The sequence below is a fragment of the Mesorhizobium sp. WSM4846 genome, from assembly GCF_055811415.1.
Genome location: NZ_JBVVPZ010000029.1, coordinates 1 through 57129 on the forward strand (window position 1 = coordinate 1; position 57129 = coordinate 57129).

General features: G+C 64.2%; 51 protein-coding genes and 3 pseudogenes (1 of these 54 only partly in view). 18 read left to right on the forward strand and 36 right to left on the reverse strand.

Annotated features, from left to right (window positions below; genetic code table 11):
- The first annotated feature begins 264 nt into the window (after nt 1-264).
- Nucleotides 265-1245 (forward strand): ABC transporter permease, encoded by a 981-nt coding sequence (locus tag AC0L15_RS22085; RefSeq protein WP_287248380.1) that lies wholly within the window; start codon nt 265-267, stop codon nt 1243-1245.
- Between the two features lie 270 nt (nt 1246-1515).
- On the opposite strand, the pseudogene AC0L15_RS22090 reads toward AC0L15_RS22085, so the two are convergent.
- From AC0L15_RS22090 to AC0L15_RS22105, 4 genes and pseudogenes are all read right to left on the reverse strand, one after another.
- A pseudogene (locus tag AC0L15_RS22090) lies at nt 1516-1733 on the reverse strand (amino acid ABC transporter ATP-binding protein); the annotation flags it as partial.
- Nucleotides 1734-1762: 29 nt separating this feature from the next.
- Entirely contained in the window at nt 1763-3988 is a 2226-nt protein-coding gene (locus AC0L15_RS22095) for an SAM-dependent methyltransferase (protein WP_473497052.1), read from the reverse strand.
- Between the two features lie 227 nt (nt 3989-4215).
- Nucleotides 4216-4953: a protein-L-isoaspartate(D-aspartate) O-methyltransferase gene (locus AC0L15_RS22100; protein WP_128168629.1), complete on the reverse strand. Its 738-nt coding sequence runs from the start codon at nt 4951-4953 to the stop codon at nt 4216-4218.
- Between the two features lie 502 nt (nt 4954-5455).
- Nucleotides 5456-6322 (reverse strand): annotated as a pseudogene (locus AC0L15_RS22105) (ATP-binding protein); the annotation flags it as partial.
- Nucleotides 6323-6488: 166 nt separating this feature from the next.
- Here AC0L15_RS22105 and AC0L15_RS22110 point away from each other — a divergent pair.
- Nucleotides 6489-6938 (forward strand): hypothetical protein, encoded by a 450-nt coding sequence (locus AC0L15_RS22110; RefSeq protein WP_473497054.1) that lies wholly within the window; start codon nt 6489-6491, stop codon nt 6936-6938.
- 307 nt (nt 6939-7245) lie between these two features.
- Here the strand turns inward: AC0L15_RS22110 and AC0L15_RS22115 are convergent, their stop codons facing one another.
- The 19 genes and pseudogenes from AC0L15_RS22115 to AC0L15_RS22205 form a co-directional block, all read right to left on the reverse strand.
- Complete coding sequence (locus AC0L15_RS22115; RefSeq protein ID WP_473497056.1) at nt 7246-8052, reverse strand: cytochrome c oxidase subunit 3; 807 nt, start codon at nt 8050-8052, stop codon at nt 7246-7248.
- The gene (locus tag AC0L15_RS22120; RefSeq protein WP_287248373.1) at nt 8049-9623 is read right to left on the reverse strand and encodes a cytochrome c oxidase subunit I; all 1575 of its coding nucleotides are present in this window, start codon (nt 9621-9623) and stop codon (nt 8049-8051) included. The genes AC0L15_RS22115 and AC0L15_RS22120 overlap by 4 nt, the downstream gene beginning before the upstream one ends.
- Nucleotides 9620-10444, reverse strand: coding sequence for a cytochrome c oxidase subunit II (gene coxB / locus AC0L15_RS22125; protein ID WP_287248370.1), 825 nt, complete (start codon nt 10442-10444; stop codon nt 9620-9622). Before coxB ends, AC0L15_RS22120 begins: the two co-directional genes overlap by 4 nt.
- Before the next feature lie 5 nt (nt 10445-10449).
- Nucleotides 10450-12063 (reverse strand): GMC family oxidoreductase, encoded by a 1614-nt coding sequence (locus AC0L15_RS22130; protein ID WP_128173634.1) that lies wholly within the window; start codon nt 12061-12063, stop codon nt 10450-10452.
- A complete protein-coding gene (locus tag AC0L15_RS22135; RefSeq protein WP_128173635.1) occupies nt 12060-12608 on the reverse strand; it encodes a sugar dehydrogenase complex small subunit in 549 nt (182 codons plus the stop codon). Before AC0L15_RS22135 ends, AC0L15_RS22130 begins: the two co-directional genes overlap by 4 nt.
- A 324-nt stretch (nt 12609-12932) precedes the next feature.
- Nucleotides 12933-14063 (reverse strand): D-alanyl-D-alanine-carboxypeptidase/endopeptidase AmpH, encoded by a 1131-nt coding sequence (ampH, locus tag AC0L15_RS22140; RefSeq protein ID WP_287248369.1) that lies wholly within the window; start codon nt 14061-14063, stop codon nt 12933-12935.
- A 489-nt stretch (nt 14064-14552) separates the two neighbouring features.
- Nucleotides 14553-16052 (reverse strand): helicase HerA domain-containing protein, encoded by a 1500-nt coding sequence (locus tag AC0L15_RS22145; RefSeq protein WP_128245877.1) that lies wholly within the window; start codon nt 16050-16052, stop codon nt 14553-14555.
- A 105-nt stretch (nt 16053-16157) separates the two neighbouring features.
- Entirely contained in the window at nt 16158-17390 is a 1233-nt protein-coding gene (arsK, locus tag AC0L15_RS22150) for an arsenite efflux MFS transporter ArsK (protein ID WP_287241281.1), read from the reverse strand.
- Entirely contained in the window at nt 17387-18820 is a 1434-nt protein-coding gene (locus tag AC0L15_RS22155; RefSeq protein WP_287248367.1) for an NAD(P)-binding domain-containing protein, read from the reverse strand. Before AC0L15_RS22155 ends, arsK begins: the two co-directional genes overlap by 4 nt.
- Before the next feature lie 52 nt (nt 18821-18872).
- A complete protein-coding gene (locus AC0L15_RS22160; protein WP_023800502.1) occupies nt 18873-19193 on the reverse strand; it encodes an ArsR/SmtB family transcription factor in 321 nt (106 codons plus the stop codon).
- A 131-nt stretch (nt 19194-19324) separates the two neighbouring features.
- Entirely contained in the window at nt 19325-20053 is a 729-nt protein-coding gene (gene arsH / locus AC0L15_RS22165; RefSeq protein WP_473497059.1) for an arsenical resistance protein ArsH, read from the reverse strand.
- Complete coding sequence (gene arsC / locus AC0L15_RS22170; RefSeq protein WP_023800504.1) at nt 20046-20468, reverse strand: arsenate reductase (glutaredoxin); 423 nt, start codon at nt 20466-20468, stop codon at nt 20046-20048. The genes arsH and arsC overlap by 8 nt, the downstream gene beginning before the upstream one ends.
- Nucleotides 20465-21154, reverse strand: coding sequence for an aquaporin (locus AC0L15_RS22175; protein ID WP_023800505.1), 690 nt, complete (start codon nt 21152-21154; stop codon nt 20465-20467). Before AC0L15_RS22175 ends, arsC begins: the two co-directional genes overlap by 4 nt.
- Before the next feature lie 4 nt (nt 21155-21158).
- A pseudogene (locus AC0L15_RS22180) lies at nt 21159-21622 on the reverse strand (arsenate reductase ArsC).
- A gap of 16 nt (nt 21623-21638) precedes the next feature.
- Complete coding sequence (locus AC0L15_RS22185) at nt 21639-21971, reverse strand: ArsR/SmtB family transcription factor (RefSeq protein WP_077380823.1); 333 nt, start codon at nt 21969-21971, stop codon at nt 21639-21641.
- A gap of 277 nt (nt 21972-22248) precedes the next feature.
- Complete coding sequence (locus AC0L15_RS22190) at nt 22249-23232, reverse strand: TonB family protein (protein ID WP_023800508.1); 984 nt, start codon at nt 23230-23232, stop codon at nt 22249-22251.
- Nucleotides 23232-23690, reverse strand: coding sequence for a TonB system transport protein ExbD (gene exbD, locus AC0L15_RS22195; protein WP_287248362.1), 459 nt, complete (start codon nt 23688-23690; stop codon nt 23232-23234). Before exbD ends, AC0L15_RS22190 begins: the two co-directional genes overlap by 1 nt.
- Nucleotides 23691-23705: 15 nt before the next feature.
- Nucleotides 23706-24665 carry a tonB-system energizer ExbB gene (exbB, locus tag AC0L15_RS22200; RefSeq protein ID WP_287248361.1) on the reverse strand — a complete coding sequence of 320 codons (960 nt, stop codon included), beginning with the start codon at nt 24663-24665 and terminating at the stop codon, nt 23706-23708.
- Nucleotides 24666-24693: 28 nt separating this feature from the next.
- Complete coding sequence (locus AC0L15_RS22205; protein WP_287248359.1) at nt 24694-25485, reverse strand: ATP-binding cassette domain-containing protein; 792 nt, start codon at nt 25483-25485, stop codon at nt 24694-24696.
- Between the two features lie 230 nt (nt 25486-25715).
- Between AC0L15_RS22205 and AC0L15_RS22210 the strand changes: the two genes are divergently transcribed.
- From AC0L15_RS22210 to fhuB, 3 genes are read left to right on the forward strand one after another with little or no spacing between them, the layout of a single operon-like run.
- The gene (locus AC0L15_RS22210; protein ID WP_287248357.1) at nt 25716-27890 is read left to right on the forward strand and encodes a TonB-dependent siderophore receptor; all 2175 of its coding nucleotides are present in this window, start codon (nt 25716-25718) and stop codon (nt 27888-27890) included.
- A 7-nt stretch (nt 27891-27897) separates the two neighbouring features.
- Nucleotides 27898-28779: an ABC transporter substrate-binding protein gene (locus AC0L15_RS22215; protein ID WP_287248355.1), complete on the forward strand. Its 882-nt coding sequence runs from the start codon at nt 27898-27900 to the stop codon at nt 28777-28779.
- A gap of 5 nt (nt 28780-28784) precedes the next feature.
- Entirely contained in the window at nt 28785-30782 is a 1998-nt protein-coding gene (gene fhuB / locus AC0L15_RS22220) for a Fe(3+)-hydroxamate ABC transporter permease FhuB (RefSeq protein WP_287248353.1), read from the forward strand.
- Nucleotides 30783-30834: 52 nt separating this feature from the next.
- On the opposite strand, the gene AC0L15_RS22225 is transcribed toward fhuB, so the two are convergent.
- The 3 genes from AC0L15_RS22225 to AC0L15_RS22235 all read right to left on the reverse strand — a co-directional run bounded on the left by AC0L15_RS22225 (nt 30835) and on the right by AC0L15_RS22235 (nt 32612).
- Entirely contained in the window at nt 30835-31779 is a 945-nt protein-coding gene (locus AC0L15_RS22225) for an LLM class flavin-dependent oxidoreductase (RefSeq protein ID WP_473497101.1), read from the reverse strand.
- A gap of 131 nt (nt 31780-31910) precedes the next feature.
- Nucleotides 31911-32066, reverse strand: coding sequence for a hypothetical protein (locus AC0L15_RS22230; RefSeq protein WP_091592315.1), 156 nt, complete (start codon nt 32064-32066; stop codon nt 31911-31913).
- Nucleotides 32067-32267: 201 nt separating this feature from the next.
- On the reverse strand, nt 32268-32612 hold the full coding sequence (locus tag AC0L15_RS22235; RefSeq protein WP_287248351.1) for a hypothetical protein: 345 nt from the start codon (nt 32610-32612) through the stop codon (nt 32268-32270).
- Nucleotides 32613-32931: 319 nt separating this feature from the next.
- Here AC0L15_RS22235 and AC0L15_RS22240 point away from each other — a divergent pair, with 319 nt between their 5' ends.
- Nucleotides 32932-35082, forward strand: coding sequence for a DUF294 nucleotidyltransferase-like domain-containing protein (locus AC0L15_RS22240; RefSeq protein ID WP_287248348.1), 2151 nt, complete (start codon nt 32932-32934; stop codon nt 35080-35082).
- A gap of 6 nt (nt 35083-35088) precedes the next feature.
- Here AC0L15_RS22240 and AC0L15_RS22245 read toward each other — a convergent pair whose 3' ends face one another.
- Nucleotides 35089-35721, reverse strand: coding sequence for a hypothetical protein (locus AC0L15_RS22245; protein WP_128245866.1), 633 nt, complete (start codon nt 35719-35721; stop codon nt 35089-35091).
- Between the two features lie 297 nt (nt 35722-36018).
- Between AC0L15_RS22245 and AC0L15_RS22250 the strand changes: the two genes are divergently transcribed.
- From AC0L15_RS22250 to AC0L15_RS22265, 4 genes are all read left to right on the forward strand, one after another.
- Nucleotides 36019-36273: a DUF4212 domain-containing protein gene (locus AC0L15_RS22250; RefSeq protein ID WP_287213370.1), complete on the forward strand. Its 255-nt coding sequence runs from the start codon at nt 36019-36021 to the stop codon at nt 36271-36273.
- A gap of 14 nt (nt 36274-36287) precedes the next feature.
- Nucleotides 36288-38153 (forward strand): sodium:solute symporter family protein, encoded by a 1866-nt coding sequence (locus AC0L15_RS22255; protein ID WP_128173651.1) that lies wholly within the window; start codon nt 36288-36290, stop codon nt 38151-38153.
- Between the two features lie 108 nt (nt 38154-38261).
- On the forward strand, nt 38262-38570 hold the full coding sequence (locus AC0L15_RS22260; protein ID WP_128173652.1) for a YggT family protein: 309 nt from the start codon (nt 38262-38264) through the stop codon (nt 38568-38570).
- A gap of 4 nt (nt 38571-38574) precedes the next feature.
- A complete protein-coding gene (locus tag AC0L15_RS22265; RefSeq protein ID WP_091592307.1) occupies nt 38575-38895 on the forward strand; it encodes a hypothetical protein in 321 nt (106 codons plus the stop codon).
- A 20-nt stretch (nt 38896-38915) separates the two neighbouring features.
- On the opposite strand, the gene AC0L15_RS22270 is transcribed toward AC0L15_RS22265, so the two are convergent.
- From AC0L15_RS22270 to AC0L15_RS22305, 8 genes are all read right to left on the reverse strand, one after another.
- A complete protein-coding gene (locus tag AC0L15_RS22270) occupies nt 38916-39860 on the reverse strand; it encodes an ABC transporter permease (RefSeq protein WP_023800524.1) in 945 nt (314 codons plus the stop codon).
- Entirely contained in the window at nt 39860-40912 is a 1053-nt protein-coding gene (locus tag AC0L15_RS22275; protein WP_287171823.1) for an ABC transporter permease, read from the reverse strand. Before AC0L15_RS22275 ends, AC0L15_RS22270 begins: the two co-directional genes overlap by 1 nt.
- A complete protein-coding gene (locus tag AC0L15_RS22280) occupies nt 40912-42423 on the reverse strand; it encodes an ABC transporter ATP-binding protein (protein ID WP_473497065.1) in 1512 nt (503 codons plus the stop codon). Before AC0L15_RS22280 ends, AC0L15_RS22275 begins: the two co-directional genes overlap by 1 nt.
- Before the next feature lie 190 nt (nt 42424-42613).
- Nucleotides 42614-43645 carry a BMP family protein gene (locus tag AC0L15_RS22285; RefSeq protein ID WP_473497066.1) on the reverse strand — a complete coding sequence of 344 codons (1032 nt, stop codon included), beginning with the start codon at nt 43643-43645 and terminating at the stop codon, nt 42614-42616.
- Nucleotides 43646-43808: 163 nt separating this feature from the next.
- Entirely contained in the window at nt 43809-45101 is a 1293-nt protein-coding gene (locus tag AC0L15_RS22290; protein ID WP_473497068.1) for an NAD(P)/FAD-dependent oxidoreductase, read from the reverse strand.
- On the reverse strand, nt 45101-46453 hold the full coding sequence (locus AC0L15_RS22295) for a glutamine synthetase family protein (RefSeq protein ID WP_473497069.1): 1353 nt from the start codon (nt 46451-46453) through the stop codon (nt 45101-45103). Before AC0L15_RS22295 ends, AC0L15_RS22290 begins: the two co-directional genes overlap by 1 nt.
- Nucleotides 46454-46490: 37 nt before the next feature.
- A complete protein-coding gene (locus AC0L15_RS22300; RefSeq protein WP_473497071.1) occupies nt 46491-47774 on the reverse strand; it encodes a glycosyltransferase in 1284 nt (427 codons plus the stop codon).
- A 17-nt stretch (nt 47775-47791) separates the two neighbouring features.
- A complete protein-coding gene (locus AC0L15_RS22305) occupies nt 47792-48730 on the reverse strand; it encodes a GntR family transcriptional regulator (protein WP_287248331.1) in 939 nt (312 codons plus the stop codon).
- Between the two features lie 239 nt (nt 48731-48969).
- Here AC0L15_RS22305 and AC0L15_RS22310 point away from each other — a divergent pair, with 239 nt between their 5' ends.
- From AC0L15_RS22310 to AC0L15_RS22345, 8 genes are all read left to right on the forward strand, one after another.
- The gene (locus tag AC0L15_RS22310; protein WP_128168655.1) at nt 48970-50034 is read left to right on the forward strand and encodes a polyamine ABC transporter substrate-binding protein; all 1065 of its coding nucleotides are present in this window, start codon (nt 48970-48972) and stop codon (nt 50032-50034) included.
- Between the two features lie 364 nt (nt 50035-50398).
- Nucleotides 50399-51241 (forward strand): ABC transporter permease, encoded by an 843-nt coding sequence (locus AC0L15_RS22315; RefSeq protein ID WP_036269997.1) that lies wholly within the window; start codon nt 50399-50401, stop codon nt 51239-51241.
- Nucleotides 51234-52028: an ABC transporter permease gene (locus AC0L15_RS22320; RefSeq protein WP_473497073.1), complete on the forward strand. Its 795-nt coding sequence runs from the start codon at nt 51234-51236 to the stop codon at nt 52026-52028. Before AC0L15_RS22315 ends, AC0L15_RS22320 begins: the two co-directional genes overlap by 8 nt.
- On the forward strand, nt 52025-53098 hold the full coding sequence (locus tag AC0L15_RS22325) for an ABC transporter ATP-binding protein (protein WP_473497075.1): 1074 nt from the start codon (nt 52025-52027) through the stop codon (nt 53096-53098). The genes AC0L15_RS22320 and AC0L15_RS22325 overlap by 4 nt, the downstream gene beginning before the upstream one ends.
- Before the next feature lie 17 nt (nt 53099-53115).
- Entirely contained in the window at nt 53116-54390 is a 1275-nt protein-coding gene (locus AC0L15_RS22330; RefSeq protein ID WP_473497077.1) for a glycosyltransferase, read from the forward strand.
- Between the two features lie 82 nt (nt 54391-54472).
- The gene (locus AC0L15_RS22335) at nt 54473-54823 is read left to right on the forward strand and encodes a cupin domain-containing protein (protein ID WP_023800537.1); all 351 of its coding nucleotides are present in this window, start codon (nt 54473-54475) and stop codon (nt 54821-54823) included.
- Between the two features lie 24 nt (nt 54824-54847).
- Nucleotides 54848-55192, forward strand: a complete 345-nt coding sequence (locus AC0L15_RS22340; protein ID WP_473497079.1) for a cupin domain-containing protein — start codon at nt 54848-54850, stop codon at nt 55190-55192.
- 19 nt (nt 55193-55211) lie between these two features.
- Nucleotides 55212-56720 (forward strand): aldehyde dehydrogenase family protein, encoded by a 1509-nt coding sequence (locus AC0L15_RS22345; RefSeq protein ID WP_473497081.1) that lies wholly within the window; start codon nt 55212-55214, stop codon nt 56718-56720.
- Nucleotides 56721-56757: 37 nt separating this feature from the next.
- Here AC0L15_RS22345 and AC0L15_RS22350 read toward each other — a convergent pair whose 3' ends face one another.
- Nucleotides 56758-57129: the end of an ABC transporter permease gene (locus AC0L15_RS22350; protein WP_287248315.1), read on the reverse strand. Its footprint extends 576 nt past the window's final position; only the last 372 of its 948 coding nucleotides appear in the window; its start codon lies beyond the right edge, outside the window; its stop codon occupies nt 56758-56760.

The following is a 57129-nucleotide window of genomic DNA, read 5'->3' on the forward strand; positions in this document are numbered from 1 at the left end:
GAGAGGTGCCGTGAGGCTGGTTTACGAAGTCGGCGATCCACGGCGCCCCCCTCTGTCCTGCCGGACATCTCCCCCACTTAGGGGGAGATTGGACGGCGCGACGGCTTTCGCCAATTGTCGACGTTGCAAGAATGAGCGAGGCGCCGAAGCTGCCAATCTCCCCACCTGTGGGGGAGATGTCCGGCAGGACAGAGGGGGGCGCCGTAGAGCGCCATCTCCCGGCAAGCGCACCAACATCGCGCCACCCCAATCGCGAGCAACCTCATGAGCACAACCGCGATCCAACCGGTCCCCTTCGGCCGCCGCCTCAAGCGCTTCATGGCCGACCGGCCGCTGATCCCGCTGATCATCCTGCTGGTCATCCTGGTGGTGGTCCTGCAGATCCTGCGCCCCGGCATCGTCAACGAGCGGTGGCTTGCCAACACGGTCAAGTTCGCCATTCCGCTGGCAATTCTGGCCGGATGCCAGACCATGACCATGTTGACCGGCGGCATCGATCTGTCGGTCGGAACCGTGGCGACGATGAGCGCCTTCATCATGGCGACGCAGGTCGTCAACCATGACCCGGCGGTGGCGATCCTGATCGCCTTGGTGCCGGCGGTGCTGATCGGCCTGGTCAACGGCATCGGCGTCGGCGTCTTTCGCGTGCACCCACTGATCATGACGCTTGGCACCAGCCTGATCGGCACCGGCTGCCTGCAGGTCTATCAGCGCACCGTCATCGCTTCGGGCGCCAAGATTCCGCCCTTCCTGGCCTGGTTGGGCACTGGCCTCACCTATGGCGTGCCCAACGCGCTGCTGCTGTTCGTGCCGATCGCCGTCCTCATCGTCTTCACCTTGAACCGCACCGGCTTTGGCCGCCTACTTTACGCAGTCGGCGACAATGAAAGCGCAGCGCGCCTGTCCGGCGTCCGCTACTGGCAGGTCATCACAGCGCTCTACGTCATCTCCAGCGTGCTCGCCGGCATCACCGGCCTGCTCTACATCGGCCTGATCAAGGCGCCGTCGCTGTCGCTGGCCGAGCCGCTGGTGCTGCCTTCGGTGGCCGCGGCAGTGATCGGCGGCACCTCGATCTTCGGCGGCCGCGGCGGCTACACCGGCACCATCATCGGCGCGCTGATCCTCACCGTGCTGACGACGCTGCTGACCATCCTGCAAATGCCGGAAGGCGCGCGGCGGATACTGTTCGGGCTGATCGTGCTGTTCGTCACGGCGGCTTATTTGCGGATTATTGAGGATCGGTAGGGGTGCTGAGGCGAGCAGTTGCTTTGACCCGAAGCAGACTCTCGCAAACGGAGCCGCGCATGACAGCTTTGGTCAGCATCTCGGCCGTTAAGGTCAGCTTTGCCACCGCCTGGAAGCGGACATAGTCGGCGACTACTCTGGAAGTCGCGGTTGCGCTATTTCCGGACAAGGACCGCGAAGCCGTCAAATGGCGTGCCGCCGAACCCGAGCCCGCCAGGCTCACCATTGCAACGTCGAGCGGGCCAAATAGACGACACGCATCTAGTCCGGTCACCGGATTAATTGACGCCGAGGAAATGGGCGGCGCTCGGGCGTGTTAGAGCTGGCGAAGACCTTGCCGGGCGGGCCGATCTCGTGGATGCGGCCTTCATGTATGAAGACGGCGCGGCTGGCGAGACGCATTGCATTGGGTGACCATCAAGAGCGTTATGCCGTCGGCGGAGCACCTCGGCAACCAATTCGGGGTCAAGTGCGGAGGTGATCTGGTCGATGGCGCCCCGGCTAGCAGTGAAGAACTTCACAACCAGAAAGGGATCATGGTTCGGATCGTGAGCCGATTTGCAAGCAAGGCTGGCGCGACAAGATAAAGGACCACAGCGATCATCACGACGCCAGAGAACCCTACATGCATTGCAAGCAGCGTGGCGAGAATCGCGCTCAGCACGGACGCACAGCCGTTGATTCCCCACGCCCAGGGAATGAATGTCTCCGAACGCGCGCCGACATGCCCGAGGCCGAGGGGAAACGGCATGCCCATAAAAAGAGCGAGCGGCGCTATGAGAAGGAGCGCGATCACGATCTTAGCTGCGTCCGGGAACGCCAGCAGCCTTTCGAATACTGAGGGCAGCGCGAGAAGGTAGGTGGCAGCCAGGACCGCGATAACCCCGACAGCGAAGGCGATGCCGCGCACCGCCGACCCGCGCCCAACCGCCGCGGCCCAGCGTGCGGCAACAGCGCTACCGAGACCGGCGAATGCGAGGAAGCCCGCAAGCACGACAGCGACAGCGTAGAACGGATGACCGAGGAACAGCACAAAGCGCTGGATGAAGGCGATTTCGATGAAGAGGAAGGCTAGCCCCAAGGCAAGGAAGTAGAGCCCGAAGCGCAGCCGGTGCAAAGCTTTCCCGAGCGCGTCTCTGCGAATCCATAGCGGCAGGAGGATCAGGACGGCGCTGAGGATGGCAGCCTGGACCAGAGTCGTCACGAGGATCAGGTAGCTCCAGTCGAGCATCGCTGCCCCGCCCTGGGTGCGCAGTGCTAGGAGTTCGGGCAGGGCGCGCCAGCGGAAGAAGTCGAAGAAATAGGGCCGATTGTCGGTGGCCGGTGCGATGGCGAACTTGTAGCGCTCGATGAAGTCGGCGCGCTCAGGGCCGAGGAGCGCGAGGGCTCCCTCGTAGAGATATTCCTGATCGAGCTGGTTGAAGTGGTTCACGTCGCTCGCGGAGATGCCTGGCACCCACGAGATGTCGAAGAAGTTCTCGGCCGCGAAGCTGCGAATGGCCGCAATGTCTTCGCCTCTGAACGGCGACTTGGCGACGAGCAAAGTTGCGGTATTCCAGCTCCGGATCAGCGCCAGGTGCCGGTCCGGCTCGGCCACGCCTTCCGCCTCGAGCGCTGCTGTGGCGGTGGCGAACAGCTTAAGGCTATCACGCGGCGGCACTCGCAGCCATCGGGTGATAGCGACGACACCATCTGGTCCGAGAATCGCGAGGTAATCCCGCATTGCCTCCACAGTATAGGTGTAATTTTCATGCAAGCTCTGCACGCCGGCCGCGGCGGCGCTGAAGGAATCGAGGAGCGGCATCTGGATCAGCTCGTAGCGCTCGCCAGCAGTCGCAGCGAAGGCGCGCGCCTCGGCCAAATGCAAGCGCAGGTTCGGTCGGCTGAAGATACCGCCAGCGAAGTCGGCGAAGCGATTCCGAGCCAAGTCGATCATTTGCGGGTTGACCTCTACCGCATCCACGGTATCGGCCCCGGCGCGCAGCGCCAGCAGCACCTGCTCGCCGCCCCCGGCGCCGAGGATTAGCACCCGCGGCCGCTCGAGGATGCGGTACGGCAGCGCCGCCGTTGTACGGTCGAGATAGGCGACCTTCGCCGGATCGCCTCCATAGGCGGTGATCGCCGCAATACTGTCGCCATCGGTGAAGACGGCGAGTTGCGCAGGCGGCTCCTGGGTATTGGCAAGGCTGAGGCCAGGCGCATAACGGAAGGGGATGGTCGGGCTCTCGACAACCGTCAGCAACCCGAGCGGGCTCGACCGCTCCTCGATCACCCGCGCGTTCGGAACCTCCAGGGCTATGCGGAGGCCCTTATACTGCGACATATGCGGCTCGGGGGCCACCCAGGACGGCGGTAGCGATACTGCAACGAACGCCGCTGCCAACCCAAGGCCGCCCGCTGCGAGCCACCGATGGCGGACCATGCCGAACGCGGCAAAGGCAGCCGCCGCGAATGCCAGCGCTGCAACGAAACGCAGCGCCGTAGATGGAAAGACCAGGAACAGGAGCCCGACGATACCCAGCGCACCGATCCCTGCGCCGGCCAAGTCGAAGGCGTAGACGCGTCCGATCTGTCCGGGATGGCGGCAGAAAGCAAGGCCGACGCAGGTCGCGCCAAAGAAGAACGGCAGGATCAGAAGCGCATAGTTGGCCGCGAGCCAACCGAGCTGTCGCGGATCCCAGATGATCTCGAGCGCGTTGAACGGCAGACGTTCGGCGATGGCGAAGCTGGCGACCGCGGTCATGCCGAACAGCGCTGCCGACGCCGCGAAAGCAGCCGGGTAGCGCTCCACTAGCCAGCGCTGGGCAAGCGCAATGAACGTACCGCTAGCGCCGAAGCCCAAGAGCGCGATGCTGATGATCATGTAGGCAAAATGGTGCCATTGAACGATCGAAAACAATCGCATCAGCAGCAATTCATAACCGAGAACCGCTGCCGAAATGAGACCGACTGGTAGCATGCGGCCCGCCCTCACCGGGAGGGACCTCCCCGCAGCGGAACGAAGCTCACCGGCAGCAGCTGCCGGGTCGTAATGCCTCCGTCTCGTCGCTTCTCGACGAGCATGAGAAACTGGGTTGCAAAGGGGCCTCCCACGGGGATGACCATCCGACCTCCTTCAGCGAGCTGCTCGACAAGCGGCGGCGGAATATGGCTGGCAGCCGCGGTCACGACGATGCCGTCGAAGGGCGCGTGCTCAGGCCAGCCGTAGTAGCCGTCGTCCACCTTCACCTCGACGTTGTCGAAGCGGGGCACCGCAAGTCGTGCCGCTGCCCTCTTGCCTAGTTCCGGGATAATCTCGATCGAGTAAACCTTGGCGGCGAGGGGCGACAGGACGGCTGCCTGATAGCCCGAGCCGGTGCCGATCTCGAGGACGGTGTCGCCAGACCGAACATTGATCAGGTCGGTCATAAGCGCGACGATAAAGGGCTGCGAGATCGTCTGACCGTGCCCGATCGGCAAGGGCCGGTCATGATAGGCCGCGCCGCGCTGCGCCTCGGGTACGAAACGCTCGCGCGGCACTGTGCTCATCGTCTTGAGCACCGCCGGATCGATACTGTGTCCCCCGGAGCGGGCGTGTGCCTTTATCGTCTCGATCATGGCCGCACGCTCGGCTGCGCGGTCCTGGGCGGGCGCCGATGTCGAAACGAAGGCGGCAGCACTCGCGAGAAACGCGGCCAGCAACGCTCGGCACTGGGCTAGAGCACTCATGAACCTCTCCTGGCCCACGACGTCGAGAACAAAGGCGGCGGCCTTTTGAAGCAACGCTGCTCCGATCTCACACCAAACATGTCGCGGCACCAGGTCCGGATCAACCCGTTGGAGGTTGGTGGTGCGTCAGAATCGTCTTCCGCCTCAGGCGGCGACCGCAGATGGGACGGCAAGCAGCCTGACCGCACTACACATCCTTCACGGGTACCAAGGACCTCGCGGTTACCTGCCTGCAAGTCCGCTATCCATTTCCTGCAAGTCCGCTATCCATTTATTGCATTATTGCAGCCCCTCCGACGAATCGACACGAAGGTCCGGAGCGGGTCAGATTACGTCGATGCCCACAGAGGCCAAGGTCCGCTTCCAAAAAAAATCCAAGCCTCAGTGCCAGTCCGCTATCGACCGAAACGCGACGTCTGAGTAGCGTTCGGGCGATGACCGCTCTTGGCGGCGCTTTGCTGACGTTGAGCGACGTCAGCTTTCGCCCAGACCGCATCAGCTCTCACACCGCCAAACGCCCCTGCTCAACCTCCTCCGCATTAGGATCCCCCGGTGCCGTTGCCCAGGCGAGTTCCACCAGCGTCACGATCCGCCGACCAAGCCCATCAAGCTGGCACACGATCAGCCCCTGCTCTTCGATATAGGTCAGCAGTCGCCGGGCGCGGCGCAGCGAGTGCGAGCCGTAGGCGCGGGCGATCGCCGCATCGCTCGGGCAGGGCCAGCCTTCCTTGGCGGCGCGGGCGATCATCATGAACACGCCCTGCATATCCTCGGGCAGCAGCGAGGCGCGCGCCGAGACGTCCTGCCAGGCGTCATCGCCGGCCATGTCGGAGCCGAGGCCGGCGCGGGCGCGCGTCAGCATGCGGCGGAAGGCGGGCAGGTCGGGCACGGCCGAGGCGAGGCCCTCGATGCCGCAGCGGACCACGAACTCCTGATAGAGCACACCGATGACCCGGAACCCCGCATCGGGCTGCGCCAGCACGGCGCGCAGGACGCGGTCGACGCGCTCACGCCGCTCCGCCAGATCCTCGGCGCTGATTGGCGGCTCTACCGGTTCGGGGCGGATTTCCAGCGCCGCCGACTTTGCCGCCATCAGCTGATCGAGCAGGTCCGGCGACGACCGGCGCGGCGGCCGGACGGTTTCGGGCGGCGGGGCTGCCAGGATGATGGCGCGGGCGTCCTCAAGCGCGGCTTCCGGCAGCGGCATCAGCCGCGGGGCGCCATTGCGCGGACTTGTGTCGGTCGGGCCGATGCGCAAGCCGAGCGGACGGCGAGACAGCGCCGGGCCGAGCGCCATGAACTGCCCGCGCTCCAGGTCGCGAAAAGCCTCCGCCTGCCGCCGCTCCATGCCCAAAAGGTCGGCCAGCTTCTCGCGCCACGCGTCCGTGCCCTCAGGCGTGTCAAGTTCCTCGCCATAGTCGTCGCGCCGGTCGGGGGCGACAGGTGTCGTTGCATCGATAATCACCTTGGACGAAATGCCGTTCGGCACGCCGGCCGGGTCGAGCAGGTTTTCCGGCAGGTTCGGAATGGTCACGATGTCGCCCGACGGGTTGACCTTCACCGAGATCGCCCACATGGACAGGCGCGGGTTTGCCGCTCTCGACGAAACGTTTGAGCTGGAACAGCATCGCGCCCCACAGCGTGTTGCACTTCTGGAAATTGCCCTCGCGGTGCGGCCAGCCGCCATGCTTGCGCGAGAGGTGCGTTCGCCCGTCCGGCATGTCCTCAAATACGTATTCCACCATGGTGCCGACCGAGTCGCCTGGACCCTGCGTGCAGGTCCACAGCCGCCCGACGCGTCGCTACGGTCAACGCGCCAGCTGAAGTCGGGCGCACCTTCACAGGACAGCGTCCATTCGCTCCCTACTTTGCCGTCGCCGGTCACCTGGCTCGTGTTCCAGCCGCGCAACCCATCGCGAGTCGCTATGGCATCGTGCACGGAAGACGCCACCGCCTTTACGGCAAGTTCGGGATCAATTGAATGACCTCTGCCATTGCGGCCCTCATCCTGAAACGCAACGTGCCTTTAGGCAAAACCACGGCCGCAATTCTTTTGCAACTACAGCTTGAGATATGCTTGGTCATTGATGATCGAGGACGGGAGCTACTACACTACTTGATCCTGCAGGAAACTGATCGACCATGGAGTAAGGTCACTTCCGCCAGAGGCAGCTCTTCTGGGTGCTTTTAAGTTTGCTTCTATGCAACTTTGAACCGCGAAGGCCGCCCTCAGCCGGCTCCCAGATATGTTTCAGCAATGCCGATGCTAGTCGACGTCGCGTCGGTACGCTCCTAGCTGGCCCAAGCGTAGAAGACGGCGAACAGCAGAAGCCACACCGCATCGACAAAATGCCAGTACCAGGATGCCGCCGTCGTGATGAAGCCGCCGCCGCCGGCTGAGCGCGCGCGGATCACCCGATATGCGGCGATCGACAGCAACAAGATGCCGATAACGACGTGCAGGCCGTGGAAGCCAGTCGTAAGGAAGAAGATCGAGGGATAGACACCGTCGCGGAATCCCACCGAGGCGAGGCTGAATTCCCGAAGCTGAAGGCCGACGAACACGCCGCCGAGCGCGATCGCCACGGTAAGCCCGATAGAGGAAAGCTGCCATCGCTCTTTCAGAAGCCAGTCATGCGCCGCTGCGACGCAGACCCCCGACGCGAGGAGGATCACTGTGTTGAGAAGCGGGCCGCCCCAAGGGTCGTCGGGGCGCATCGGCGTAGGTGGCCATGAGCTGAACCCCGCGATCTCCGGATAGATCGCGTATCGTAGGTAGACGGCGAACAAGGCGGCGAAGAACGCTACCTCGGACGCGATTAAGGCGATGATCGCGATCCTCGGGCCAAAGGTGTTTTGCGGACCATTCGCACGCTCACCACTCGTCGCCCGCGACCACGCTGTCAGAGCGATGAACAATGGCAGAAGCCCCACCGCGATCACGAGCGGACCGAGTACCGCGATGCTGCCGGCCAGCGTGCCGAACAGCGACGGGTGGAAGAGCGCGAGACCGGCGCACGCTAGCAGGAACAGCGAGACAGCAATCGCGACAGGCCATCGGCCATCCGTGCCGCCGACCTCGGTGACAGTCTTGCTCACGCGCCTGCCTCCGCGCCCGCCGTGCCACGCGGACGCGCCATCTCGGGATCGTCATCCCATTCATGCGTGAAAGCCGGGCCCCACACATCGCGGGGGGCCGGCGCGCCACGCCGCAGCGAGACCGCAAGCATCACCAGGAACAGCAGCGTGGAGGCGAGCGCGAGCACAGCGCCGAGCGACGCAATCATATTCCAGCCCAAGAAACCGTCCGGATAATCCGCGATGCGCCGTGGCATTCCTGCCAGTCCGAGGAAATGCATCGGGAAAAACAGAACGTTGGTGCTGATGAAGAAGCACCAGAAATGCAATCGTCCAACCCACTCCGGGAACATGCGTCCGGTCATGCGCGGGAACCAGTAATAGAAGCCCGCGAAGATCGCATAGGTCGCGCCGAGGCTCAGCACATAGTGGAAATGCGCGACGACGTAGTAGGTGTTGTGCAGCACTTGATCCGCGCCGGCATTGGCAAGCACGATCCCCGTCGTGCCGCCGACCGTGAACATGATGATGAAGCCCAGCGCCCACAGCATCGGCACGGTGAGGCGGATCGACCCACCCCACATCGTGGCAATCCAGGCGAACACCTTGATGCCGGTTGGCACCGCTATTACCATCGAGGCCAGCGTGAAGAAGGCACGCGGCGCGAAGCCTACACCTACGGTGAACATATGGTGCGCCCAGACGATGAAACCCAGCGCCGCAATTGATGCCATCGCCAGCACCATGCCGGGATAACCGAAAATCTGGCGACCTGAGAACCGCGAGACGATCTGGCTGATGATGCCGAAGGCCGGCAGGATCATGATGTAGACCTCCGGATGGCCGAAGAACCAGAAGAGGTTCATGAACAGCATCGGGTCTCCGCCGCCGGCTGGATCGAAAAAGGCGCCGCCGAAATTGCGGTCGGCAAGCAGCATCGCCAGCGCGGCCGCCAGCACCGGCATGGCGAGAAGCAGCATGAGCGACGAAATCAGGATCGACCACACGAACAGCGGCATGCCGAACAGCGGCAAGCGATCCTCGCGCATGTTAAGGATGGTAGTGACGAAATTGATCGCGCTGATCACGGAAGAAATGCCGGCCAAGTGCAGCGCGAGGATCGTCATGTCGACCGACGGTCCGGGCTGGCCGTCTATGCCCGACAGCGGCGGATAGAGGCTCCAGCCGGTACCCGTTCCGTCGCCGACCAGCAGCGATCCGATCAGCATGATCAAGGACAGCGGCAGCAACCAGAAGCCGAGACTGTTCAGTCCCGGAAAGGCCATGTCGCGCGCACCGATCATCAGCGGGACGAACCAGTTGCCGAAGCCGCCGATCAACGCCGGCATCACCATGTAGAAGATCATGATCAGGCCATGCGCGGTGATCAGCGCGTTCCAGGACTGGCCGTTGACGACATAGTCCATGCCCGGCCGCGCCAGTTCGAGCCGCATGTAGCCCGAGATCGCGCCGCCCAGCGTCCCCGCCATGATCGCGAATCCGAGATAAAGCGTGCCGATCGCCTTATGGTCGGTGGTGAACAGCCAAGCCGCAATCGACCGGCACTCGCGCCTATGTTCGATGGCGCTCATTTCGCCACCTGCGCTGATATAGTCGCGGCCCTGACGACCGGATATCGCGTTGCAGCGTCCCGCACCCAGGCGTCGAAATCAGGTTGCGCCATGGCCTCGATCGCGATCGGCATGAAGGAGTGGTTCAGACCGCAGATCTGGTTGCACTGCCCGTAATAGACGCCCGGCTTCTCGACGCGTGTCCAGGTTTCGTTGAGGCGCCCGGGCATGGCGTAAATCTGTAGGCCCAGTGCCGGCATGAAGAAGGAGTGCACGACGTCCGACGATGTCACCTGTATGCGCACGACAGCGCCGACCGGGACAACCATGCGATTGTCGACCGCTAGCAGACGCGGTTCACCGGCCGGAACGGAGGCCGGCGGCAACATGATGGAATCGTATGCGAAGCCGCCATTGTCGGGATAGGAATAACGCCAGAACCACTGATGGCCGCTGGCCTTTATCGTCAACTGTGCGTCGGGAATATCGCTCTCATAGGCGAGCAGCTGGAGCGACGGCGCGGCGATCGCGCCCAGCACCAGCACCGGCGCGATAGTCCAGCCGAATTCCAGCCAGGGCATGCGCGTGACTTTTGACGCCGTGGGGTGCCGGCCCGCCCGGAAGCGCAAGAGCGCGAAACCGATCAGCATGGCGACGAGCGCGACGATGCAGACGCCGATCAGCAATATGTGGTCGTGCAGCGCAACGATCCGCTCCTTCGTCTCCGAGGCTGAGACGCCGAAACTTGTCTGCCAGTTCGCCGGCGCCTGCGCCAAGCCGTGCCGTGCGTCGAGCATCATTGCGGAGACAAAACCGAGGAAAACAGTGCCCCGCCCGCGCATGACATCTACGCCTTCAGCAGGGAGATGAGATGCGCGCCGAGGCGCGCACTGAGCGCCGCAATGGTGAGCGTGGGCGCATTCGCCGTGATGGACGGGAAGACGGACGAGCCAACGATGTAGAGGTTTGGATGGTCGTGGCTCTTCAGGTCCCTGTCGACGACCGAGGTGAGCGGGTCATCTCCCATGCGTGTCGTGCCGCCCATGATCGCGCTGTCAGCGATCGGGCCGAGCTGCTTGATCTGCGTGGCGCCGAGTGCAGCCATGAGCTTGTTCTGCACATCGCGCGCGACCGCCAGCCCGCGCGCCGTGTAGTCGTCAGACTTGAAGGCGATGTTCGGCCGCGGAATGCCGATCCCGTCCATCTGATTGCTCAGCGTCACGCGATTGTCCGGATTGGGAAGCATTTCGGCAGAGCTGCCAATGATCAGCTCCCGCGCGACGTGCGAACGGACTGCCGCCTTCAGCGCATCGCCGCGCAGGCCCTGTTTGATGAAGGTCGTCGCAGCCTGGAACGGACCGACCGCCCGCGCCCAGCCCTCGTTGGAAGGCGAGATGCCGATGGCCGCACGCTCGTTGCGGAAATCGCCGTCCCGAAGCTCGGCAATGCCACCGGTCGAGACCGGTCCGCGATAGGTGAACACGGGATCCCTGGTCAGTCCCTGAATGCCGACATCGATCTGCGACAGCAGATTGCGGCCGACCTGGTCGGAACTGTTCGCCACGCCCGTCGGCGCATTGTCTCCCGTCGAAAGCAGTAGCAGCTTTGGCGTCTCAATGGTATGCGCCGCGATGACCACAATTTTTCCGGTCGCGCTGCCCTCGCTGCGATCTGGGCGACGGTAACGCACTTCGGCAATGCGTTTGTCCGGACCGACGACTAGCTCGTGCACCACGGCCTGCGGCTCGACATGCGCGCTGGCGCGCTCCGCGATGGCGAGATGATGCGTCGCGTCGTACTTCGCCTGGATGGGGCAGATCGGCACGCAACTCGCATTGCCGCAGCATTGCGGGCGGCCATCCCGCCACACCGAATTGCGCGCCTGTGGAAATGGCAACACCGAGTAGCCGAGCGCCTTGGCAGCGATGCCGACCTGCTTGTCGGCATAGGTCATGGGGATCGGTGGCATCGGAAACGACTTTGAGCGCGGCGCGCCGAAATCGGCAGTGTCGTCGCCCGCGACGCCGATCTCTTCCTCGGCGGCCTGATACCACGGCTCCATGTCGCCATAGGCGATAGGCCAATCGACGCCGACGCCGAACTTCGAGCGCATCTTGAAATCGTTTGGCCGGAACCGTGCGGCGAGCCCGCCCCAGTGCCACGTGGTGCCGCCGACGATCCTCGCCTGCTGTCCCCTAAAGGTGTCCGGCCCAGCCTCGACATAGTAGGCGGAGAAGTCGGATTCTTCCGGCTGCGGCGCATAGGGCTGGTCGGGGTAAGGCGAGTTCTGGCCCTTCGCGGACGAGTACTGGAATCGTGTCACAGCGGTGCCGCGATCGACGCGCGGTCCCGCCTCGAGGAACAGCACGCTGAACCCTGCTTTCGCGATAGCCGCGCCGGCAAGCGCCGCGGCTACGCCTGAACCGACAAACACGACATCGGCGGACGCCGGCGCGGTCATTCGGAAAACCGTCCGGGCGGCGGTGCGTTCGCCCACGCGCCAAAATTCGTGTCGCATCGCGTCGGCGGCTTGGTGTAACCGCAGGCATGCCAGACGAACGCATCGAGATAGGTAAGGACGCGTTCTTCCGAGCCGTGCATGATGCTACCCGTATACCAGGCTTGGATGAGCGATTCCGACAGCGGTTTCAGCCCCGCCGACGCAATCGCGCTGTCCCATTCTGTCTCGGGCTGTTCCGTCACGATCGCATGCAGTTTTCCGAGATCGGCGGCGTCAGCGGAGAATGCCTGCAGGAACAATTCCGGCAGCGTGGCGTCGCTCGGCGACATGCCCGTCAGTATGCCTGTCAATTCGCGAAACGCGCCGGGCTCGATCGCGCTGCTCAAGGCGACCTGGCTACGGGCCGCGGCGGGCAATCCGAAGAATGCTGCGAGCGTCGAGACGGCAATGAGAAGCTCGCGTCGCCGCACTGTTGCCGACGCAGAATGATGCGCCGCCGGCTGACCTACCTGCTTGGGCAGACGCGCATCGTCACTGCCAGCCATCGGTACCCTCAAGGCGAGCCTCTGCTGAAACAACCAGGCCGCACGCTATCTGAAGCTACGGCTCAATCTGAGCTTGGTCAATCGACCCTTTCAAGCTCAGAACAGTCGAGCCAGAGAGCTCCACATTTGAGATCAAAAGCGCCGCTTGGGCCTGACCTTGCACGCGGCGACCTATCCATCCGGTGGTCGTCCTCAGGTGGGAATAACTAAGCCGTCGGCCGGAAATAGCCGATGTCGAGCTTGCCTTGCCACCAAACATGCGGTCCGTCAGGCCCCCTCCACAGCGTTAATCATCGCGCACGTTCCCCCTGATCAGCGCGAAAATCAGCGTGGAGCGATCTCTGCGACGAGATCGTTCGTCGTCTTGACCCCCGCCATGAAGCCGGCGGCATTGAATTGGTTCATGACGAAGAAAGCGCCGACGCCGCGTGTCGGTGCAATCGCAACATAGAGAAACATCCCTTGCAGGCCGCCGCTCTTCTGGAGGATGAGCGGGCTATGCTCGGTGGGGAGCATGATGACCCATCCGAGACCCATGGCGTCCATCGGGCCGCCGTCATCCAGCCCCACCACCGACGCGAGCCCGTCCCGGTACAAAAAAGCCGCGTGGTTCAAAAGCCGCAGCTCGGCATCGGCCGCAGAAGGCTTGTTCTCGACATGCCAGTTCATCCAGCGCAGCAGGTCGTCCGCGGTCGAGTACAATCCACCGGCGCACTCCATGGCTGTGCTCGTCGGCACGATGGGCATGGCGCTGCCGTCGAAGTTATGGCCCTGCATCAGGCGCGGCTCGTCCTCCGGTCTTGCGTTGAAAACCGTGTCTTTCATGCCGAGAGGGTCGAGGACACGCTCCCGAAGGAGCTCGGCATAAGGCTTTCCAGAGACATTCGCGAGCGCCGCTCCAAGGAGGTCGTATCCGAAGTTCGAATAGAGAACGGCGGTGCCCGGCGCGAACAGCAGCGGATTGTCCTTGAGGGCGGCAATCTGCGCCTCTTTGGTGTTCGTAGAGAAGGGGTCGGAGGAGGGCGCCTCGGCCACTGGCACCTCCCGCGGAAGGCCGGAAGCTTGCGCGACGACATCGATCAGGCGAAGGGCGCGGCCATCCTTCTCAGGGAGCGTGATGTCCCAGCCAAGGCGATCCTGCAGCCGGTCGGTGAGCTGTACCTTGCCGTCGATCGCCAGCGAGGAAAGCACACTGCCGCAGAACACCTTGCTCACGGATGCGATGCGGAACATTGTGTCGCCGTCGGGCACATTTTCACTCCCGTCGGCAATCTTGCCGAAACCGGCCAAGGCCGTCTCGCCGTTGCGCACGGCGCCGAAGATCAGGCCAGGCACTTCGGTGGAGAGATACAGGATCGTACCGTTGAACTGCACCGCTTCCGTCAGCAGCTTGTCCTCGGCATGTCCATAAGAGGGAAGGGTGACGGCTGCAATTGCCGTCAAAGCGATGGCCATAAGTCGGCGCGATCGAGACAAACGCATTGCCGAAATCCTTTGATGAAGCTGCAGAATAAAATCTTCGAAAAAAGGGCCGCCGCGTAGTATCTTACCATCTCTCCAGAAGCAGGAGATGTCAACAGAATGAACCGAAGGGGGTAATCGGCGGCGGTAGCGTAGTTTCGGCGGCTATTTGCGCTACAGTTCCTGCCGTATTTCTTGTCCTTCGTCAGTTGATCGGGGCTGATCTCTTCATTAGCAAACCGACCCGCGGGTAATTTAGAAGATATGTGAAGCGCCGTCGGCAGGAGGGAGTGCTGTAGCGTCGAACAACTTACAATAGGCGGATCTGCGTCGCGCCAATCGTCGTCGTATGATGAAGACCGGGCAGAAGAGCTGTGGCGGGCCAAGGCCCTATCTGCGCAAAAAAGACTCGCCGCTGTACCTGCCGCTTGGCCATACATCGCCTTGATGCATGGCATTTCCCTTGCGCGCTCGGCCGCCGCCTCACACAGCCAAACGCCCCTGCTCCACCTCCGCAGCACCGGGATCGCCCGGCGCCGTCGCCCAGGCCAATTCGACGAGCGTCACGACCCGCCGGCCGAGACCGTCAAGCTGGCAGACGATCAGCCCCTGCTCCTCGATATAGGTCAGCAGGCGCCGGGCGCGGCGCAGCGAGTGCGAGCCGTAAGCGCGGGCGATCGCCGCGTCGCTCGGGCAGGGCCAGCCCTCCTTCGCGGCGCGGGCGATCATCATGAACACGCCCTGCATATCCTCGGGCAGCAGCGAGGCGCGCGCCGAGACGTCCTGCCACGCGTCATCGCCGGCCATGTCGGAGCCGAGGCCGGCGCGGGCGCGTGTCAGCATGCGGCGGAAGGCCGGCAGATCCGGCACGACCGAGGCGAGGCCCTCGATGCGGCAGCGGACCACGAATTCCTGGTAAAGCACGCCGATGACGCGAAACCCGGCGTCGGGTTGCGCCAGCACGGCGCGCAGAACCCGGTCGACGCGCTCACGCCGCTCCGCCTGATCCTCGGCGCTGATTGGCGGCTCCACCGGTTCGGGGCGGATTTCGAGCGCCGCCGACTTTGCCGCCATCAGTTGATCGAGCAGGTCCGGCGACGCCCGGCGCTGCGGCCGGACAGTTTCCGGCGGCGGGGCTGCCAGGATGATCGCGCGGGCATCCTCCAGCGCAGCTTCCGGCAGCGGCATCAGCCGCGGGGTGCCATTGCGTGGACTTGTATCGGTCGGGCCGATGCGCAAGCCGAGCGGACGGCGCGACAGCGCCGGGCCGAGCGCCATGAACTGCCCGCGCTCCAGGTCGCGAAAAGCCTCCGCCTGCCGCCGCTCCATGCCCAAAAGGTCGGCGGCGCGCGCCATGTCGATATCGAGAAAGGTTCGGCCCATGAGGAAATTGGAAGCCTCGGCGGCGACGTTCTTGGCAAGCTTGGCCAGCCGCTGGGTGGCGATGATGCCGGCAAGCCCGCGTTTGCGGCCACGGCACATCAAATTGGTCATGGCGCCGAGCGAGAGCTTGCGCGCTTCGTCCGAAACCTCGCCGGCCACTGCCGGCGCGAACAGCTGCGCCTCGTCCACCACCACCAGCATCGGATACCAGTGGTCGCGGGCAACCTCGAACAGCCCGCCGAGGAAGGCAGCAGCGCGGCGCATCTGGTTCTCGGCGTCGAGCCCTTCGAGATTGAGCACCGTGGAGACGCGGTGGATGCGCGCCCGCTCGCCGGCGCTCTGCAGGCCGCGCTCGGTATGCTCTTCGGCATCGATCACCAAATGGCCGAAACGGTCGCCCAGCGAGACGAAGTCGCCTTCGGGGTCGATGATGGTCTGCTGCACCCAAGGCGCACTCTGCTCCAGCAGCCGGCGCAGCAGATGCGATTTGCCGGAACCCGAATTGCCCTGCACCAAAAGACGGGTCGCCAGCAGTTCCTCAAGATCCAGTGCCGCCGGGGCGCCTGCGGTCGTGTGGCCCATCTCGATCGCAACGGTCATATCTCGACTCTCCTTGGGGAGAGGGCTTATCAACCGCATCACAGCGCGTCGAGCGCCGATGGCCGGCGGCGTGCCGTTGCGCACAGCTCGACGCTGGGCGCAGTGTCAGTTCGCTGGCGTAAGCATCACCGGCGCAAGAGGCTGCCGCCTGATCAGGATGATTGCCGAGAAAGCCAGTATGCCGAGCATGCCGACCGCAGCGGTCAACCAGAGCGATGGCTGGACGCCCATGCCCGCCATCGCCATGGCAAGGGCAAATGGCGCAAGCGCTGACGAGAACTGCCGCGCCGCCGTCACCCAGCCGAGCCGGGCGCCGTAGCGCTCCCGTCCGAACAATTCCAGGGGCAGCGTGCCGCCGACGATGCTGGCGAGGCCCGAGCCCAATCCAAACAGGATGACGAAGGCGATGGCGCCGGCCACCGATGGTGTCGTCGCCAGCAGGGCGACAAGGCCGAGCGGCAACAGTGTCGCGCCGATCACCGCGAGCCAGGTCTGTGCAAGCCGGCCGCCGAACAGCATGTTGATCAACCGGCTCGCCACCTGGGACGGCCCGAAAAGCGTGGTGACGACAAGCCCGGCGGAGCCAAGCCCGAGCGCCGTCGTCAGCGGCACCATGTGAACGAGGATCGATGACAGCACAAAACCCTCGATGGCGAAGCCGCCAAGCATGAGCAGAAACACTCTGCTGCGGTCGCGCGGCGTGAAGGCAATCGATCCGCCCGCCGGGCCGATGGCCGCAGGTGTCGCCGAAGCGTTTTTGTCCGCCCGACGCGACAGCCGGGCCAGCCAGGCATGGATGGGCAGGCAGACAGCGACATTGATGCCGGCAAAGACCAGATAGACCTCGCGCCAGGTCAGGTATTCGTGCAGTGCAGCCGTCAGCGGCCAGAACAGGGTGGAGGCGAAGCCGGCGATCAGCGTCAGATGGGTAATGCTGCGCTGCGCTTTGGCGCCGCCGGTCTGGACGATCGCGACGAAAGCGGCACTGTAGAGCACGAAGGCGGATGCCAGCTCCATCGCCATCAGCGCCGCCACGAAGCTCACCCGACCGGGTGCTAGCGCGCAAGCGACCAGCGCTGCGGCGGCCGCTGCTGAACCAAAGGTCATAACCCGGCCGGCGCCAAAACGATCGGCCCAGCGCCCGGCTGTCGGTGCAAAAAGGCCACCCGCCAGCAGCGACGCCGACAGGGCGCCGAAAACCCATTGTTCCGGCCAGGCGAACTCGAGCGCAATCGACGGCACCAGGATGCTAAAACTGTAATAGAGCGTGCCGTAGCCGATGATCTGCGTCAGCCCCAACGCCCAAAGTGCGGCAGCCGGGATTTTCCGGTCGCTCATTGAGCGGCGATCTCAAGATCGCCGCTGCGCACTGCTGCGATCGCTTGTGTGCTGCCGCAGCCGCATCCCGACTTGCCGCTCGCCTTCGCCTTGGCGTCGTCGACGCAACAGGCGTCGACAGCAGCCGGCGCTGGTCCGCCGCAGCAATTTTGGGATGAAACACCTGAAAGAGACACCGGCACAGTGCAGACGCCGGTCGCGGGCAACACCAGCTGCACGGCATCGGCGGCAGCCATGTCGCCGGCGAGCGCCGCGGCGACCGAACGGACCTGCTCATAGCCGGTCAGCAGCAGGAACGTCGGCGCCCGGCCATAGCTTTTGACGCCGACCGTGTAGAAATCGGGCTCGGGGTGGCTGAGCTCGCGATGGCCATGCGGCGGGACATCGCCGCAGGAGTGCTCGTTGGGGTCGATGAGCGGTCCGAGCGCCTTGACGCCTTCGAGCCACGGATCGAGGTCCAGCCGAAGCTCCCGGGTCAAGGCGAGGTCAGGGCGCTGCCCGGTCGCGGCGATGATCCGGCCGACAGGGCCGAGCGTGTGCAACCCGTCATTCGTCTGGCCTTCGACAGCGAGACGGCCGTCGACCTCACGGATGGCAACAATGGCAAAGCCGGTAACCAGCCGCACGCGGCCGCTCTCGGCGAGCTGCCGGACATCCGAGCCAAGCTCGCCGCGCGCCGGCAGGGCGTCGGCATCGCCGCCGCCATAGATGCGGACAATTTCGGTGCTGCGCGTCACCCATAGTGCCGAAGTGCCCGGCTCGGTTTGCGCAAGCTCCGCCAATTCCAGCAAGGCATTGGCGGCAGAATGGCCGGCGCCGACCACCAATGTCGTGCGGCCCGCATAGAGGTGGCGGTCGCGGCCGAGAACATTTGGTATGCCGTAGGCGATGCGATCGCCAAATTCCGTCTCGCCTTCGGCCGACAAGCCGCCTGCGCCGAGCGGGTTCGGCGTCTGCCAGGTGCCGGACGCATCGATGACGGCACGGGCGCTGTCCCGGCGCGCGCCCTCCGCCGTTTCGACCACAAGCATGAACGGCCGCGTCTGTCGCCCCTTGCTCAGAACCTTGTCGGCTCCCCAGCGGGAAATGGCGACAACACGGGCATTGATCTCGATCGACGGCGCCAGTTCGGCAAGCTTTGCCAGCGGCGCGAGATACTGGTCGACGATCTCATCCGCCGTTGGGAATGCCTCCGGCTCGGGCATTTGCCAGCCGTGGCTCTCGAGGAGTTTTCGGGCAACCGCATCGACACAATAGCGCCACGGCGTGAAAACCCGGACATGACCCCAATCCCGAAGGTTCGAGCCGACAGAAGAACCAGCCTCGTAAACCCTAATCGGAAGGCCACGGCTGACCAGTTGGGCGGCCGCCGCCAGGCCAACAGGTCCGCCGCCGATGATAGCGATCGGGAGATCGTTTTCAGAAACCATGACACCCCTTCTATGTTTCTAGGATTATAGAAATACCAGTTCAAAAAAAGAGTTATGCAGCCGCCTCCCCGACAGCCGGGCCGCATGCGGCATCGGCACAACATTCATCGGCAAGAAAGCCAAGGAGATCGTTCATCACAGGGTAATTGGCACGGCAGATCAGCGTCGTTGCCTGGCGTTCCTGGGTGACCAGGCCGGTCAGGATAAGCCGGTGGAGATGATGCGACAGGGTCGACGCAGCGATGCCGAGGGCTTCCTGCAGATAACCGACCGGTCGTCCTGTTTCGCCTGCCCGCACCAGCGTGCGATAAAGATTGAGCCGCGTCGGATTGCCGAGCGCTTCGAGCTGTTTTGCTGCTTGTTCGAGTTTCATGGAAATAACGTAGCGCCGAGACAGCGCCGCGTCAATATTATTTCGAAAATTTTCGAATTAATGCATGTCGCGCAAAAGTGTGCAGCGGTTTTGCGATAACGACATGCATAAAACAAGCAGACGCACCCCCCTCAAATCGACCGCTGATTGATCCGCTTGGCAACCTCTTCGGCGCTTTCGACGCGCTCGGAATAACGATCCGTGAGATAGGCGGACCGATCACGCAGGAGCAGCGTGAACTTCACCAGCTCCTCCATCACGTCGACGATCCTGTTATAGTATGGTGACGGCTTCATGCGGCCAGCCGCGTCGAACTCGTTGAAAGCCTTGGCTACCGACGACTGGTTGGGGATGGTGACCATCCGCATCCAGCGGCCGAGGAGACGAAGCTGGTTGACGGCGTTGAAACTCTGCGAGCCGCCCGACACCTGCATCACCGCCAGCGTGCGGCCCTGCGTCGTCCTGACGCCGCCGGCCGAGAGCGGCAGCCAGTCGATCTGCGCCTTCATCACTCCGGTCATCGAGCCATGCCGCTCGGGCGAGCACCAGACCTGCGCTTCCGACCAGATCGACAGGTCTCGCAGTTCCTGGACTTTGGCGTGCTCGGCCGAGGTCGAATCCGGCAGCGGCAGGCCGGACGGATTGTAGATGCGCACCTCGGCGCCGAGGCGGCGCAAAATGCGAGCCGCCTCCTCCGTCGCGAGCCGGGAGTAGGACCGCTCGCGCAGCGAGCCGTAGAGCATCAGCACGCGAGGTTTTTGGATCGACCGCGGCACATCGAGCAGCGCCTGCAGGTCGATCGGCCGGAACTGGTCTTCGTCGACGTTCGGAAGCGAGTCTTCGGGCACCAGGTCAGGCAACGCGCTTGCCCTGCGCGTCGATGACGACCTCGCCGTCTTCCTTGGTGAACGGCCCGATATCCGGATTAGGCAGGATGTCGAGAACCGCTTCGGACGGCCGTGCAAGCATGGTGCCGAGCGGCGTCACCACGATCGGCCGGTTGATCAGGATCGGATGCGCCAGCATGAAATCGACGATCTCGTCGTCGGTCCATTTGGGGTCACCGAGATTGAGTTCGGCGTAAGGCGTACCCTTCTCGCGCAGCAATTGGCGCGGCGTCATTCCCATCGCCTTGATCAGCTCGACCAGCCGTTCGCGCGACGGCGGGTCTTTCAGATATTCGATCACCTCAGGCTCTTCGCCGGACTGCCGGATGATGGCGAGCGTGTTGCGCGAGGTGCCGCAGTCGGGGTTGTGATAGATGGTGATGGTCATTTCGCGGCTCTCATCTGTCTGATTGGCTTGGGCTCAGCGAGCAGCCATCCTGCCAAGGCCATGGCAAGCAGCGCACCCAGCAGCTCGGCGACGATGAACGCCGGCAGGTCAACTGGACGGATGCCCGCGAAGGTGTTTGACACCGCCCGCGCAATGGCGACTGCCGGATTGGCGAACGAGGTCGAGGCCGTGAACCAATAGGCCGCGGTGATGTAGAGCCCGACCAGCCAGGGGATGGCATCCGAACGGAAGCGAAGGCCGGCCAGAATAGTGAAGACCAGGCCGAAAGCAGCCACCAACTCCGCAATCCATTGTCCGTTTCCGGTCCGCACAGTTTGCGAGATCTGCAGAATCGGCAGTTCGAACATGGCGTGCGCCAGCAGCGTTCCGGCGACGCCGCCGACAATCTGGGCGACGACATAGGCCAGTGCAGCGTTGGCTTCGATTTCGCGCCGCAGCGCAAAAACCAGCGTCACCGCCGGATTGAAATGCGCCCCGGAAATCGGTCCCAGTATAGTGATCAGCACCACCAGGATCGCTCCAGTCGGAAGCGTGTTGCCGAGCAAGGAGAGACCCACATCATCCGTCAGACGATCCGCCATGATGCCGGACCCGACGACCGTCGCGACGAGCATCGCCGTGCCGAGCGCTTCCGCGACGATGCGGCGGGACAGGTCTGCCGCCATGATATCAGCCGGCCTTCGGCAGATCGCGGCCGATTTCATCGAGCCGTTTCTGCAGGGCGAGCTTGTCGATGGTGTTCATCGGCAGGCTGACGAAGATCGAGATCCGGTTGTTGAGCATGCGATAGGCTTCGGCAAAGGCCAGATGCTTTTCGGCGTCGGTGCCGTTCACGGCGGCCGGGTCGGGCACGCCCCAATGCGCGGTCATCGGCTGTCCCGGCCAGACCGGGCAGGCTTCATTGGCCGCGTTGTCGCAGACGGTGAAAACGAAATTCATCTCGGGGGCGCCAGGAGCCGGTTGAGGGTTTTCAACAGCTGGAGCGCGTAGGGATGGACCTCTCCCTTCGGGTGCGATCCGGCCGAATAGGCCCTGAACCTGCCGGCGCCGACACGGTTGAGGATCGCTTCGGCGAGGATCGACCGTGCCGAATTGCCGGTGCACAGGAAAAGCACGTTGTATGGGTCATTCATGGGGTGGTCCTCCCTTCTAGCAGTTGCAAGTCACGGCCTGAATGACCGGCTGGCAGAGCTCCGGCGCGCCGTTACAGCAATCCTCCATGAGATAGGCAAGCAGATCGCGAAAGCCGGTCATGTCGGCAACGTAGCGGATCGTCCGGCCGTCGCGCTCGGCGCGGACCAGGCCGGCATGGTCGAGAACCTTCAGATGCGCCGACATGGTGTTCTGCACCGCACCGAGGCGCGCGGCGATCTCGCCGGCGGGAACACCATCTGCGCCCGCCCGCACCAGCAGGCGAAACACTTCGAGCCTTGTGTCCTGGCCAAGCGCTGCCAATGCGAGAAGAGCGGTGTTCTTATCCATGTATCCTGGAATCCGGAATTATCGATGTATATGGCCGGCATGTGACAGTCAGATGACATAGGCAAGAGGCCGGCCACTTCTGAGCCGCTGCATTCTTCGGCTGATGTCACGGAATGGATCCCAGGGTCTGCGCCGCGTCGCTTCGCTCCTTGCTCCGCCCTGGATGACGAAGTGGAGGATGATTCGGCTAATCCTAGAGGTTGGCGGTTTGCCACTGGACCGAATTGTCGACGTTCGCTGCCGGCCCAGACCTGTCAAAATCACTGTGCCGAGGAACTTAGTTGCGCAGGGCGAACGAGAATGGCGCGGTGCGGGTTATGCGGGAGCCGAGTTCCGGCGGCGGCTCCGGCACCGACGCGCCCTGTAATGCGCTGAGCGCCGCGCTATCGAGGTCTGGATCGCCAGAGGAACGAGCCAGCCGGGCGGACAGGACCCGGCCGGATCCGTCGATCGTGAAGGTCACGCTCGGACTGCCTTCAGCGCGCCGGGCCTTCGCCGCCCTTGGATAGTTTGTGTGCCGTCTTATCCATGCACGCAACCGCGAATTCCACCTGTCCGGACTCACGCCGGATCTCGCAGCCGCTGCTTTGGTCGATTTCGGGGCGGCCGCCCTGGCTGCGGATGTCGCAGCGACACTGGCCGTCGTCCGCGGCGGTGCGGCCTTTTCCTTTTTCGGACGCTTTTTGGCTTCTTTGACAGGCTTCTTCGCCTTGACCTCAGCCGGCTCCTTTACCTCAGTCTTTGCCTGTTTCTTTGGCTTGGCCTCGACGGGTTTGTCGACCGGTTTCGGCTGCGGCAGCGGAACGACCACTTCCGGCGTGACGGCTTCGGCAATTTCGGGCACGACCTCCTCGAGCGGCGGCTGGTCGACCCGTTCGGCCACTGTCGGCGGGGTCGGCTCGACCGTGTCGGCCGGAGCGGCCTCCGATGGCTCGGTGACCGGCTCGGCCTGCTCGACGGGCGGTTCGGGCGGAGGCTCCGTTTCGGTTATCTCGGGCTCCTCGGCCGGGCCCGGCTGATCGGGCGCTATCTCATCCGATATCGGCGCCGGCTCGGCCGGCGTGAGCGCCATTGGCGACAGCTCGATCACCTGCGCCTGCGGCGGCCCGCCATCGGGCTCGGCCGGGCGCCAGCTCTGCATCGCATAGCCGACCGCGGCATGCGCCATCAGGACCAGCGCAGCCGCGCCCGCCCACCAGGCGATCTCGCGCGCGCCGAAACGCCGCTGATCGGCCATCGGCAGGGCGGCCGCCGGCGACATTATTGGCCGGTTCCGACTTGCGGCGCCGCGGCATCGCCGGGCGCTGTCTCGAGGCCAACCAGCGCGATCTTCAGATAGCCGGCGCCGCGCAAAAGGTTCATCACCTCCATCAGCTCGCCGTAGCCGACCGCCTTGTCGGCGCGCAGGAAGATGCGCGTCTGCCTGTCGCCTTTTGTCCTGCCGACCAGCGCGGCGGCGAAGGCTGCGCGCGGCACGCTGTCGTTGCCGATCGCCAGGCTGAGATCGTTCTTCAGCGTCAGGAACAGCGGCGTCTCCGGTCGAGGCGCAAGCGTTGCGGTCGAGCCCGGCAGGTCGACATTGACATCCACGGTCGCCAGCGGCGCCGCGACCATGAAGATGATCAGCAGAACCAGGATCACGTCGATGAACGGCGTGATGTTGATCTCGTGATTTTCCTCGAGATCGCCGTCGATGTTCTCTCGAATTCTAGCCGCCATGGCGTCGCTCCGTGTTCATTCCGCGGCCATCTGCTTTGCCGGCGCGACCGTGCGGAAATCCAGATCCCGGCTGACCAGCCGCTCGACCCCTGCCGACGCATCGGCAAGGATCTGCCTGTAGCCGGCTATCGATCGCGCGAAGACGTTGTAGATGACCACCGCCGGGATCGCCGCGACAAGGCCCATCGCCGTGGCCAGCAAGGCTTCCGCAATGCCCGGGGCAACGACGGCGAGGTTGGTGGTCTGCGCCTGCGAAATGCCGATGAAGGCGTTCATGATGCCCCAGACGGTGCCGAACAGGCCGACGAAGGGCGCGGTCGAGCCGATTGTCGCCAGCACGCCGGTGCCGCGCGACATGCGCCGCGCCGCCGCCGCCTCGATGCGCGACAGGCGCGAGGTGACCCGTTCCTTCAGCCCGTCGCCGGACACATAATCGAGCGAGCCGGCCGAAAGCGCGGTCTCTTCCTCGGCTGCCCGCACCAGCAGGGCGCCAGGACCGTTATTATGGCCAAGCGCGCGCCCGGCCTGGTTCAACGTCGCGGCATTGCCGATCGCTTGTGCCGCGCGGCGGGCGCGCAGCTTGCCGCCTAGGATCTCCAGCGATTTGGCCAGCCATATCGTCCAGGTGACGAAGGACGCAAAAGCCAACCCGATCATCACCGCTTTCACGACGATGTCGGCCGCCATGAACATGCCCCATGGCGACAGGTCACGCGGCAGGGTCAGGGACGTTGCCGTCGAAGGGCCAGTCTCGGTAGGCGTTGTCTCGATAGGTGTTGTCACGCCGGGCTGCGTCGCCGGTGGCGCGGCGGCGTCTGGCGCAGCCTGCCCAGGCACTGGAGCCGGCGCCTCGATCGCCGGGGCCGCGCCCGGTTGCTCCTGGGCGGCTGCCTCCGGTTGCTCCTGGGCGGCTGCGCCGCCGGCCGACAGGATGGCGGATGCGAGCAACGCCGCCAACAAACCATGTCTGGACAAGGGCTTCTTCCTTATTCTCACAGTGGCCTCATTGCACATAGCCGATGGGCTGGCCGGTGACGGGGTGCGCAAACACGCCCATCTCGACACCGAAAATTCCTTTGAGCACGTCGCCCTGCATGATCCGGTCCGGCGTGCCGCGCGTCAGCAGCCTGCCGTCCTTCAGCGCGATCAATTCGTCGCAGTAGCGCGCCGCCATGTTGGGATCGTGCAGCACGACGACGACGCACAGGTCGCGCTTGCGGCTGAGGTCCCTGACCAGCCCCAGCACCTCGACCTGATGGGCGATGTCGAGCGCCGAGATCGGCTCGTCGAGCAGCATGACGCCGGCATTCTGCGCCACCAGCATGGCCAGCCATGCGCGCTGGCGCTCGCCGCCGGATAATTCGTCGACCAGCCGGTCGGTGAAGTCAGCCATATCGGTCAGGACAAGCGCCTCCTCGACATGGCGCCTGTCCTCATGCCCGAAACGACCGAGCGCGCCATGCCAGGGATAGCGGCCGAGCGTCGCCAGTTCGCGCACCGTCAGGCCGGTCGCCGCCGGCGTCGTCTGCGGCAGATAGGCGAGCGCGCGCGCCAGTTCGCGCGCGCCCCACTGCACCAGCGGCCGCTGCGCGAAGGTTATGCCGCCCGAGCTTGCCGGCTGCTGGCGCGCCAGGAGCTTGATCAGCGTCGACTTGCCCGAGCCGTTGTGCCCTATCAGCCCATAGACGCGCGAGCGTTGCAACTCGAGTGTAACCGGACCGAGCAGCGTCCGCTCGCCGACGGCGAACCGCACCGCTTCGACATGGAAGGCAGTCTGGGCATGAATTCCTGCCACGGTCTCGGCCTCACTCCAGCTTTGCGCGCATTTCGAAATCCGGTTTTCGGCAATCCGGTTTGCGGGCGCCGATGTCCGGTTGACTATGAAACATGAGTTTACTAGTCAACAATGAAGATGACTTTTTGAGTCAACAAAATGTCGTGACGCGCCGGATTTGCGTCAAAACACGAAATGTGGAGCGGGCCGAGATGGTCGTTGGTTCAGGTCGCGGAAGAACTCAAAGCGAAGTGACTGCGCGCCGAAACCTGCTGGTCGCGGCGATGTCGCTGCCGGTGCTGCTTGGCGGCGGTCACGCCGTCGCGCAGGAGGCGACCACCACTCTCGACCCGATCAATATTCAGGAACGCGTCGAAAGCGCCTTTGGGACGGTCGACGGCTATGTCGCCACCCAGGGCTCCACCGCTACCAAGACCGAAACACCGCTGATCGAGACGCCGCAGTCGATATCGGTCATCACCAAAGACCAGATGGAAGCGCAGGCGGTGGACAGCCTGAACAGCGCGCTGCGGTATACGCCAGGCGCAACCGGCAATCTCTACGGCACCGACAATCGTGGCCACGGCTTGCAGATACGCGGCATTTCGAACTCCAGCGGCGTCTTCTACAAGGACGGGCTGCAGCTCAAGGAAAGCAATTTCACGCTGTTCACGGCGCTCGATTCCTACGGTGCCGAACGCTACGAAATCCTGCGCGGGCCGGCATCGGTTCTTTACGGCCAGGCAAGTCCTGGCGGCATCATCAACTATGTCAGCAAGCGTCCGACCGAGGAGAACCTCCGCGAGGTTGAGCTCGGCGCCGGAAGCTTCGACCGCTATGAAGGAAAGTTCGACTTCAGCGGGGCTGTCAACGCCGACAAGTCGCTGCTGTTCCGCCTCACCGGCGCCGCCCACACCGGCGATTCGCAGACAGACTTCGTCGAGGACGACCGCATCTTCATCGCGCCGGCGCTGACCTGGCAGCCCGATGCCGATACCAGCCTGACCATCCTCGCCAACTATCAGCGCGACCGGTCCGGCTGGGCGATGCAGTATCTGCCGGCATACGGCACGATCAGGCCGGGCAGGGACGGAAAATACCTGCCGAACAGCATGTTCGTCGGCGAACCGGGCTTCGACACCTACGACAACGACCAGGCGTCGATCGGTTACGAGTTGGATCACCGCCTCAACGAGACGTGGCAGGTTCGCCAGCATGCCCGCTACGTCTATCTGAAGCACTATGAGGAAGGCGTCTTCGGCGGCGGGCTTCTTAATGATGAGGGCGACTATTCCCGCTATGCCGATGCCGGCGGCAGCAGGCTCAGCGGCGTGACCATCGACAACCAGGCGCAGGCCGATTTCGACACCGGGCCGCTCGCCCACACGCTGCTTCTCGGCCTCGACTACAAGCGCTACACCTACCGCGACTATGCCGCCAGCAACGATATGACCGACGATGATTTCAACATATTCGACCCGGCCTATGGCTACCCGGTCGGCGAAATGACGCCCTATACCGACACCGACACCACCCAATCGCAGGTCGGCCTCTACGCACAGGACCAGATCAAGCTGGGCAACTGGCGACTGACGCTGGGCGGCCGCCAGGACTGGACCGACGCGAAAGTCCACGACAATCTGGCCGGCGCTTTCGGTCCCCGCCAGAAGGACGACGCCTTCACCAGCCGCGCCGGTCTGCTTTATCTCGCCGACAATGGCCTTGCCCCTTATGTCAGCTATTCCGAATCGTTCCAACCGGTGTCCGGCCCCGACAGCAACGGCAATCCGCTCGTGCCTGAAACCGGCAAGCAGTACGAGGTCGGGCTGAAATACCAGCCGGTCGGCTGGAACGCCTTCGTCACCGTTTCGGCGTTCGACCTGGCCCGGCAGAATGTCGTACGCTATGGCGGTGTTGGCGCGCCCAACGACATCTTCCAGACCGGCGAGATCAGGTCGCGCGGCATCGAGCTGGAAGCTGTTGCGAGCCTCGATTCAGGCTTCGATTTCCGGGCGGCCTATACCTATCTCGACACCGAGATCACCAAGGCCACCTCGATCACCGTCGATGACGATAGTGGCGAGACGGTCAGCGATGAAGGCAACACGCCGTTCGGCGTGCCGGAACATGCGGCTTCGCTGTGGGCGAATTACACCGTCGGCAGCGGCAAATTGGAAGGCTTCGGGCTCGGCGCCGGCATCCGCTATGTCGGCTCGACCTTCGGCGACGACGCCAACACTTTCAAAGTGCCGGCAGTCACGCTTGTCGATGCCGCACTCCACTACGAATGGCGGAACGCCGAGCTGAACCTCAATGTCAGCAATCTGTTCGACAAGCGCTATGTCGCCTCCTGCTACGCGGAAAGCTTCGGCTGCTTTTATGGCGAGGGTCGCCGGATCAACGGCTCGGTGAAGTACACATGGTGACCCGCGCGTGCAGGCCCGGACCCAATTGGCGCCACTGACGCGGCGCCGGTGTCTGGCCGGCCTGGCCGCGACGAGCCTCGGCCTGCGCGGCGACCCGGCGCATGCCGCGCCACTGCCGCGCATCGCCTGCCTCGAATGGACCTCGGCCGAGATGGTCGTCTCGCTCGGGATCGGACCGGTGGCGGTCGCCGACACCAAAGGTTACCGCGACTGGGTCGCGGGTCCGGCTCTTCCCGCCGGCTGCCGCGATCTCGGCTCGCGCGGCGAGCCCAATCTCGAACTGCTCCTGGAACTCAAGCCCGATCTTATCGTCGGCGCTTATGGCTATGGATTGGACGAAGCTCCGTTCAGGCGGATCGCGCCGCTGCACACCGTGCCCTTCTACGATGGCACCGATGCGCCTTATCGCCAGGCCGAGGATGAGACGCTGAAACTTGGCTCAAAGCTCGGCCGCGAGGCTGAGGCTCAGCGCCTCATCCAGGCGACGGCGGCGGCAATCGCCCAGATCAGAGCACAATTTTCACAACGGGCAAAGCGGCCGCTCGCGGTGGTCAGCATGTTCGACGACCGTCACGTCCGCGTCTACGGCAAGGGCAGTCTGTTCCAGGACGTGCTCGACAGGTTGAGCCTCACCAACGCCTGGACGGCGCCGACCGATAGCTGGGGCTTTTCCATGCTGGGCATCGAAGAGCTGGTTGCGATCGGCGAGGCCCGCGTGATTTCGCTCGATCCGATCCCGCCGCATGTGAAGATCAGGATCGACCAGAGCAGCCTCTGGGCGAACCTTCCCTGCGTCAAGGCCGGCAACGTCAGGACAATCCCGCCAGTATGGCCGTTTGGCGGGCTAGCCGCCGCTACCCGTTTTGCGACGTCTTTGGCCCGGGCATGACCATCATGCAGTCCACAGCCGGCCATCGTGCTCGTTTCAAGGCAGGGATGCTCGTCGCCCTCGTCGGCGTGCCGGCGGTGCTCGCCGCCTATCTCACCGCTGCCGGGCTTTTGCGCCTGTTGCCCGCAGACATGTGGTGGCAGTCGCTCGGGACGACCGACTTTGCCGATCCGCGGCAGCTGCTTTACCGGCATGCGTTTCTGCCGCGTTTGGCGATCAGTCTGCTGGCCGGCGCGGCGCTCGGCCTGACCGGCACGCTGCTCCAGCAGCTGCTGCGCAATCCGCTCGCCGAGCCGACGACCATCGGCACCAATGCCGGCGCCACCGTCGCCCTGACGATCGCCACGCTCTACGCGCCGTGGATGCTGGAGCAAGGTCGCGAATGGGTGGCGCTCGCCGGCGGCGCCCTGTCGACGCTGGCGGTTTTGGCTCTGGCCCGGGGCCGGAGTTTTTCGCCGGTCGCGATCATCATTTCCGGCCTGGTGGTCAGCCTCACATGCAGTTCGGCGAGCGCCCTGCTGATGGCGGCCAACCGCGAATATTCCGAGGAACTCTTCATCTGGCAGAGCGGTTCGCTAATCCAGAACGGCGATGCCGTGGTGCTCGGGTTCGCGCCATGGCTGGCGATGGCCGGCATTGCTGCCTTCCTTCTGCTCCGGCCACTGCGGCTACTCGACCTCAGCGACGAGGGAGCCGAAAGCCTCGGCACGAAACCGATGGTGACACGGCTGGCCGGGATGACCGTCGTCGTCGCGCTGAGCAGCATGGTGGTCGCAGCCGTCGGCGTCATCAGCTTCGTGGCGCTTGCGGCGCCGGCGCTGGTCAGGCTCGCCGGCGCACGGACCCTGCGCCAGCGCATGATCTGGGCGCCGCTTGCGGGCGCCGCGCTGTTGTGGCTGACCGACCGGCTGGTGCAGGTCCTGCCGTTTACCTCCGAAATCCCGGCAGGCGTGGCGACTGCTTTCCTCGGTGCGCCGCTGCTGTTTCTTCTCCTGCCGAAATTGCGCACCAGCCCGGATCGGGACGGCACCATGCTGGCTTCCGTGCGCAGGCGCAGCGGGTGGCCCTGTCTGCTGCTCGGGCTCGTCGCGATGGCGCTTCTTCTCTGCGCCGCGCTTGTCATCGGGCGAGGCGCGACCGGCTGGCACGTGGCCTCGGCCGCCGAAATTGCCGACCTGCTGCCGCTCAGAGCGCCTCGCATCGTCGTCGCGGTTTGCGCTGGCATGATGCTTGGCGTGGTCGGCACGCTGATGCAGCGGATGACCGGCAATCCGATGGCGGCGCCCGAGGTGCTGGGTATCTCAGGCGGCGCCTCGCTAGGCATACTGCTGCTCTTCGTCGCGACTTCTGATGTCAACCGTCCGGCGATGATCGCGGCCGGTCTCGTCGGGGCGCTGGTCAGCCTGGCGATGGTTTCGCCGACCGCCCGCCGGCAGCCCCTCGCGCCTGATCGGTTGCTGCTTTCCGGGGTCGCCGTGGCGACGATGGCGTCGGCATTCTCGGCGGTGATGCTCGCCAGCGGCGATCCTCGGCTCGATACGCTGATCGGCTGGCTGTCCGGCTCCACCTACCGAGCCACCTCCGCCGATGCCTCAATCGCTGCCGTGACGGCGACTGCTCTGCTCGCCATCGTGCCCCTCACCAGCCGCTGGCTGGAAATCCTGCCGCTTGGAGAAGCCGCCTCGCGCGGGCTCGGGCTTGGCCTGTTTCGCGTGCGGGTCGTCCTCCTGGTGCTTATCTCGGTGCCGACGACAATAGCCACGCTGGTCATCGGGCCGCTGAGCTTCGTCGGATTGATGGCGCCGCACCTGGCCCGCATGCTCGGTCTTCAACGCGCCTTGCCGCAGCTTTTCGCTTCCGCGATGCTTGGCGGGATGATGCTTGTCTCGGCCGACTGGGCCGGCCGGATGCTGATTTTCCCGTGGCAGATTCCGGCGGGTTTGCTTGCTGCCCTGGTTGGCGGGCCTTACTTCATGGTGCTGATGTGGAAAGGCCGGCAATGAGCGGCCCCGCCACGCGCTTCGGGTTGGCGACCACAAAGCGCATAGCACGCGCTCAGCCGGCGCGTGCTTCGCGGATCACGCGAGGCGCAAACGCGCCGGGCTGAGGGACATCGGCCTCGCGGCGCGTCAGCGAATTGCGCAGCAGCGCGATCACCTCGCGGCCCGCCGCCGCGATGCCGCCCGGCCTGTCGACACCGACGATCATGAACTCCTCGATTGCCAGGGCAGCATAAGGAAGCAGGGAAAGCGCGACTTGTGCCGGTGGTCCGACAAATTCGACCGCCTTCTGGCAGGAAGCGTTGCCCTCCGAACGGATCCGGACGGGGAGCGCGAAACGCAGCTTGCCGGCCCGACCGTGTTCGGCGGCGGCATTGCGAACCCGCTCCATCAGTTGCCGGATCTCGTCGAGCGAACCCGGCGTCAACTCGAAGACATCGGCATGCCGCCCGGCGACCCTGAGCGCCGTTCCGGACCGTCCGCCCATGCGGATGCTCACGCCGGCGCTACGCGGCCCCTTGCGCGGCACATAGCCGCCGCTGACGCTGTAGAAGGCGCCTTCATGGTCGAACGGCCTGTCGTTCGACCACAACCGTTTCAGCAGCACCAGATATTCATCGATGCGCTGCCAGACGACCGTGTGACCGACCGGGCGTGTTTCGGCATCGTCGTCGTTCAGCGGCTCGCTGAGCATCCTGAGCGACAGCCGACCGCCGCTTTTCGCGTCGAGGGCCGCCAATTGCCGTGCCGCCACCGTCGGGTCGATCACACCAGCCCAATGCGTGAGAACGATCTCGAGCGAAGAAGTGCGGTCCAGCGCCCGGGCGGCAATATCCATATTGGTCAGCAGCCCGGCCGGATCGTCGACGACGATTTTCTGGAAACCGATGTCCTCGATCAGCGACAGCTTTGTCGCGGTTTCCGCGAAATCGTAGAAAAACGGCGCGGTTGGGTCGGCCGGGTGAGTTTTACCGGGAACATGCGTGAACTCGAACGGCATTGCCATCTCCTCCATCACGTTGGGGTCAAGCGCGCGAAAGCGCACCGGGACTCGGTTCATTCAACTCCGATATCGCGAAACGGCAGACAGCTATCCCTTTAGTCAGGCCCGATGACTCGCGGGCTCCATAGTCAGGGAACAAAACCCAGAACGACCGCCCCGGTGAACACGAACGCAAGGGCAAAGACGAGATAGGCAAAGGCGCCCGCATAGGCCGGCCGCCAAGTCTGCTCGGAACCGAGCCTTTGGCCTTTGCGGGCAGTGTGGGCGTTCTGGAAATAGGACATATCGACCTCCGTCTCGGCAGTTAATCTATTAAATCAGTAGACTTTGTCGAGTGCTATTTTCCAGCGATCCTTAGAATGTTTTTCTCCAACCTGAGGACAATTTGGTTTGTTTGCTGCTTAGCGCGGCACTTTCCGAGGCCGATCGGCCCGATGGCAAAACGCCCGGTCGTGCGGGCGGGCAGGGATGGGCGGAGCGGCCGCCTAGTTGGCGGGCGGCCTGTAAGCTTCCAGGCCGAACAGCATCAGCACGAGCGACACAAGGAAGAACCCGACCGCGACGCCGAGCGCGATCCGGGCGTAGAGTCTATAAACGTCGCCCATGATGGTGCCGAACACCCGTCGTGCCGAGGCATCTGCTGGGCGCGATTTCTCATCGAGATAGAGCCAGACTTCGGTGTGCTTGGGATTTTTGAAGGCTGCGGTCGTTGCTTTCCCCATCAGCGCCAGAACCATGGTCAGCGTGAGGAACGCGCCGGAGCGAAATGCAGACACCGGGTTGAAGGAGAATCCGACCATGACACAGCCAATGGCAAGCGAGCCGAACATGACGGCGCGCCCGATGCACCCCACAGCAACCCGCCTGATCTCATCCATCGGCGCCCTCGGCAGCAAGCTCGCCGACAATGTGCGAGCGCTGCGACCGTATCAAATCACTTTAAGGCGAATGGGCCGCCTGGACGTGCAGGCGCGCAACTCCCCGGCGCAACATTGCGAACGCCATAGCCTGACTTCGGCCATCGACGCGGCCCGCCGGCGCGCTCTATGTTGCATGGCAAAGCAGAATCGAACCTTTCCGGCATCGACAGGCGCTGTCTAGGACAGGCGTTGTCTGGGCAAGACATCCGGCAGAGGAAGGCTATCGGCTATGCCGAAGGAGACGGAATTGAAGCCGGCGAGCGGCGCGACACCGCTGATAGCAATTGCGGCTGCCGCCGTCGACACCGAAACAACCGGGCCCGACGCCACCAAGGCGCGCGTGGTCCAGATTGGCGCGATCGGCATCGCGCATGGCAAGGTCGTACGGCAAGCTCAGCTCGATCTGCTCATCGATCCCGGTGAAGCAATCCCGTCCGAGGCTTCGCTCGTCCACGGCATCACCGATGCCGATGTTGACGGAGCCGGCAGCTTCCCGGATGCATGGGCACAATTCCAGGAGTTCGTCGGCGACCGCATCCTCGTTGGCCATTCGATCGGCTTCGACCTGGCGGTATTGGAGCGCGAATGCCGACGCGCCCGCTTGCCCTGGAAAAAGCCTGGGGCGCTGTGCGTCCGGCTTCTTGCGACCATAGCAAATCCCAATCTGGCAGACCATTCGCTGGAAACGATCGCCGGGTGGCTTCGCCTGGAGATAACCGGCCGGCATTCGGCTCTGGGCGATGCGATTGCGGCCGGAGACATCTTTGCCGCGCTGATTCCGGAGTTGCGCAAGCGCAACATCCGAACACTTGGAGAGGCCGAGGTTGCCTGCCTTGCCCTTTCGGACGCTCTCGAAGCCGGCCATCGCGCCGGCTGGGCCGAACCGGTGTCGCGACCCCAGGCTCCCGCGTTTCAGCCGGTTGATCCCTATGCCTATCGCCATCGCGTCGGCAGCCTGATGAGCAGCCCGCCAGTGGTGGTGAAGTCGACCAAGCCGACAAGGCAGGTCATCGACCTCATGGTCAAGCGCAAGATCAGCTCTGTCCTCGTGTCCGAGCGTGGAACGCCGGATCAAGCGATCGAGGATTATGGCATCGTTACCGAGCGTGACCTGCTGCGCCGCATATCGTCCGACGCCGAGCGGGCTTTTGACATGCCGGTCGGAAACATCGCAGCGCGACCGCTGATAAGCATCCGCGCCGCCGCCTTCGCTTATCGGGCGATCGGCCGCATGGATCGGCTGAAAGTCCGCCACCTCGCCGTCCGCGACGACGGCGGCATGCTGGTCGGCGTGCTTTCGGCGCGCGACCTGCTGAGGCTTCGCGCCGCCGCTGCCATCGATCTCGACGACACGATCGAACATGCCAGGGACGCCGCCGAACTGGCGGCCAGCTGGTCGATGCTGCCGGGCGTGGTACGATCGCTCATCGGCGAAGCGATCGACCCGCGCGTGGTGGCGGAAATCATCAGCGACGAACTTTGCTCGCTTACCCGCCGCGCCGCCGTGCTTGCCGAACAGCAGATGCAGATCGAAGGTCACGGCCCGCCGCCCTGCGCCTATGCCGTGCTCGTGCTCGGCTCAGGCGGCCGTGGCGAAAGCCTGATGGCCCCCGACCAGGACAACGCAATCGTCTTCGCAGATGGCGAGCCGGATGGGCCCGAAGACCGCTGGTTCAAGAAACTCGGCGCCAGGCTCGCCGACATGCTCGACGTCTCAGGCGTGCCGTATTGCAAAGGCGGGGTAATGGCCTCGAATGCCGCATTCCGCGGTAGCCTCTCCACCTGGAAGCGGCGCGTCGAGGATTGGGTTCGCCGCCTGCGGCCTCAGGACCTGCTCAACGTCGATATCGTCTACGACCTGCGGCCGGTGCATGGCGACACCACGCTGGCCGCGCAGTTCATCGAATATGCCTATGACCGTGCCCACGCCGAGCCGGTGTTCGCGAAGCTGCTCGGCGAGCAGATGACGACCGGCAGTCCCTTCACTGTCTTTGGCGGCTTTCAGCTTGAAAATGGCCGGCTGGACATCAAGAAGCATGGCCTTTTTCCAATCGTCGCGACGGCACGCACGCTTGCAATTCGCCACGGCATCCGCGAGCGGAGCACCCGTGCCCGGCTCGAGCAACTGATCGCCCTGGATATTGGCGGCGAGCCCGACATGAAGGCGATGCTGGCCGGTCACGCAATGCTGGTCGGCTTGCTGCTCGCTCAGCAGACGCGTGACATCTACGCCGGTATACCGGTATCCAACCGCGTCGAGATCAATGCGCTGGCGCGCGATCAGCAGGCACAGCTCAAGAGCCTCATCAAGCGCCTTCAGTCGGCACCCGACCTGGTGCGGGACCTGATGTTCGCATCGCCGGCGACGCTCGGACAGTAAACAAACTCAGCTGCGCGCGGCGCCAAGCAGTTGGTCGACGAGGGCGCTGCGGTCGGCCTGCACCAGGAAATCCTCATGCGCGCGCAGCAGATTCATTCTCAGGAAGTTGAAGATATAGTCGTAATCGTTGGTCAGCAGATTGGGGTGGATCGGGACCATCTCGAAAACCGTTCGTGCCAGCGGCTCGGGGATCTCGCGCACCGGCCGCGGCGGACCGATCTGGGTGGCGGCGAGGCGCTGACGGGTGAGTTCGGTGGCGTCTTCCCAGAAAGTGGCGGGTGAGCCCTCTGGAACGGCATATTTGGAGAAGCTTGCCAAGGCGACTTGTTCCAGCGCCGCCGGCAGGCCTCGCTGGCGCAAGCCGGCAGGTTCGCGCAGCGCACCCTCCACCATTTCCGCCATCATGGCGTAACACGCAGGGTAGGCGCGCCAGCGCGAATGGCTGAGCGCCGCCTGGAATTCCTTCTCGCTGAACAGCTTCTGCCAGTATACCCCTGCCCTGACGCGGCAGAACTCGACGATGCTTTTCTGCGCCAGGAAGGCGGCGCGCGAATCCATGAAGTCAGCCAGTTCGCCGACGCTGCCGATCGGCTGCGGCTTGCGCAGGAACGCGGGCAACAGGTCGTTCAGCAGGCCCATGGCGCTCTCCCTTCGGTTCCAACCGATGTTGACCGTTTAGCCTCCGCGATGCCGCACCGCCAGCCCTCTTGCCAATTCAAGTCCTCTCACCGATTCTCCAGTCCTTTCACCGATTCTAAAGTCGTATGAACAGCCGCGACAAAAAGTGATACTCCTCCACAGTTACGGTCGGCTGATTCTATGCTTGGCCGCGACATATGCCGGAGGGCTTCCGCGTCAGCGGAAGAGGCAAGCTTTAAACGGCGCCTTGCGGTCGAGACGGTTCGCAAGCTGCCAACCTAGGGAGGGTTCAACGCTATGGCGACGCCAGACCGCATAAGTTATTGGAACAAGACCAAGAGCCTCATGTTCGTCATGCTCGGCCTATGGGTGTTCTTCGGTTACGTCATCCACATGTTCGTGGAGCAACTCAACAGCATCGTCATTTTTGGCTTTCCGCTCGGCTTCTACATGGCCGCTCAGGGTTCGCTCATCGCCTTCGTCGTCATGCTGTTCTGGTTCGCACGGCGCCAGAACGCGATCGACGAAGAGCATGGCGTCCATGAAGATTGATCGGGGGAACTTCAATGGCTAACACGACATCCACCACCGCAGGCGGAGGCGACTTCACCTCCAATCTCGGCCGCATCTACGGCATCTACACCGGCGGCTTCATAGCCTTCATCATCCTGATGGCTGTCTTGAGCGCCATGGGCGTCGAGAATGTTGTCATCGGCTACCTGTTCATGGGCTTCACCATCGTCATCTACGCCGTGATCGGCGTCCTGAGCCGCACCATGCACGTTGGTGAATATTACGTCGCCGGGCGTCGCGTACCGGCGCTCTACAACGGCATGGCGACCGGCGCCGACTGGATGTCGGCGGCCTCCTTCATCGGCATGGCTGGCTCGCTCTATCTGCTCGGCTATGATGGTCTCGGCTTCGTGCTCGGCTGGACCGGCGGCTACGTGCTCGTGGCCATCCTCGTTGCGCCCTATCTGCGCAAGTTCGGCGCCTACACGGTTCCCGACTTCCTGTCGGCGCGCTACGGCGGCAATCTTGCCCGCTTCATCGGCGTGATCGTTCTGTTCTCCTGCTCGTTTACCTATGTCGTCGCGCAGATTTTCGGCACTGGCCTGATCTCGGCGCGCTTCCTTGGCATCGACTTCAACGTCGCGGTCTATGTCGGCCTGGCCGGCATTCTCGTCTGCTCAATGCTGGGCGGCATGCGCGCAGTCACCTGGACGCAGGTCGCTCAGTACATCGTGCTGATCATCGCCTATCTCATCCCTGTCATCTGGATGTCGACGGTGAAAACCGGCGTGCCGATCCCACAATTGATGCAAGGCCAGGCGCTGGCGAACATCACCGCGCTTGAGACGGCGCAGGGCATCACCGTGCATCACATCACCCCATTCGTGCATGGCGGCTACGATGCCAAGAACTACTTCCTGCTCATCCTCTGCCTGATGGTCGGAACGGCGTCATTGCCGCATGTCCTGATGCGCTACTTCACCACCCCGTCGGTGCGTGAAGCGCGTGTCTCGGTCGCCTGGTCGCTGCTGTTCATCTTCATCCTCTACTTCACTGCGCCCGCCTATGCGGCGTTCGCCAAGTGGACGATGCTCGACCTTGTGGCGTCGGGCCTGACGCCCGAAAACATCGCCGAGAAAGCCGGATGGATGATGCGCTGGGCCGCAGCCGACAATACGCTCGTGCAGATCTGCGGCAAGGCGGCGACAGACACCGCGGCGATCGTCGCGGCCTGCGCCGAAAAGGGCGTGACGGCACTTTCGTTTGCCGACATCAACCTCAACGCCGACATGATCGTGCTGGCGACGCCGGAAATGGCCGGCATGCCTTACGTCATCTCGGGCCTCGTCGCCGCCGGCGGTCTTGCCGCCGCGCTGTCGACGGCGGACGGCCTGCTGCTGGCCATCGCCAACGCACTCAGCCACGACATCTACTACAAGATGATCGACCAGAATGCGCCGACGTCGCGGCGCCTGATCGTGTCCCGCATCCTGCTGGTTATGGTCGCCGTGCTGGCCGCCTACGTCGCGTCGACCAAGCCGTCGGACATCCTGTCGATGGTGTCGTGGGCGTTCTCGCTTGCGGCAGGCGGGCTGTTCCCGGCGCTGGTGCTCGGCGTCTGGTGGAAGCGGGCGAACTCGGCCGGTGCGGTCGCCGGCATGATCGCGGGCTTCGGCATCACCATCTTCTACCTTGTCATGACCCAGTACGGCGCCGACTTCGACAAGGCGACGCCGAATATGGAACTGTGGTGGGGCGTGAAGAACATTTCGTCGGCGGCCTTCGGTCTGCCGGTGGGCTTCGCCGTGATGATCATCGTCAGCCTTCTCACCAGGGCGCCGTCCCGGGATATGCAGGATTTCATCGAGGAAATCCGTGTGCCGCGTGGCAAGCAGATGATGGAAGAAAAGACTGCCTGATCGCGCATAGCGATCGGCGCTCAAGGCGGGGTCCGGTGACGGACCCCGCTTTCATTTTGGAGGCGTCGCTGGCATAACGCGGCGCCGCCGCTGCTTGGAAACTCCCACATGAACGATTTCTGGTCCTATTGGTATTTCCACATCCCGAATTTCATCCTTGCCGCGGTGATGTACACTCTGATGGGGCGTCTCCTGCTCGGCCTCTTCGTGCCCGAAAGCTGGGACAACTACATCTGGCGCTTCTTCAAGAGTGTCACGGACCCGTTCCTGCGGGCCGTGCGGAGCATTACGCCGTCGATCCTGACCCAGCCGGTGGTGATCGTCTTCAGCGTGCTCTGGCTTATGGCCTTGCGCGTGTTCTACCTCGTCTTTCTGATCAATTTCGGCATTGCGCCGATGGCTTCGCAGGGGGGTTGAGGCAATGGACAGAAACGGTCTTGTCCCGGTCATGGCGGTCGCCATCGTCAACGGCATCTTTTCGCCGTGGGTGCTGATGGTGTTCCTGTTCTATCCGATCTGGTATCCGGGCTGGGCGCCTCCCCTGAGCCAGATCGTCTACATGGCAAGTGCGCTGATCCTGTCGACGATGACTATCATGCTCGCCGGCGTGCCGGCCGCTCTCTATGAGCGCTGGTCGGCGCGCCCCAGGAGCATCGTCGTCGCGTCGATCTGGCTTGCGGGCACGGTTTTGCTGACGCTGCCGGCGCTGCCGAATGTGATGCGGGCGCTAAGCGGTGGCTGAGAATTCCCTTCCCCGCCCTGTCAGCGTTCTTCGCGGCGGAACGGCTTGAGGAGCGCCGAAGGCGCGACGGCGTTGCGTGACATCACGGCCATGGCGACGATGGTGAAGATGAAGGGCAGCATCAGGAACGCCTCATAGGGGATATGGCCGAGCCCGCTCGCCTGCATGCGCAGTTGCAGGGCATCGACGAAGGCGAACAGCAGGGCGGCCCCTGCCGAACGCCAGGGATCCCAGCGGCCGAAGACGACGAGCGCGATCGCCACCCAGCCACGCCCGGAGACGAGGCCGAAGGTGAAGGCGTTGAACTGCACCATCGACAGGAAAGCCCCGGCCAGCCCCATCAGGGCACCGCCAAGGATCACCGCCTGGAAGCGAGTGGCGATGACGCCGACGCCGGCCGAATCGGCGGCGCGCGGATTTTCGCCGACCATGCGCACCGACAGGCCCCACGGAGTCCGATAGAGCACGAAGGCGGCAAGGGGAACGGCTGCCATCGCCATGTAGACCAGCGAAAACTGGTTGAACACGGCTGGTCCGAGCACCGGGATGTCGGAGAGAACAGGGATCGGCAGCGTTTCGAAACTCTTGATGCTGGGCGGCACCGATTGCTGGCCGAAGATCAGCCGGTAAAGGAAATAGGCGAGGCCCGACGAGAACAGCGTCACGCCGATGCCGCAGACATGCTGGCTAAGGCCGAGAGCCACCGTGAACAGCGCATGCACGGCACCCATCAGCGCACCGGTCAGCACCGCCGCAAGCACGCCGAGCCACAGGCTGCCGCTGAGGCTGGTCGCGGTGAAGCCGGTCATCGCCGACAACAGCATGATGCCTTCGATGCCGAGATTGAGCACGCCGGCCCGCTCCGAAAACATCTCGCCCAGCGTCGCGAAAGCCAAAGGCGTGGCGATGCGGATGATCGCGGCGAGGAAGCCGACCTGAAAAATCTGTTCGAGCACGACGCTCATCATGCGGCTCCGACGCGGCGGATGCGATAGGCCGTGAACAGCAGCGCCACCAGCATGGCGAGCAGCGCGGTGCCCTGGATGACGTCGCTGAGGAAGGCGGGAACGCCGGTGGCCCGCGACATCGCCTCGGCGCCGGTCATGACGGCGGCGAGGAACAGCGCCGCCGGCATCACGCCAAGCGGGTTGAGCCTCGCCAGCATGGCGACGACGATGCCGGAATAGCCATAGCCCGGCGAGATGTCGCTCATCACCTGGAAATGCACGCCGCCGACTTCGCTGACGCCGGCAAGGCCGGCGAGCGCCCCGGACAGCAGCGCCGTCGAGATCAGCACCCGCTCGACATGAATGCCGCCATAGCGCGCGGCCTCGGGATTTTCGCCGATAACCCTGATCCTGAAGCCGAGCGTCGTGCGCGCAATCAGGAACCAGATGACCGGTGCGGCCACGAAAGCCGCCACGACGCCGAGATGCAGCCGCGTGCCTTCGAGCAGCACCGGGAAATTCGCTGAATCCTCGATCGGCGGCGAGATCGGGTAGCCGCTGAAACTGTCTTTCCAAGGGCCTTCGAGCAGCGCCATCAACGCGTAGAAGATGACCGAGTTGAGCAGCAGTGAACTAACGACATCATCGACTTTGAATTTCACCCGCAGCGTTGCCGGGATCAGGGCGACCGCAGCACCGGCGGCGGCGCCGGCGAGCGCCATCAGCAGCATGGCAAGCGGCCCCGGCATCGGAATGGCGCCGACCGCGCAGCTCGCCACCGCACCGGCAAGCAACTGCCCCTCGGCGCCGATATTCCAGAATTTGGCGCGGAAGGCGACCGCCACGGCAAGCCCGGTGAAGATCATCGGTGTTGCGCGCACGAGCGTTTCGGTGATCGCGTAGCTGTCGCCCAGCGACGCCGAGAACATCACGCCATAGGCCTCGATCACCCCGGCACCGGCCAGCGCAATGAGGCCGCTGCACAGCACCAATGTCGCGCCGATGGCCAGCAACGGCAAAGCCAGGTTGAACCAGGCGGGCGTTGAGGTGCGGGCTTCGAGGCGGAACATCAACTATCGCCCTCCGCTCCGGTCATCATCAGTCCGAGCCGCGCGATCGTGGCGTCGGCGCTGTCCAACGTGCCGGCAATGCGCCCCTCATACATCACCGCGATGCGGTCGCAGAGCATCAGCAGCTCTTCGAGATCTTCGCCGATGACGACGATGCCGCAGCCCCTGGCGCGCATGTCGAGGAACTTTTCGTGGATGAATCGCGCCGCACCAATGTCGAGGCCGCGCGTCGGCTGCGACACGATCAGCACCTTGGGGTCGAAGGCGAGCTCACGCGCCAGCAGCGCCTTTTGCAGATTGCCGCCGGACAGCGCTCCGGCCCGCGTCATCGGCCCGGGGCAGCGTATGTCATAGGCCTTGATCTGTTCTTCGGCGAAGGCGCGGATCGCATCGGGCCTGAGCAGACCGTTGCGGCTGAACGCCCCGGTGCCGATGCGCGGCAGCACCATCGAATCGGCAAGCGGCAGGTTGGTGACCAGTCCCGTCGTCATCCGATCTTCCGGGATGCGCCCGAGACCGAGCGCCTGCACCTCGCGCGGCGAGAACCGCGAGACAGCTTTGCCGGCTATCGTCATCCGGCCGGCATCGGGCGCGCGAACGCCGGAGATCACCTCGGCAAGCGCCCGCTGGCCGTTGCCCGAGACACCGGCAATGCCGAGGATCTCGCCGGCGCGCACCGAAAGCGAGACATCGCGCAGCGCCATGCCGGAATGGCGCGACGTCGAGATGCCGTCCAGGGTCAGCACCGCGGCACCCGGTGTCGACGGTCCCCTGGCCGGCGGAACGATCTCGTGGCCGCACATCAGCCGCGCCATCTCCGAGGATGTCGTGCTGGCAGGTGCGTCGACGCGCCCGGTCACGCGGCCATGCCGCAGCACCACGCAGCGATGGGTCAACGCCCTGACCTCGTTGAGCTTGTGCGAGATGAAGATGATGCCGAGACCCTGGGCGGCCATCGACCGCAGCGCCGAAAACAGCCCGTCGACCTCTGTCGGCGCCAGCACCGCCGTCGGCTCGTCGAGGATCAGCAGCCTTGCACCGCGAAACAGCGCCTTGACGATTTCGAGCCGCTGCTGCTCGCCGATCGACAGCGCCGAGACGGGAAGGTCCGGATCGAGCGTGAGGCCATGCTGGCGGCCGATCTCCGCCAGTCGCGCCAGCCCGCCGGCGCGGTCGATCCGGCCCGATTTGCCGGGAATGCCGATCAGCAGGTTTTCCAGCACCGACAGCCGCGGTGCCAGATGAAAATGCTGGTGCACCATGCCGATGCCGGCGGCGAGCGCATCGGCCGAGCTGTTGATCGTCACCGGCCGGCCCTGAACCAGGATCTCGCCGGCGTCGGGCGCATAGGCGCCGAACAGCACGTTCATCAGCGTCGTCTTGCCGGCGCCATTTTCACCCAGCAGCCCGAGAATCTCGCCGGGTGCGACGCCAAGATCGACGGCCTCGTTCGCCATGACGGCGCCGAAGCTCTTGGAGATGCCGCGCATTTCGATGAGAGGGGCGGGCAAAGGCGAAGGTGCTCCAGATGAGAGATGGCGCTGATATCCCTCCCCCTCGAGGGGAGGGTGGCCCGAAGGGCCGGGTGGGGTCCGTGTGACGCGCTCCATCCTTATCGGTCTAAAGGTCGAGGCAGCTGAGGTGACCCCACCCGCCCCGCTTCGCTCGGCACCCTCCCCTCAAGGGGGAGGGCTGCGCCGCTCAATCCGAAACCGGCGTGTTCTCGTCGACGACGACACGGAAATTGCCGTCGAGGATTTCGGCCTTCTTCTTCTCGACCAGCTCCTTGACGTCGGCGGGCAGCGTCTTGTCGAATTTGTGATAGGGCGCCAGAAAGGAGCCGCCCTTGGCCATGCGCGAGAAATCGCCGTAATCCTGCGCGGTGAAGACGCCGGCCTTGACCAGTTTGATCGCATGCTCGACCGTCGGATACATGTCCCAGACCGGGCCGGTGATCACCGTGTCCGGGCCGAGGTTGGACTGGTCGGACATATTGGAGATGGCGAGGATCTTCCTCTCGACCGCCGCTTCGATGACGCCGAAACGTTCGGCATAGATCACGTCGACGCCGGCGTCGATCTGGGCGATAGCCGCTTCCTTGGCCTTGGGCGGGTCGAAGAAGGAGCCGATGAATGCGACCTTCCTCTTGATGTCAGGATTGACCTCGCGGGCGCCGGCAAAGAAGGCATTGACCAGCCGGTTCACTTCCGGAATGCCCATCGCCGCAACGGCGCCGATCGTGCCTGATTTCGACATCTTTCCGGCGATCAGGCCGGAGAGATAGGCGGGCTCGTGGATCCAATTGTCGAAGACTGCAAAATTCGGTTCGGCCGGCCCGGCGCCGGAGCCGAACAGGAAGGCGACCTTCGGAAATTGCTTGGCGGTGCGGCGGGATTCGCGTTCGGCAGCGAACGCATCGCCCAGCACCAGCTCATAGCCGCCTTGCGCATATTCACGCATCACACGGCTGAAATCGGCCGTCTGCACCTTCTCCGACCATTTGTACTCGATGCCGAGTTCCTTCTCGGCCCTCTGCAGGGCGACATGGATCTGGTGGACCCATGGCTCCTCGGTCGGCGTGGCGAAGATCGCCGCCACCTTCAGCTTCTTGACCTGCGCCAAGACCTGGCCCGGCAGCATGGCTGCCGCCAGGCCGAGCGCGCCGAGTTCCAGCAAATCGCGTCGCGAAAGTCCTTCGCGTTTCGACTGGATTTTGCTCTTCCCGTTTTCCATTGCATGCCCCTCTGATTGGCGCCGTGTCGAGCCGGCTGTTTCTTTGGATATCAGGCGAGGGAACTATGGAACGGCGTCCGACCTTTGTCCACATGGTCAAATTTGTCGCGAAGCTGCGTTCCCGCCCTCCGTCGCAAAACCACGGCGGCAGTGGATCACTTGCTCAATGCTTGATGCGATCGCGCATGGCGTACCAGAGCATGCCGAGCACATAGAGCGGGCCGCGCAGGGCGGCACCGCCGGGAAACGGCATTGGCCTCAGCGTCGAAAACAGATCGAGCCGCGACGGATCGCCGGTGATCGCCTCGGCAAGCAGCTTGCCCGACAGCGTCGACAGGATCACGCCCTTGCCTGAATAGCCATGCGCAAAATAGACCTCGCCATAGTGGCCGACATCCGGCAGGCGCGATGTCGTCACCGAGACCAGCCCGCCCCAGGCATGCTCGATGCGGCGGCCGCGCAATTGCGGAAAGGTCTTTTCCATATGCGGCCGCACGAAGCCGGCAATGTCGGCGGGCGGCGACGGCGTGTAGCGCTCGCCACCGCCGAACAGCAGGCGGCCGTCCGCCGACAGCCGGTAGTAGTTGACGACGAAGCGTGTGTCGGAAACGGCGGCATTGCTTGGGATGACGTCGCTGGTGTCGTCCAGCGGCTCGGTCGCGATGATGTAGTTGCCGACCGGCATGATGCGGCTGTTGACGCGCGGTTCGAGCCCCTGAAGCAGCGCGTCGCCGGCCAGCACGACATGCCGGGCCCGGACCGAGCCCTTGGCCGTGGAAACCCGGATGGAAGGTTCCCGCTCCAGCCGCAGCGCCACCGAATTCTCGTGGATGGTGACGCCTGCCGCTGCCGCGGCGCGAGCAAGGCCCAGCGTGTAGTTCAGAGGATGCATATGGCCGCCGAGCTTCTCGTACATGGCGCCGTGATAGGGCGTGTTCACCATTTCACGCGCCCGCGCCGCCGACAGCATCTCGACCTCATGAAAGTTCATTACTGTGGCAAGGCACTCGGCCTCTTCCTCGAGATCGCGCAGGTCGGAGCCGTTTATCGCACCGGCCAGATGGCCGGTGAGCCGGAGGTCGCAATCGATGGCATGGCGCTCGATCAGGTCGAGCACCAGCCCGCGCGCCTCGAGGGCGAGATCGAAAAGCGCCCGCGCCCGTTCGGGCCCATAAAGCTTGGCCAGGCCCTTGGCGCCCTTGCGCAGGCCTGGAATGATCTGGCCGCCATTGCGCCCCGACGCCCCCCAGCCGATCTTGCCGCCTTCGAGGAGCACCACCTTCAGCCCGCGCTCGGCGGCATGAAGGGCTGCGGACAAGCCGGTGCAGCCGCCGCCGACCACCACCAGATCGGCGTCGACGTCGGCCTGCAGCGCCGCCGGATGATCAGGGGCTGGATTGGCGGTCGCGACATAGTAGGATCTGCCGATGTCCAGGCCGGAATTGAAGCCCATCATCAGACCTTGAGCAGCAGGTGGTCGCGTTCCCAGCTGGTGACGACGCTCTGGAACAGGTCGAGCTCGACGCTTTTGACGCGCAAATAGGTCTGGACGAAATCCTCGCCGAGCAAGTCCCGAACCGGACTGCAGGCGGCGAAACGGTCGAGCGCCTCCTCCATGGTTTTCGGCAGCGTGCTCTTGCTGCGATAGGCGTTGCCCGATGCCTCGGGCGAACGCGAGAGCTTTTCCTCGACGCCGAGATAGCCGCAGAGCAGCGAGCCGGCCATCGCCAGATAGGGGTTGGCATCGGCGCCGGGCAGCCGGTTTTCCACCCGCCGTGCGGCCCGCCCGCCGGCCGGCACGCGCAGGCCGCAGGAGCGATTGTCATGCGACCACTCGATGTTGGCGGGCGCGCTGTGGTTCGGCCGGATGCGGCGGAACGAATTCACGTTCGGCGCAAACAGCGGCATCACCTCCGGAATGTATTTCTGCAGGCCGCCGATGAAATGCCCGAACATCTCGGTGTCGGCATCGTCACGCCCGGCGAACAGCGTATTCCCGGCCTCGTCGATGACCGACATGTGGAGATGCATGGAGCTGCCGGCTTGTGCGGCGATCGGCTTGGCCATGAAGGTCGCATGCATGCCATTATCCTGCGCGGCCCGGCGCGTCATCCGCTTGAACAGCAGCACCTTGTCGGCCAGCGGCAGCGCGTCGCCATGCAGGAAATTGATCTCCAACTGCGCCGTGCCTGACTCGTGGATCAGCGTATCGAGCGGCAGCCCGGCCTTTGCGGCATAGTCGTAGAGCCGCTGGATCACCGGCTCGAATTCCTCCAGCGCCGCCATGTCATAGGGGTGCTGCACGGTTTCGGAGCGGCCATTGCGCCGGACCGGCGCGATCAACGGCCGATCGGGATCGGGATTGGGCGCGGTCAGGTAGAATTCGAGCTCCGGCGCCACCACTGCCCGCCAGCCGCGCTGGTGATAGAGATCGAGCACGGCCCTCAACACATGACGTGGCGAGGCCATCCACGGCCGGTCGTCCATGTGAAACGCATCGGCGAAGACATAGGCCTTTTCAGCTCCAGCGCCGGGCGCAAGGCAGAGCGTCGCGACATCCGGCACCATCCGCATGTCGGGATCCTGATAGGCGAAGCCCTCGTCGTTGGAACCGGAATAGCGGCCGTCTATGCAGACCAGGAAGGCGCTGCTCGGCAGGTAGAGCGCGCGGTCTTCGAGCGACTTCAGGAACTTGGCCGTTGGCAACGCCTTGCCGCGCAAGACGCCGTTCACGTCCGGCACCAGGCACTCGACTTCCCTGATCCCCTGCTGCTCCAGCCATCGCTTCGGATCGTCCGTCGGGGTCATTTGCGGTGCATCCGTTGTCGTGGTGTTGAGCATCAGGTCACGTCCTTGCGAGGGCGAGAATGGCTTCGGCGGCGGCGTCAGTTCCCGGCGCCCGCGCCATGGTGGCCGCATTCTCCTTGAGGCGAAAGCGCATCTCGCCGTCGGCCATTAGGCCAAGGATAGCCTGTTCCAGTTCGTCGTCGCTCCAGCCATCGCGGCTGAGGTAGCGGCCGACGCCGGTTTCCTCGGCGCGTTGCGCATTGTCGTGCCCGTCCCAGCAATAGGGCATGATCAGCGACGGCACGCCGAAACGCAGCGCTTCGCAAAAGCTGTTGTTGCCGCCGTGATGGATGAAGAGATCGGACTTGGCGACAACCGACGGTTGCGGAAACCAGGCGTCGAGATAGACATTGTCCGGAACCGCGCGATAGCTGTCGCGCAGACCGCCGACATTGACGATGAAGCGGGCCGGAAGCCGGTCGAACACGGCGAGCATGCGCTCGATCAGCCCGACATCCATCGCGCCCAAGCTGCCGAAGCTGAGATAGACCAGCGGCCCGTCATTGCGTGGAAAGACCGGCACGTCGAACGGCCCTTCCGAACGGACGCAGCCTTCGAGATAGACGAAGCGGGCCGGGTCGAGCGGCTCGGCGCGCTGCCTGCGCACGATGGTTGGGGTCAGCAGTAGATTGAGATCGGGCGAAGCTTCGAGAAAAAGCCCCTCCGGCAAGGGCGCAAGGCCGGCGTCGGTCCGAAGCCGGTTGAACCGGTCATGTGCCGGAGCGACGGCTGCCAGGTAGCGCGCCTCGAAGGCCGCGCGACCGGGGTCGTCGGCGGCGAGACCGGACAGATAGGGCGGTACATCGGCGTCGGGCAGCTCGGTCTCGGCGCAGGAGACGACGCGCACCCATGGGGAACCGGCGGCAGCAAGTGCTGGAAACATGACGACGTTGTCGAGCACCACGGCGTCCGGCTTCAACCGGGTCAGCAATTTGCGCAGCGGCGCCTCGGCATTGACCGCGGTATCGACGATCGCTTGCCAGGTCGGGGCGACGTAGGTTTCGAGCTGGTCGATCGGGCTCAGCCTGAAATGCGGCAGATGCCGGCGCACGAAGGCCTGCCAATAGCTCTGGCGTTCGCTGTCGGTCAGCGGATCGTCGGTCGGCAACTGGTATTCCTGAAACCCGTAGTCGGCGAACACGCCGGAAAAGCCGGCGTGACAGATGAACACCGGCCGCGCACCCCTTGCGCGCAAGGCCTGCGCGATGCCGACGCAATTGAGCGCGGCACCGAAGCTCGCTTCGGGAAACAACGCGATAGTCGGGCTGGTTTTGCGCGTCACTGTTCTCGTGGTCCTCGTCAATCCGGCCGGCTGATCATGCCGAACAACGCGGGGGCGCCGCGACTGGCCGCCTGCGGTCGCTGGCTGCGGGACAATCGCAGATGGACGCGAAGCAGATCGGCTGCAACCTCATACTGCCGGCTTTCCAGTTGGTCGAGTATGGTCAGGTGCTCGCGCAGCGATTGCTTCAGCCGGAAGACGTTGACGCCGGCATAGGTCCCCGGCAGCCGGCGCAGCCTGAGATGGTCCGACAGCGCGTCGGCGACGAACCGGTTGCTGGAGCCGTCGGCGATTAGGCCGTGAAAGTCGATGTCCAGCCGCTGGAACTCTCTGACAACGAATGTGGCGTCGGGCAGCGCCAGCAGCGCCTCCATGCCCTGGCGCAACGCTGCCGCGCGGGTCCCGTCCAGCCGAAAGCCAGGCGCCAGAATGGCGGCGGGTTCCAGCATCAGGCGGAACTCATAGCTTTCCCCTTGTGCCTCCGGATCGTCTGGCGCTCGCCTGAACAGCCAGGACTGTCCCGGTGCGCGATCCAGAAGATTTTCGTCTGTCAGTTTCTTTAGCGCTTTTAGTACTGTCCTTCGTTCGGCACTGTAGCGCCGCATCAACGCGCCGATGGTCACCGTCTGATCCAACCGACGCGCCGACCGATCGCGCAGGATCATCTCCGCGAGTTCGTCCTCCTCGGCGCTTGGCAGGTCAGTGGCAAGCGTCGCCTGCTTGGTGAGGTCAACGGCCAGCCGATAGCCGGATTCGGCTTCCCATCGCACGACGCCTTTTTCGGTGAGCAGGCGCAGCGCGGCCCGCACCGGGGTCCGCGAGACGTTGCAGAGCGAGGCGATCTGCTGTTCCGGGAGATGGGCGCCGGCCTCGAAACCGCGCTGCCGGGCTACATCGAGAATGCGCTGCGCGAGATCAAGATGATTGGTGCGCGGGCGTCTGGCAACGGCTTGCATGGCGTTTCTCGTGAACGGGCTCGACCGCTGCGGTTCTACCAATTGCCCTTGCGGGCGCGATCGGCTGGATTTCGCGGCGATTTTCCAAATTATGGATTGACGTACTTTTTTCTGCAATAGTACTGTGGGTTCAGTCGGCAATAAAAAGACCGGGGAACAGGATCGAAGCGGCGGCATGGTCGCAAGCGCTGGTCCGACGATTGATTGAATTCGACGATCAACCAGAATGGGAGTCTGTCATGACCGCCACCACCCTGCGGCACCGTTCGTTAAAAACTTCCGCGATCGCGCTTGGCCTCGCTATGGCGCTGTCGGCGCCGGCGGCCGCCGCCGACCTCGTCATTTCCAACTGGGACGGCTACATGGCGCCGGACGTCATGGCCGCCTTCAAAGCAGCGACCGGCGTTTCCGGCGAGGTCGTCGTTCACGCCACCAATGAGGAGATCATGGGCAAGCTCGTTGCTTCGGGCGGCAAGGGCTATGACGTGGTCTTCGTTTCCTCGCCGTTCGCAGAAGTGCTGAACAATCTCGGCCTGATTGAGACGATCGACCACGCCAAGATCCCCAATCTCGCCAATCTCTATCCTGAGGCGGCCAAGCTGCCGCACGATGTCGGCAACAATTTTTCCGTGCCTTACACCTGGGGCACCACCGGCCTCTGCTACCGCTCGGATCTGGTGAAGACCGAGCCGGCCAGCTGGAACGATCTTCTCGCCCCGTCCGAGGCGCTCAAGGGCAAGACCACGATGCTGGCGACCGACCGCTGGCTGCTTGCCGCCGGGCAGCTCGCCAAGGGCTATTCGGTCAACGAAACCGATCCGGCCAAGCTCGCCGAGGTCAAGGACCTGCTGATCTCGGCCAAGAAGACCTTGCTCGCCTATGACGACACCACCTTCTATTCGAAGCTGGTTTCGGGCGAGGCGCTGATGGTGCAGGCATGGGATGGCTGGTGCAACTATGGCATCGCCGAGAATCCGCAGATTAAATACACCATACCCAAGGAAGGCTCGGACCTGTGGGTCGATACGATGGTGGTGATGAAGGCATCGGCCAACAAGGACGCCGCCTTCCAGTTCATCAACTTCATGCTGGACGCCAAGAACCACGCCTGGGCGGCTCAGAACATCGATTACAAGGTGCCGAACAAGCCGGCTATGGAAAGCCTGCCGGCGGATTTCCTCGCCAAATTCCCAAATATGAACATGCCTGTGGCCGAACTGGTCAAGTTCGAGCAGTTGCGCGACGTCGGCGACGCCCAGCGCGACTATTCGAAGATCGTCAGCGAGATCAAGGCGGCGCAGTAGTTTCGGCATCTGGAATCAGGCTTGCGTTCCTTCACGCCCCCCTCTGGCCTGCCGGCCATCTCCCCTTCAAGGGGGGAGATTGGCTGGCTTGCAGCCGCTCGCCAATCTCCGGCGCAGCACCCCCTCATCCGGCCGCTTCGCGGCCACCTTCTCCCCGCTGGGGAGAAGAGGCTGACGCCAGGTCGGCGACCTCCTCTCCCCTCGGGGAGAGGTCGGATTGCCCCGAATTGCCCTTCGCAATTCGGTTGGCAATCCGGGTGAGGGGGCGCTTGTCCAAACACAATTTCGATGCCTTTGAGATGGCCTCAAGGCCAGAGGAGGGTGCGACATGAGATCGTTCACACCTTCTCGCTCCTCCTTGCTGATGGCGCCGGCGCTGGCCTGGCTCACCGCCTTGATGGTGGTGCCATGCGCGCTGGTGCTGGCGCTCGCCTTCTTCCGGCGCGGCATTTATGGCGGCATCGAATACAGCTTCACGCTGGAGAATTTCGGGCTGGTGCTCGACCCGCTCTATGCCGGCATCTTCCTCAATTCGGCGCGCATCGCCGGCACGGCAACGCTGATCGCGGTGGTGATCGGCTATGCCGCCGCCTATGCGATCGCGGCAGCACCGCGCCGGTGGCAGCCGGTGTTCCTGTTCTTCGCCGTCTTGCCTTTCTGGTCCAATTACCTGATCCGCACCTATGCATGGATCGTGCTGCTCAACCGCGAAGGCCTGATCACCCAGCTCTTGCGCTGGTTCGGCTATACCGGCGAGCCGCCGTCGATGCTCTATACCGAAGGCGCGGTCATCGCCGGTCTGGTCTACAATTACCTGCCTTTCGTCATCCTCGCCTGCTACGCGCCGCTATCGCGGCTCAATCCGGAGCTCGCCGAGGCCTCGCGCGATCTCGGCGCTTCGGCCATGACCACATTTCGCCGGGTTATACTGCCGCTGACGGTGCCGGGCATCGCCGCCGGGGCGGTGTTCGTCTTCGTGCTGTCGATCGGCAATTTCGTCACGCCGGCACTGCTCGGCGGCGGCCGCTTCCAGATGATCGGCAACCTCGTCTACGACCAGTTCCTGACCGCCAATGACTGGCCGTTCGGCGCAGCGCTGGCGATGGCGCTGATCGCCATCATGCTTTTGGTGCTGACGGCGCAGGCCTTGGCCGCCGATCGCGCCGCGGGCCGTATCGCCGAAGCGAAAGGAGGCGCCGATGACTGAGCGCTCGCCCGCCACACGGCGTACGCTCTGGCTCGTGCTGACGCTCGTCTTCGCCTTCCTCTACATTCCGATCGCCGTGCTGGTGGCGCTGTCCTTCAACCAAGGCGGGCTGCCGACCGTCTGGTCGGGCTTTTCGCTGAAATGGTATGCCTCGCTCGCCGGAAACGCCGCGATCCTTTCGGCCGCCCTCAACACGCTGATCGTGGCGCTGGTCTCGACAGCCATCGCCACGCTGCTCGGCACCTTGCTGGCGATCGGCGTCGAAATGCGCCGGCAATACGGAAGCGGCCTTGAAGCGCTGATCTTTGCGCCGATGATCATTCCCGACATCGTGCTGGCGGTCGCGCTGCTCAGCTTCTTTTCCATGCTCGATTTCACGCTCGGCCTGCACACCATCATCCTCGCCCATGTCGTGTTCAACCTCGCCTTCGTCTGCTCGGTGGTGCGCGCGCGGCTGAAAAGCTTCGACTGGTCGATCGTCGAGGCCTCCGCCGATCTCGGCGCCTCGGTCGTCACCACCTTCAGGCGGGTGACATTGCCGGTCATCCTGCCGGCGGTCGTCGCCGGCGCGCTGCTCGCCTTCACCCTTTCGGTCGACGAGTTCATCATCGCGTTCTTCACCGCCGGCGCCGGCCGCGCCTCGACCACGCTGCCGATGCAGATCTATTCGATGATCCGCTTCGGCATCACGCCGGAGATCAATGCATTGGCGACTATCGTCATGGCGGTCTCAATCACCGCGCTGACCCTGTCGCAGCGGCTCAACCGCGGAGTCATCGGCCAATGAGCGAGCCCCGCACGCTGCTGGCGATCGACAAGGTGTCGAAGAACTTCGGCCGGGTGACGGCCGTCGACGGCATCTCGCTCAATATCCGCGAGAACGAGTTCTTCGCTCTGCTTGGACCTTCCGGCTGCGGCAAGACCACGCTGCTGCGCATGCTGGCCGGTTTCGAGACGCCCAATGAGGGGCGCATCCTGCTCGACGGCCGCGACATCGCCAAAACCCCGCCCAACAGGCGGCCGGTCAACCTGATGTTCCAGTCCTACGCGCTGTTTCCGCATATGAGCGTCCGGGCCAATGTTTCCTACGGCCTTGAAATGGAACGCTTGCCGGCAAACGAAATCCGTTCCCGCGTCGATGCCATCCTGGCGACGACCGAGCTCGTCGCCTTCGCCGACCGCAAGCCGGAGCAATTGTCGGGCGGCCAGAAGCAGCGCGTCGCGCTTGCCCGGGCGCTGGTCAAGCGGCCGCGGCTGCTGCTGCTCGACGAGCCGCTCGGTGCGCTCGACAAGAAATTGCGTGGCGCCATGCAACTGGAGCTGAAGCGCCTGCAGCACGAGGTCGGAATCACCTTCGTCATCGTCACCCATGACCAGGAGGAATCGCTCGTCATGGCCGACCGCATGGCGGTGCTGAGGGACGGCAAGCTGCTGCAATGCGATACGCCGCACGCGGTCTATGAGCGTCCGGCCGACCGTTTCGTCGCCGACTTCATCGGCGTCATGAATTTCGTGCCGGGCAAAGCCGCCGACAATGGCGTGCTGGCAGCCAATGGTGCGCGAATCGTCGGCACGGTTCCCGCAATACTTTCGCCCGGCGCTGCGGCGGTCGCTTCAGTGCGGCCCGAACGCATCCGGCTGTTCCCGCCGCCAGAGACGGCCAACCGTGTTGCCGGCACCGTCGAGGCGCTCGCCTATCACGGGCTCGACCTGCAGCTGCATGTCCGCACCGCTCTGTCGCAAAAACCGTTCCTGGTGCGCGTCACCGCCGACGCCGCCGACCGCAGGCCGGTCGCGTCGGGCGATGCGGTCGAACTCGGCTGGGATGCCGCCGACGTCAGAATTTTCGCAGATTGATTGAAGGAGAACCTTTCATGGCGCAGAAGACCATCGCGTTTTTTCCGGAAGCGGCCTACGGCCCGGCGCTCAACTCCGTCGGTATCGCTCAGGCAGTCGAGGCGCGCGGCCACAGAGCGGTGTTCCTGTCGGACCCCGGCTTCGTCGACGTCTACAAGGGCTACGGCTTCGAGGCGCATCCGGTGAACCTGTCCGAGCCGATGCCGCCCGAGCAGATGGCCAAGTTCTGGGAAGACTTCATCAACGGCCACATCCCGAATTTTCGCAAATCGCCCTACGACCAGGTCGACAATTACGTGAAGGACTGCTGGACGGCGATCGTCGACAGCGCCAAATGGGCTGAGAAGGACCTGCCCGGCGTGCTTGCGACGATCAAGCCCGACGTCATCTGCGTCGACAACGTCATCCTGTTCCCGGCGATCAAGCAGTATGGCAAGCCATGGGTGCGCGTCATCTCCTGCTCGGAAAACGAGATCGAGGACGAGGACATCCCTCCGCATCTGTCCGGCTGCGGCGAGAACGACCACGCCTGCCATCAGCGCTACCGCGACCATTTCAACGCGGTAATCAAGCCGATCCATGACGACTTCAATACGTTTTTGAAAGCCAACAACGAAGCGCCGTATCCGATCGGCCAATTCTTCGAGGCCTCGCCTTACCTCAACCTGTTGCTTTATCCCGAGGCGGCAAAGTTCAAGCGCCGCCATCCGCTCGACCCGGCAAAATTCCAGTATCTGGAAGGCTGCGTGCGGCAGGAGAAGCCCTACACCGTGCCGACCTTTGCTGAGAATAATGACGGGCCGCTGCTCTACGTCTCGTTCGGCAGCCTTGGCGCCGGCGATGTCGATCTCTTGAAGCGCATCATCGCGACGCTGGCCGAGACTCGCTACCGGGCGCTGGTCAATGTCGGCGGCTACAAGGACCAATACGCGCAAGTGCCCGGCAATGTCATCGTCGAGAGCTGGTTTCCGCAGCCCTCGGTGATCCCGCAGGTCGACGCGGTTATCCACCATGGCGGCAACAACTCGTTCACCGAGTGTCTCTACTTCGGCAAGCCGGCGATCATCATGCCCTATGTCTGGGATGGCCACGACAACGCGACCCGGGTCGAGGAGACCAGCCACGGCTTCGGCATGCCGCGCTACGACTGGAGCGACGCCGAGCTGATCGCCAAGATCGAAACCTGCCTGACCGACCTGGCAATCAGGGCCAAGCTGGCGAAGACGTCGGCGCAGATGCAGGCGCAGAACGGCCCGGAGAAGGCAGCGGGGCTGCTGGAGAAACTGCTGTGACCGGGCTGATGGGTATGGCATTCCTTCGCGCCCCCGCCGTAGAGCGCGGGCACGTCAAGCACAAGCATGGCGGAGCTCCCACATGACCTCCTCCGCCCCACACCTCCACCAAGCCTCCACCCGCACCGACCTGATCGACTGGGGCGCCCAGCCCGATGCGCTGGAAGGTGCATCGCACTCCACCGGCAGGCTCGTCCACAAGGGGCCGAACAACCAGCCGGAATCCGGCATCTGGGTCTGCACGCCCGGCCGCTGGCGGCTGGCGATCCCGCGCGACGAACTGTGCCATTTCGTTGCCGGCCGCGCGACCTACCGATCGGACAACGGCGAGGTGATAGAAGTCTCCGCTGCCACGGTGGTCATGTTCCCGGCCGGCTGGACCGGCGAATGCACCGTCCACGAGACCATCCGCAACATTTACATGCTGGCCTGAAGCCAGCCACTGGAGCTTCACGACATGCCGACACCGATCATGAAATCGCCGCTTGCCCTCACCGACCTCGTCGACTGGGGCGTCATCCCCACGATGATCGAGGGCGAATCCCGCACCTCCGGCAAATTGCTGCACAAGGGGCCGGAAGGCCACTCCGAATGCGGGCTGTGGGTCTGCACCCCAGGCAAATGGCACTGCCACGTCACCCGCGACGAATTCTGCCATTTCCTAGAGGGCCGCTGCACCTATGTCCACGAATCCGGCGAGGTGATCGAGATCGAACCCGACACCGCGGCGTTCTTTCCGCAGGACTGGAAGGGCGTCTGCACCGTCCACGAGACCATCAAGAAGGTCTACATGATCCGCTGAGCGACTTGAAAGGACGACCATGGACTTCTCACCTGACCGGCCGGCCTTCTTCGTCAATCCGGATTATCGGCCGATGACCGGCGCGGCAAAACCGGTGATCGATCCGGCGACACTGGAAACCGTCGGCGCCATCGCGACTGCAACCGACGGCGAGATCGACGCCGTGCTCACCGCTGCGGCCAGGGCGCAAGCTGCCTGGAAAAAGCTCGACGCCAAGAGCCGCGCCGGGCATCTGCATGCAGTCGCCAACGCCATCGAGGCGGCCGACTTCACGCGCTGCGCCGAGCTGATGGTGCGCGAGATGGGCAAGCCCTATCCGGAAGCAATCGGCGAGATCGCCAATTGCGCGCCGATCTTCCGCTACTACGCCGAGATGGCGCGTGACGATGCCGGCAAGATCGCCGGCACGACGCAGGCCGGATCGTTCCAGTATGCGCGCTACGAGCCCTACGGCACGTCGGTGCACATCATGCCCTACAATTTCCCGATCCTGTTGATGTGCTGGACCGTTGCCGCCTCGCTTGCCGCCGGCAATGCCTGTGTGATCAAGCCGGCCGAAGCGACGACATTGTCGACGCTGGATTACATGACCGTGTTCCGCTCCCTGCCGGAGGGCCTGGTTTCCTGCCTGCCCGGCGCGGCGGCCACGGCGCAGGCTTTGATCGCCTCCGACCGCACCCATGCGGTTGCCTTCACCGGTTCGGTCGCCGCCGGCAAGGCAGTCGCCGTCGCTTGCGCCGAGCGCATGAAGCCATGCGTCATCGAGGCCGGCGGCAGCGATCCGCTGATCATCAGCCGACACGCCCCGCTCGACGTGGCGGCCGCCGGCAGCGTCACCGCAGCGTTCCATCTCGCCGGCCAGGTCTGCACCTCGGCCGAACGGTTTTTCGTCGTCGATGCCGTTCACGACCGCTTTGTCGAGCTGTTTGCGCAGAAGACACGGGCGCTGCGCATCGGCAACGGCCTCGACAAGACCGAGATCGGGCCGCTGGTCAGCGAGGCGGCGCGGGCGAAAGTCATGCGGCTGGTCGACGATGCCGTGCGCAATGGTGCCAAGGCGATCACCGGCGGGCGTATTCCGCCGGCGCACAATGTCGGCTGGTTCTACGAGCCGACGATCCTGACCGGCGTCACCCCCGACATGGCGATCGTGCGCGAAGAATGTTTCGGGCCAGTCGCCGCGATCTGCCGGGTCAAGGATTTCGACGAGGCGATAGAACTTGCCAATGACAGCCCGTTCGGGCTCGGCGCCTCGGTGTTCACCACTGATCTTGCCGAGGCGCATGAGGCTGCGGAGCGGCTTGAGGCAGGGATGGTCTGGGTCAACAATCCGCTGATCGACAACGACGCACTGCCGTTCGGCGGCTGGAAGGCGTCGGGCCTCGGCCGCGAACTTGGTCGCCAGGGGCTGGATGCCTTCCGCCGCTCGAAGATGGTCATCATCGACCACAGGCCAGCGATCCAGGACTGGTGGTATCCCTATCCCGACAGCTGGTTCCGCGAATCTGGCGGGCGCAAGCACGTATGAGATGACACAGGTCAGCGCCGCCAAGGGCCGCCGCTTGCTAGCGCAGCGCTTTCTGCCCGCCGGCGGCAGTGATGACGCCGACGATGATCAGCCCGGTCAGCAACAGACGGACGCCGGCGCTGACGCCGAACGTGTTGAGCATGGTCAAAAGCAGCACCAGGAACAGGGCCGCGCCCCATACACCCGGCACATTGGCCTTGCCGCCGGCTACCGACGTGCCGCCGATGACGACGACGGCGATCGAGGCCAGCAGGTACTCATTGCCGATATCGACGTTGGCGCCGCGGAAATAGCCGGCGAGCAGCGCCCCGTCGAGGCCGCCGAGCGCGCCCGACAGCGTGTAGGTAAGAAAGCGGATGCGGCCGACATTGACGCCGGCCAGCCACGCCGCGCGGATGTTCTGGCCGAT

What these genes read in the sequence shown, in the direction of transcription:
- AC0L15_RS22175 (WP_023800505.1), bottom strand. Translation starts at nt 21,154, where the DNA reads ATGGCGGCAGACCTGTCCCGCCGCATCGTCGCGGAAGCGCTCGGCACG.
- arsK (WP_287241281.1), bottom strand. Translation starts at nt 17,390, where the DNA reads ATGAGCGACCGGAAAATCCCGGCTGCCGCACTTTGGGCGTTGGGGCTG.
- AC0L15_RS22335 (WP_023800537.1), top strand. Translation starts at nt 54,473, where the DNA reads ATGACCTCCTCCGCCCCACACCTCCACCAAGCCTCCACCCGCACCGAC.
- AC0L15_RS22245 (WP_128245866.1), bottom strand. Translation starts at nt 35,721, where the DNA reads ATGGGCCTGCTGAACGACCTGTTGCCCGCGTTCCTGCGCAAGCCGCAG.
- AC0L15_RS22270 (WP_023800524.1), bottom strand. Translation starts at nt 39,860, where the DNA reads ATGAGCGTCGTGCTCGAACAGATTTTTCAGGTCGGCTTCCTCGCCGCG.
- AC0L15_RS22285 (WP_473497066.1), bottom strand. Translation starts at nt 43,645, where the DNA reads ATGGAAAACGGGAAGAGCAAAATCCAGTCGAAACGCGAAGGACTTTCG.
- AC0L15_RS22230 (WP_091592315.1), bottom strand. Translation starts at nt 32,066, where the DNA reads ATGTCCTATTTCCAGAACGCCCACACTGCCCGCAAAGGCCAAAGGCTC.
- AC0L15_RS22290 (WP_473497068.1), bottom strand. Translation starts at nt 45,101, where the DNA reads ATGATGGGCTTCAATTCCGGCCTGGACATCGGCAGATCCTACTATGTC.
- AC0L15_RS22110 (WP_473497054.1), top strand. Translation starts at nt 6,489, where the DNA reads ATGTCGCCCGACGGGTTGACCTTCACCGAGATCGCCCACATGGACAGG.
- coxB (WP_287248370.1), bottom strand. Translation starts at nt 10,444, where the DNA reads ATGCGCGGGCGGGGCACTGTTTTCCTCGGTTTTGTCTCCGCAATGATG.
- AC0L15_RS22255 (WP_128173651.1), top strand. Translation starts at nt 36,288, where the DNA reads ATGGCTAACACGACATCCACCACCGCAGGCGGAGGCGACTTCACCTCC.
- AC0L15_RS22235 (WP_287248351.1), bottom strand. Translation starts at nt 32,612, where the DNA reads ATGTTCGGCTCGCTTGCCATTGGCTGTGTCATGGTCGGATTCTCCTTC.
- AC0L15_RS22085 (WP_287248380.1), top strand. Translation starts at nt 265, where the DNA reads ATGAGCACAACCGCGATCCAACCGGTCCCCTTCGGCCGCCGCCTCAAG.
- AC0L15_RS22100 (WP_128168629.1), bottom strand. Translation starts at nt 4,953, where the DNA reads ATGAGTGCTCTAGCCCAGTGCCGAGCGTTGCTGGCCGCGTTTCTCGCG.
- AC0L15_RS22250 (WP_287213370.1), top strand. Translation starts at nt 36,019, where the DNA reads ATGGCGACGCCAGACCGCATAAGTTATTGGAACAAGACCAAGAGCCTC.
- AC0L15_RS22315 (WP_036269997.1), top strand. Translation starts at nt 50,399, where the DNA reads ATGGCGCCGGCGCTGGCCTGGCTCACCGCCTTGATGGTGGTGCCATGC.
- AC0L15_RS22330 (WP_473497077.1), top strand. Translation starts at nt 53,116, where the DNA reads ATGGCGCAGAAGACCATCGCGTTTTTTCCGGAAGCGGCCTACGGCCCG.
- AC0L15_RS22120 (WP_287248373.1), bottom strand. Translation starts at nt 9,623, where the DNA reads ATGAGCGCCATCGAACATAGGCGCGAGTGCCGGTCGATTGCGGCTTGG.
- AC0L15_RS22275 (WP_287171823.1), bottom strand. Translation starts at nt 40,912, where the DNA reads ATGTTCCGCCTCGAAGCCCGCACCTCAACGCCCGCCTGGTTCAACCTG.
- AC0L15_RS22325 (WP_473497075.1), top strand. Translation starts at nt 52,025, where the DNA reads ATGAGCGAGCCCCGCACGCTGCTGGCGATCGACAAGGTGTCGAAGAAC.
- AC0L15_RS22095 (WP_473497052.1), bottom strand. Translation starts at nt 3,988, where the DNA reads ATGACCGCGGTCGCCAGCTTCGCCATCGCCGAACGTCTGCCGTTCAAC.
- AC0L15_RS22135 (WP_128173635.1), bottom strand. Translation starts at nt 12,608, where the DNA reads ATGGCTGGCAGTGACGATGCGCGTCTGCCCAAGCAGGTAGGTCAGCCG.
- AC0L15_RS22185 (WP_077380823.1), bottom strand. Translation starts at nt 21,971, where the DNA reads ATGGATAAGAACACCGCTCTTCTCGCATTGGCAGCGCTTGGCCAGGAC.
- AC0L15_RS22190 (WP_023800508.1), bottom strand. Translation starts at nt 23,232, where the DNA reads ATGTCGCCGGCGGCCGCCCTGCCGATGGCCGATCAGCGGCGTTTCGGC.
- AC0L15_RS22130 (WP_128173634.1), bottom strand. Translation starts at nt 12,063, where the DNA reads ATGACCGCGCCGGCGTCCGCCGATGTCGTGTTTGTCGGTTCAGGCGTA.
- AC0L15_RS22240 (WP_287248348.1), top strand. Translation starts at nt 32,932, where the DNA reads ATGCCGAAGGAGACGGAATTGAAGCCGGCGAGCGGCGCGACACCGCTG.
- AC0L15_RS22340 (WP_473497079.1), top strand. Translation starts at nt 54,848, where the DNA reads ATGCCGACACCGATCATGAAATCGCCGCTTGCCCTCACCGACCTCGTC.
- AC0L15_RS22160 (WP_023800502.1), bottom strand. Translation starts at nt 19,193, where the DNA reads ATGAAACTCGAACAAGCAGCAAAACAGCTCGAAGCGCTCGGCAATCCG.
- AC0L15_RS22265 (WP_091592307.1), top strand. Translation starts at nt 38,575, where the DNA reads ATGGACAGAAACGGTCTTGTCCCGGTCATGGCGGTCGCCATCGTCAAC.
- AC0L15_RS22310 (WP_128168655.1), top strand. Translation starts at nt 48,970, where the DNA reads ATGACCGCCACCACCCTGCGGCACCGTTCGTTAAAAACTTCCGCGATC.
- AC0L15_RS22260 (WP_128173652.1), top strand. Translation starts at nt 38,262, where the DNA reads ATGAACGATTTCTGGTCCTATTGGTATTTCCACATCCCGAATTTCATC.
- fhuB (WP_287248353.1), top strand. Translation starts at nt 28,785, where the DNA reads ATGCAGTCCACAGCCGGCCATCGTGCTCGTTTCAAGGCAGGGATGCTC.
- AC0L15_RS22225 (WP_473497101.1), bottom strand. Translation starts at nt 31,779, where the DNA reads ATGCCGTTCGAGTTCACGCATGTTCCCGGTAAAACTCACCCGGCCGAC.
- AC0L15_RS22295 (WP_473497069.1), bottom strand. Translation starts at nt 46,453, where the DNA reads ATGACCCCGACGGACGATCCGAAGCGATGGCTGGAGCAGCAGGGGATC.
- arsC (WP_023800504.1), bottom strand. Translation starts at nt 20,468, where the DNA reads ATGACCATCACCATCTATCACAACCCCGACTGCGGCACCTCGCGCAAC.
- AC0L15_RS22345 (WP_473497081.1), top strand. Translation starts at nt 55,212, where the DNA reads ATGGACTTCTCACCTGACCGGCCGGCCTTCTTCGTCAATCCGGATTAT.
- exbD (WP_287248362.1), bottom strand. Translation starts at nt 23,690, where the DNA reads ATGGCGGCTAGAATTCGAGAGAACATCGACGGCGATCTCGAGGAAAAT.
- AC0L15_RS22320 (WP_473497073.1), top strand. Translation starts at nt 51,234, where the DNA reads ATGACTGAGCGCTCGCCCGCCACACGGCGTACGCTCTGGCTCGTGCTG.
- ampH (WP_287248369.1), bottom strand. Translation starts at nt 14,063, where the DNA reads ATGGCCATCGCTTTGACGGCAATTGCAGCCGTCACCCTTCCCTCTTAT.
- AC0L15_RS22305 (WP_287248331.1), bottom strand. Translation starts at nt 48,730, where the DNA reads ATGCAAGCCGTTGCCAGACGCCCGCGCACCAATCATCTTGATCTCGCG.
- AC0L15_RS22155 (WP_287248367.1), bottom strand. Translation starts at nt 18,820, where the DNA reads ATGGTTTCTGAAAACGATCTCCCGATCGCTATCATCGGCGGCGGACCT.
- AC0L15_RS22145 (WP_128245877.1), bottom strand. Translation starts at nt 16,052, where the DNA reads ATGACCGTTGCGATCGAGATGGGCCACACGACCGCAGGCGCCCCGGCG.